Raw genomic sequence first — 50,867 nt, 5'->3', positions numbered from 1 at the left:
AGGCTCCATGTCAAGCTGCGGCTCAACAGTTTACTAGATTTAGTTTTCAAAGGTTACACTTTTTAATTGACAGTCTCTGCTTCGGCTTCTCCAGTGCTTCCGTTGTCGTTCGTTGTTCATTTGATTAAAGCGATTCTACAGGCGACTGCTTCTTTGCTTTAGGCCGTCTCTTGCTGCATTTGGAATTGCCGTACAGGGCCGATGACATCGATGGCCTTGTACTCTCTTTGCTTTGTCCCCAGCGTATGCACTATACGACGCGAAACCGGAATCCGCTGAAGAAACAGTCCCTCATCGCCTTATGTGGAAACAAGCTCCCCCTTCGTTGTTTGAACGTGGGGAGCTTGTTTTAGAGAAAAAATCTACCCGTTCACCAGTTTTCACACCAACGTAAGCCGGCTGCCCTGTACCGCAGCAGGCCATTCCCTGGCAATCAGATCATGGCCTGCTGCGGTCGGGTGTACGCCGTCCCAAATCCAGTACACCGCCTCAGCCCGTTCGCACGCCTGATTAAAAGCCGCCTGGAGTGGTACAAATACCGCATCATACTGTGCCGCAAGCTCCCGGATAGTGTGCTGGTACGCCCCGATCGGGCGAATGAAAAAAGCACAAACATAAACCCACCAGTTGTGGCTGGATTTATGTTTTGATTGTAAATCAACAATGAAAATTAACATAGCCTTCCACAAAGGAACCCGGCCGCTTATACACCGCCCCGCGGATGATGATCGATTCCCTTGTACGCCCGAATGAATTCCTGCACCTGCGTCTCATCCAGCGTGTCCAGCCGCAGCATCCGTCCCCAGGCCGTCAATGTAATCAGATTGGGCATGGTTTTGTACGGACTGACGAGCACATACTGCTTGTAGCCGCCGACAATTTCCTCCAGCTTGCCAATGGCAGCTTCATCAGCCTGCTGATTGTAATAAATGACGACCCCGGCATCCTCCAAATTATGAACCAGCAGCTCCTTCGGCAGCTCCTCCCGGTGCGCTCCCCACTCCGCAATGTAGGGCAGGTGCGGCCCGGATGTCGGCGGGTCTGTAGTATATGGCGTATGCGGGTCCGTCGCCTCCACCACATGGGTCTGGTCGGTCATGACCTCCAGCTTCTCCCCTGGCTGCGGCCCCCGGTACACAAGCACAAACACCGCCAGGCCCAAAATAACGAGCGCCCCGATCCCGCTCCAAATCAGCCGCCAAAATTTCCGCTTGCGCGCTTCCTCCCGTTTAAGCTCCGCCAGCCCCCGCTTGCGGTCTCTCTTGGCCTTTTCCTTTATGCTGGTATTCATCAAGCCTGCTTCCTTTCCCGCCTCGAATAGAACTACATAATGTAGTGTAAATAAGCAAAAAATTACAGCAGCGCCATCACAAACAGCACGGACAGCGCCGCCACAACATGCGCCGATACGACCAAAGGTCCAATCGGCAGCTTCATCGCACCCGGTTCCGCCTGCGGGTCCAAAATGCGGTGAATTCTATAATTTATAGATGTATCTGCAAACGAAGCGTAGGCGAACGGCATTTGGCGCGGCGTTCCGCGCTTCAGCAGCTTCAGCAGCGCCCCGCCCAATTCTGCCTCCGAGCCGAGCTCCTGCATCGCATAGCTGTCGGCGAGTATTTCTCTGGCGATTTTGTACTGCAGATGCAGCCATTTTAATACCGGCACATACCAGATGACAGCCGCAGCGAGCGACAGCAAAAAGGTTTTGAGCGGATCGCGGTAGCGCTGGTGAAACTGCTCGTGATACAGCACCGCAGCAAGCTCCCCTTCGTCCAATAGCCGCACCAGCCCGCTGGACACGACAATTTTGGGCTGAAGCAAGCCCATTGTCAGCGCAAGCGGCTCATCATGGCCAATAACAAGCACGCCGCCGTCACGCCCATACCGCTTGTTCAGCCGCCGCGTCAGCTCCTCGTCCCGGCTGCTGTTCAGCTTGCGCCAGGTCCTGCCCGATGCAAGAGCCTGCCGCACCATACCGGCCAGCAGCATCGCCATCGTATACACAATTAACCCGTTCAGCAGCAGGCCCAGCGGCCATAGCCCCCACATCTGCAGCAAACTGTGGCAAAATTGAAACAGATTCACCCCAAGGCTGGTCCCGAACAGGACATGCAGCGCATACAGGCCCATTTGCAAGAGCAGTATTCCCACCACCGCAACCGAAGCGATAAACACCGTTTTCGATCGTTTTTGCCACATGGTTCTACCGTTCCTTTTTCCATTGTTTAATTTTTTGCTCCAGCTTCTCCATCAGCGATGGATCAACATCCTCCAGAGCATCAAGCATATGGCTTACGACAAGCGGGCCGAACTCCTCCATCAGCTCGTGCGTAAGCTCCTTGGACTGCGTCTCAAGAAAATGATTTTTCGTAAGCTTCGGCCGGTACAGCGAGGTGCGGCCCTCCTGCTTTTTGGCCAGAATGCCCTTCTCCACCAGCCGGTTCATCACCGTCATCACCGTATTGAAGTTCATCGGCTTCTCCTGATCCTGCTCCAGCCGCTGCTGGACCTCTTTGATCGTCAGCGCCAGACCTTCGCTATGCCAAAGAACCTCCATAATTTTAGCTTCCAGCGGTCCGAAAAAGCGGTTCAAGCCGCTTTCGTGCACTTTGAAACGTTGAATTTTCATGTGTCAACACCACCTACACTACTAATTGTAGTGATATTGCTGCGCCAAGTCAACCGATCCCAGCCGGAAGCCTCGCTGCCTAAACCACCATTCAAGAATGAAGTTTAACCTTTCACGATTTGTTTCGTACCTATAGTAGCAGCATTTGAATTGTAACGCATGACAGGAAAAGGAGAACGTGGCCCAATGAATTCGATAATCAACCGGAAGAAGCTCGCCGCCGCCATCGCTGGTATGATTTGTATCGTTGGTTTACTCGTTGCCGGTTACGCCCTCTTTATCCGCGGAACCCCGGCGAGCCCTGATTTCATCGCTATCCGGTACATCAGCATAGCGGATGGAGCGCTTGCCGTCCGCGGCACAACCACAAGCAGCGCGGCAGGCTACAGCGGCTACACCTACCGCATAGAGGATCATCAGCTATTTATACAAATCAAGTACACCCGCACGGTAAGCTTATTTCATCCGACCGGGGATTTCAACATCTCCATTCGTGATCAGCTGGCAAGCATTCGCCAAGTATATGTTCAAGGCAAAGACACGGCCGACACCAAATTAATTTGGGAAAAATAAATAAAGCAGGGTAACCATACAGGCGCTTGGAGCCAGGCCAGACCGGGTTTCCGTCTGTGTCTGGGCCGTTTTCCCCTCCTGGGCCGAATGTATTGTACAAAACCGTCTTTCCGGCCGTGCCACATGGTACGGGGTCCGCTTCTGTTCACCCCCGGCTCCTTGTTATGCGCCCCGATTGAAATACATCCGAATGAAGTCCCTTCGAAAAAAAGCCGCCGAAAACATCCCGGCAGCCTGGGAATCCTATACTTTGTGGTCGACCGACCGCCGTCATGCAGCGAAACACCGCGCTGGGAGCTGCGCGCGGTGCTGCTCCTCTACTGCGCCAGACGAGTTAGGCTGGATTCAGCTCGAGCTGATCCTCTTCATCGCGGTTAAACGACTCGCGGTCGAATTCGCCTTCGGACTGGGCTACCAGCAGCGCCGATACCGTTGTTCCGGTAGCGTTGACAGCCGTACGGCCCATGTCTACAATCGCGTCGATAGCCAGTACAAGACCAATACCTTCAATGGGCAAGCCGATGGCGGTCAGCACGACGGTTGTCGAAATCGAAGCCGGCCCGGGAACCCCGGCGACGCCAATGGAGGAAATCATGCTCACCAGCACGATTAAAATGTACTCGGAGATGCTCAGCGGCACATTGTACACCCGCGCTACGAAAATCGCCACGACAGCCGGCCAAACCCCGCCGCAGCCGTTCATGTTCATCGTGGCTCCGAGTGGAGCCACGAAGCTTGCAATCCGCGGCGATACTCGCAGACGCTTCGTGATCACCTCCAAATTCACCGGCAGTGTTGCATAGCTGCTGCGCGTCGTAAAAGCAACGGCAATGGTCGGATATGCCTTGCGGAAAAACTTGATCGGATTGACCCGGGCCACGAAGGTCACCAGCCCGCCGAAGGTCACAACAAAATGAATGATCAGCGCCACATAAGTCGCCGCAATTAGCTTGACCAGCGGCAGCAGCGTTTCCAGCCCGTACTTGGCGGCCATGGCGCCAATCAAGGCATATACGCCATAGGGCGTCAGGCGGATAATATATTTGGTAACCTGGTTCATGACTTGAGCAAAGGAATCAATCACCTGCTTCACCGGCTGCACAGCCTCCGGCCTCTTAGTACCGACATGCACGATTGCAATCGCGACGAAAATCGAGAAGACAAGCACCGGCACGACCTTGCCGCCGGCCATATCACTGATTGGATTGGTTGGCACCAGGTCCAAAATAACCTGCGAGAACGTCGGAATATCGCGCGGCTTGTAGTTTTGCGGCACCGATTGAGCAATGCCGGAGCCCGGATCGAACGCCAGCGCAATCAGCAGGCCGATTAATGCAGCAATCCCGGTTGTGACGAGAAATAAACTGATCGTTTTAACCCCGATTTTGCGAAGCTGGCCGAGGTTTGAAATGGAGGTAATACTCGAAATCACGAGGACGGACACCAAGGGAATGACGAGCATTTTAATCAGGTTGACATAGATGGTGCCCAAGGTGCTTACGCTGGTTGCATCCAGCTTGAGACGGTTAAACACAATCCCGGCCACGAGCCCGAGACCAAGCGCCAGCAGGACGCGGTAGCCGAAGTTCACCCGTTTGCGGGCCAAGCCGTAAAGCACGGCAATGACGATCATGGAGACCACCAGACTCACCCAGTTGGTCTGAATCGCGTGGATCATATTGTTGTTCATGGTGAATACCCTTCTTTCCCGATTAATAAACTAGGAATTAATGCAGTGGTTTTATTCTACTCAGCCTTACATCTGCTGTCAAGTCATAATATCGTTTATAATTTTCCATTTTATACACGGAAGTACTAATAAAAACGCTTTCATTCCTGGCTGACATTGGCTTGCGGTGGCACGACAGGAATACCTTCGCACCACGTGAGCTCCCAACGCGCAATGCTTGCTGCATGACAATCCGTCGGTGGAGCCACAGGCTCTCGACACACCTTTATTCCGGCAAAAAAGGCTGCCCAGCAAGCACTGGACAACCCTCGCAATAAGAACAAGGTCCTGCGAACGAGCCGGACCCGCTTGTATATCCTTTCCATCCCCGCATCCATTCTACTTCTCTACTTCCGCCCTTTGGCAGCGGCCGTACAGCACCGATCGGCATAGTCTGTCGATGCAGCCCGTCCCGCGCGCGATCGTTACGCCAAGTAGTCGGTCGGATCGTAGGCGATGCAGGACTTCGCCGTCAAGGTTAAGCGCCTGGCGGCAGGCTCCCACCGGACCGGTCCGTCATACACATAGAACCATGTTTTTTGTACGGGCTGACCCGCCGGCTCCCGGAACACGAATACATTCAGCTCTTCCTTCAAACGGACGATTTCCTCGCCCATCGCTGCGGCCGACTCCGGCACCTCCACAGTAAAGACGAAGCCGCCCTGCTCCATCTGCTCGCACGTAAACACCAGCGGCATTTGCTTCGAATCAAGCAGCATCCGTCCGGTGACCGCGTGCTTTACGAGCAACGTTTCTTTCACCACCATCATCCTGCGCCCCCTTATCTACGGCAAATCAATCAGCATGAAAAATACAGCGCCGTCAGCGGAAAGCGTAAGCTCCGGCGTCTCGGTAATTCGCGCCGAATCCCGCACTGCCAGCGCTGCGTCCCCGTTGATAGTCAAACCGCCCTCAATGACGAACAGGTATGTCCTGCGCCCGGCCTCGGGCTGATAGGTCAGCTGTTCTCCCGCCGACAAGCGCGACAAATACAAGGTCATATCCTGCTGTATCGAGGCAACCTGCGGAGCCGCGGTGTGGGATACTATCGGAAGCAGCCGTCCCTGCAGCGCTTCCGTATCGAAGCGGCTGGTCATATAGGAAGGCGTCAAGCCGCGGGTATGAGGCATAAACCACATTTGCAGCAGACTCAGCTCCTCGGTTTCCGAAGAGTTATGCTCCGTATGAATAATGCCTGATCCCGCAGACATCCGCTGAATTTCGCCAAATCCCGTAACAGCCACGTTGCCGAGATTATCTTCATGCCGAAGCTCCCCTTTAAGCACAACCGAGACGATTTCCATATCCGCGTGCGGGTGCGCGCCGAAGCCTTTGCCCGGTGCAATCCAATCATCATTAAATACGCGCAGCGGGCCAAAGCCGTTCTGCTCGGGGTCCTGATAATCGGCAAACGGAAAACTGTAATTGCCGCGCAGCCAGCCGCGATCGAACGCGTACCGGGACGCAGCCGGAACCACTTGTATCATGCTTTCCCCTCCACTCCCTGTTTTCGTTATCCCCATCATAACAATCCGGGAGGCCTGCTAGCAACAGGAGCTCTGAAACATTTAGGAACAGGATGTCAAACAACATGCTTTCATACCAAAGCAAGCCCCTTACCCTCCGGATCGCTCGTCACCGTCATTCGATGATCGTGTGAATAACTCCATTCGAATTTAGAATTATCCACAATTCAGGCGATTTTGTCCACAACCGTTATCCACAGATGTGTATAAAATGTAGATTTGCCACGAAGCTGTCCCGTGGGCATCACGATAAGGCCGGTACTACCTGCCGAAACAGGTAGTACCGGCCTTCGAACCGTGCGGTTCTCCGGGTACGTGCGCGGTGTCTCTGGGCGGCTACTAGCCGGATCGGCGCAGGCCAGCGCGGGCTATCCCCAGCGCGGCCATACAGCCGTCGGCTCTCGTCGGGGGCTAGCGCCTCAGGACGGCGGCCAACCAGATTATCCGGCGCAGGCCAGCGCGGGCTATCCCCAGCGCGGCCATACAGCCGTCGGACTCTCGTCGGGGGCTAGCGCCTCGGGACGGCGGCCAACCAGATTATCCGGCGCAGGCCACCACGGGCTATCCCCAGCGCGGCCATACAGCCGTCGGCTTCCGCATAAGGCCTGTCCGCCTTGTTAAATCGTAGTCCGCAGGACGCAGCTGCTGCCGCCAGTTAAACAACGGAACAGTACAAATTGTGTTCCCGCAGGAGCCCCGTATTTGGCGTTCAGCGTGTTGGGCAAGAACGTATGCTCCGTTCCGGAAATGACGGTGCCGGATCTTGTCACGCAGAACACCACGAAGCTGCAGCTGCCCACATTTTGGATCAGATTGAAAATCGCCGCTTGTCCATTCAGCTGCGCGAGCGTATATGTCGCCCCGCAGGAGCCAAAGAAATCCCGGGTGGTGCTCGTCTGTGTCACGCGAACGACACGCATCTTCGGTGTTTTCACCGCGGACAGGTTGACTCGGCGTATGCCTGGGCTCTTCGCTTTCGCAGCCGGCTTCTTGGCCACCCCCTTTGCCTTGGACCGTGCGGCCCCTTTGGCAGCCTTCTTCACTGCTGCTTTTCCCGCTGTAGTCGGTTTGGAACATCTACATGCCATATGATTACCCCTTTCATCCGGTGATAGGGTATTCTATGAAACTATGAATCAGGTGGTGTGTACGTTTCGGTAGAGTTACCGCCGGCTTCCGGCTATCCCAATAAAAAAGCCGCCCGCGCGCAGCAGTTGCGCGAAGACGGCTTTGGGGAATACAGCTTGCAGGCTGACCGGGGACTCGTAAGCCCGGATTAGAAATCGAAATATTGCTCAGCGTTGTTGTAGCAGATGTTTTGAACAATGGAGCCCAGCAGCTCTTCATCGTTCGGGAACTCGCCATTCTCCACCCATTCACCGATCAGGTTGCACAGAATGCGGCGGAAATATTCGTGGCGCGTGTAGGACAGGAAGCTGCGGGAATCCGTCAGCATTCCGACAAAACGGCTCAGCAGACCAAGGTCAGCCAGCGCCTTCATTTGTGCGATCATGCCTTCTTTGGTATCGTTGAACCACCATGCCGAACCGAATTGAACCTTACCGGCAATGCCGCCGCCCTGGAAGCAGCCGATGATTGTGCCGATAATGTGGTTTTGATACGGATTGAGAGAGTACAAGATAGTTTTTGGCAGTGTATCGTCTTTGTCCAGCGCGGCCAGCAATTGTGCCAGAGGCTGTCCGATTGCGCTGTCATTGATGGAATCGAAGCCGGTATCCGGGCCCAGGTTCTCGAACTGGCGGATGTTGTTGTTGCGCGCCGCGTTGATGTGGTACTGCATCGCCCAGCCCAGCTCGTGATACAGCTTGCCAAGGAATACATACACATAGGTTTTGTACTGCTGTTCTTCATGCAGGCTGACCGAATCGCCCTTCAGCGCTTTGGCAAAAATCGCCGCTGCTTCTTCCTTCGTTGACTCTGCATAAGGAACATAGTCCAGCGCGTGGTCAGAGACACGACCGCCGACGGAGTGGAAGAACCGGACACGGGATTCGAAGGCCTGCAGGAATTCATCAAAGCTCGTAACGGCCTGACCGGAAACCTCAGCCAGCTTCGCTACCCATGGCAGGAATGTCGCACGGTTAATTTCCAGGCCTTTGTCCGGACGGAACGAAGGCAGCACCTTCACATTGAAGCTGGTATCTTCTTTAATTTTGATATGGTATTCCAGGGAATCGACCGGATCGTCGGTTGTACAAACGACACGCACGTTCGATTTGGTAATGAAATCACGGGCCCCGAAGCCTTCGCTATTCAGCTTGGCGTTTACTTTCTCCCAGATGACCGGAGCGGTTTTCTCGCTCAGCAGCTCTTCCACGTCGAAATAGCGCTGCAGCTCCAGATGGGACCAGTGGTACAGCGGGTTACCGATCGTTTCCGGTACTGCTTTGGCATAAGCAAGGAACTTGTCGTAGTCGCTTGCATCGCCGGTAACGAAGCTTTCCGGCACACCATTGGAGCGCATCGCTCTCCATTTGTAGTGGTCGCCGTACAGCCATACCTCGGTAATATTCTTGTATGTTTTGTTCTCATAAATTTCTTGCGGGCTCAAATGGCAGTGGTAATCGATAATCGGCATTTCTTTGGCGTAGTTGTGATACAGCTTAACAGCGGTTTCATTCGATAACAGGAAATTGTCGTCGAGGAACTTTTTCATGAGCACCTATTCCACCTTTGTTTGAAAAGTTTTGTTCACGTGAACAAACACGCTCTAATGTTCATGGTATACGTTTCCCGGCAGAATTACAACGTGAAAATTGTGAACGTGAACAAAAACAATCGCTGTGGTATACTACAAGCAGTATGCACCCGCTAATGCTTAACCAAGCAGGGGCAAATTTTAATTTCTTAGGGGGAACCGAAGTTGACTCAGAACTGGTCCGTTGTCCTGGCTGATTCCTTTATTCGCCAATATCCGCTCGTCTCCGATATGCCGTTTCAGAAGCGCCGCTGCTGGAACTATGAAAACGGCTGCATCCTGACCGCGCTGGAACGCGTATGGGCGGTTACCGCCGACAAACGTTATCTCGATTACATCAAAGAAAATAACGACTTGTTTATTCAAGAGGACGGAAGCATCGCGACCTACAGCCTGGAAGAATACAACGTGGACATGATTAATCAGGGCAAAACACTGTTTCTCCTGTATAAGGAAACCGGTGAAGAGAAATACCGCAAAGCCATCGAGCGCCTCGTCACACAGCTCAAGGGCCATCCCCGCACCAGCGAAGGCGGTCTGTGGCACAAAAAAATATATCCATTCCAAATGTGGCTGGACGGCGTCTACATGACGGCTCCGCTGCTGGCCCAATATGCCGAACTCACTAACGACAGCCATTGGTTCGATGATGTGGCGAACGAAATTATTCTTATGGAGCGCGTCTCCCGCGATCCGCGCACAGGCTTGCTGTACCACGGCTGGGATGAAAGCAAGGAGCAGGCTTGGGCGGACCCGGTCACCGGCTGCTCGCCGCACTTCTGGGGCCGGGCTATCGGCTGGTACGTCATGGCCATTGTCGACGTGCTGGACTTCCTGCCGGTTGACCATCCGAAGCGCGGCCTGATTATCGGCATTTTCCACCGTCTGGCGGAAGCGATTATCAAGGTGCAGGATCAGGAAAGCGGCATGTGGTGGCAGGTCATGGACCAGGCGGGACGCAAGGGCAACTATCTGGAGGCGTCCGCTTCGGCCATGTTCATCTGCGCACTGGCCAAGGGCGCACGCAAGGGCTACCTCGGCGGCAATGCGCTGGCGGCGGCACGCAAGGGCTTCGACGGCATGCTGGAGCGCTGCGTCCGCAAGGAAAGCGAAGGCGTGTACCATCTGGATCATATTTGCAGCGTAGCCGGACTCGGCGGCAACCCGTACCGGGACGGCTCGTACTTCTACTACATCAGCGAGCCGACGCGCGCTGACGATCCGAAGGGCTATGCACCGTTCGTCATGGCTTGCCTTGAAATTGAAGCTGCAGCTGCAGCCGGAAAATAAACGGATCGGCGCCGAGCAAGGCGCAGCCCGATAGCACATTATCCTCGAAATCCGTACCGTCTTCGTTCTGAAGATTGTACGGATTTTTATATGAAAACGGCTCTGTTTTTCCCTCAAGGCGCCCGCCCGGCTCCAACCTCCGCCGAGTTGACAGCGAATTGGCGCATCGATGAGGGAATACGGCGGTTTTTTATATACAGAAATGCGCTTTGATTCCAAATCCCCCCTCTATTCCATCCGCTTTCTCATACTTCTTTGCTAAGCTTGTTAATACATACTTTTGCCGGCCCCTCCCTGTGAATAAACTCGAAACACCATAGGATGATGCTGCCTTCAACTCCCGTTTTTTGACAATATTTTTTTCACGTGGAACATTTTTTTGTCGAACCTCCCTCCTTCATCACGAAAAATCGGAGGATTTGTCCACATAGTTATCAACAGCATTATCCACAATCGGTGCATAAGTTGTAGTCAGCATTCCCTTTTTCTCCGCCCGCCTGGTCCTTCAAAATGGTATAGACGATGCCGCGTTTGCGCTATCGCACGAAGATCCCGGCGCGGTTTGGTGTCGCATGACGGTCGTCGACCAGTGATAAGCATGTGGACCAGGTCACTTGACGGGGGCAGCCGCTTGAATTTACGATGAGCAGTCCGTTCACCAAGCCGCATATCGTACCGACCGCTAGATTAATCGGTATCGCCAGCTCCATCGGCACTCCCATCCGGTACAAATCAGCCATGATAACCGGGGATAACGCCACGATAGAAGCGACCGAAATATCGATCTCCCCCAAAATAATGACACAGGCCATCGGCCATACGATAAAGGCCTGATCCAGAAACGACATCGTCGCATCCCGCAAATTGTCCATATTCATGTAGTAGGGGGACAGCGCGGCGTTGATAACGTTGACAATGATAAAAATCAAAACCAGCATCCATTCCCATTGCAAAAAAAAGCTTTTCCACGAGAACGGCTTCGTTCTCCGCACCAGGCGCTTCTCCATGCTTAAATTCTCCTCCTCATCAGATGGCTGCGGTCCACGCCCCGCTTCACCAACGCATTCATCAGGACAGCGATGAGGATAATCGATCCTGGAATCGCAGTTTGCCAGAACGGGGAAACATTAATTAGCGGCAGTGCGTTGTTGAGGATACCCAGCAGCACGGTGCCGAGCACCAGACCGGATATTGTGCCCGATCCCCCTGCAATGCTGACGCCCCAAGAGCACACAGGCTGCGATGACGCTCAGCTCATAGCCCATTGCCGTATCCCCTTGGGCGGAAGCGAATTTGGACACCCACAGCACCCCGGCCAGACCGGATAGCCCGCCCATGATTGTGTACACCTACACCATCCACAGCACTCTGCCGTTGTTGATTCCGCTGATTTGCCCCGATTCCGGGTTGCTGCCGACCGCATAAATTTGGCGTCCCGTTCGGGTGTGGTTCAGAAAATAATAAAATAAGATGTAAATGACAATCGCGATGAACACCAGTGTATTCACGCCCAATATAGTGCCTGTGGCGATCGCCTTGAAGCTGTCCGGCATCTGATGGGCGCTCACCCATTTGCCCCGCTGACCATAAAGGTCAATCCCGGAAACACATTCATCATGCCCAGGGCTGCGATCATCGGCAGGCTCCGCATGCATTTCCTTCCACAGCACCCGCCTTGTGCCTTTCTCCACCTTTTCATGCCCCATAAAAATATTTTCCGTGACACCAAGATCCGGATAACACGTCACATGCTGATAAATGGCCGCGATCCCGAGCCGTTTTGCATCGTTGGGTCCGCGCAGCTCGACGCGCTGGCCTGCAATGTACATTTCCCCCTCATCCGGGGCACGAACCCCGGTAATCATTTGGATCAAGGTCGATTGCCCTGCTCCATTCTCCCCCATCAGCGCATGGATTTCCCCAGGCTTGAGCTCAAACCGGACGTTATCCAGCGCCTTCACACCCGGAAACGTCCTTGTAACCGCTCTCAACTCCAAAATCAATTCACTCATCCAATTCGGCTCCCATCTCCTGACGGACTCGTTACATTTATTCCGACCCTTTAAAGTTCACTTTTGTTTGTTTATGATTCTTTTGCGAGTATTCAATGCAATCGTTCATACTCCTTCTTTTCCAATTAAAATTATGTTTTTTTATTTTCTTTTATGTTCATTCCATAGCTTATTCGAACGTTTGAACTGGAAATTGTCTAAGCCTTACGAGACATTCCCGGTCTTGCTTCCGTTTAAGGGATACCGATCAAAGAGGCAGCAAGCGCATGTGGCCTTAACCTTAGCTAGGGATTATCGGGGGTGCAGGGGTTTCATTTCCGCACCGCGCGCAGCTCCCAGCGCGCGGTGTTTCGCTGCATGACGGCGGTCGGTCGACCACATATCCCGAAGCATCCGGTTTCTTTCCGTGAGGAGGCCATATTTTTGTGGCACAGGGAGAAGGAACGGCTGAAAAGAAGTTAGCCGGAGTAGAGCTAACAATAAGGCTGGAGCAGGGTAAACACAAACGGAAGGGAAAGCGAGGAGTAACGATGATCAAGCTTTGTTCAGGGGTCCTGGCCCTGATGCTGCTTGCGTCAGGAATTACCGGCTGCAGCAAGCCCAAGATTACAGAGGAACAGGCCAAGGCCGTTGTTAGTGAGCAGCATTTCAGGAACAGCGCCTTTGGTCCCATAACGATTGTCTCGATTACGCATAGCAACGAGGGATACGCTGTTAAATGGGAGCGTCCGAACAATTGTGAGGCCGGAACCAGCTATGTAGATGATAAGGAAGGGAAGGTACTCCGGGCGGAGGTATCGATCTGTTAATGAAAAGGGAAATTCCATTACTATGGAATCCGGGGTGCCGTTATTCAGAGGTGAGAGGTGATATAGTGCTCCCACCGGCGTCTGCCATTGTGCAATTCGGCCGAAAGGACGCGTTTTAAAGGGACCGCCCGATTGAGCGGCTTAGAAACCTGGTGGGTGCGAATATTTCTTCTTTTCAAATCGTGCACAGCTCCTAGCGCGTGCGGCGCCGTATGACGGTGGTCTGCCCTATGCCGCCCTGCGGCAGAAAATAAGGGGGAGCATGCCGCGGTCGACTGTCATTGAGCAGCCGACTTTATCCGTACCAAGAGCCCGGCAGCACAAAGCGAAGCACCGCGTGTCTAAAGGCTTGTCTCTCCTGATGCTCCGGAAGTCGCTGGTTTATCGTCGGTTTTTGGCCTCCATTTTTTCCAATTTGATTACGAGGGATTTCGTCAATATCGAACATAAACGAACAATTTTCGTGGTATTACTTCCCCCCTGATGCGACATACAGCAGCTTCTCCGGCGTCGCCTCCCCGCGGGTAAAGGTCTTCGCAGCTCTCCGTTGTACATGACCGAAATCCGGCCATGTGGTCGACCGACCGCCGTCATGCAGCGAAACACCGCGCGCTGGGAGCTGCGCGCGTGCGGAGTCGCGCATGCCCAGCATTTCCGGCAAATCGGACGAAATCATGATGATTGCAGCACCGGACAGCACCAGCTCGTTCAATAGGTTGTACATGTCCGTTTTGGATACGATGTCGATACCGCGTTCTCCTTGAAACGCTTGGATATATTGCGCATTTCCAAAAAATGATTCACCCGGGGTCCTCTTTTCCTCATAATGGGTCCTTTTCCGGCAGGGAGTTCCAGTTACTCCAGCTCGAAGGTCGTATACAGCTTGACCGCATGCTCAAAAAAATATTTTTTGTATTCCGGCGGCACCTGCTTGTTCGTAATGACTTTTTTGGCCATCGTCAAATCGCCCAGCTTCGCAAAACCAGTGCAGTTATACTTCGTATAATCGGCCGCTACGATAACCTCGCTCGAAATCTTCATAACCTCATGAATGACGAGCGCCTCCTCATAGCTCTGCACGGTGTAGCCGGAGTCGAAATTAACCCCCTTGACCCCGATAAACGCCTTATTGATAAAAATTCCGTTCAGCGCCTGCAGTGCAAAGCCTCCGGTCAAGGTTGAGCTGGAGGGCAGCAAATCCCCGCCCGTTACAATGACCTTAATCCCGGCGCGATCCCGCAGATGATAGGCCGTAACTAAATCATTGGTTACTACCGTCACCCGCTTATCCTTGATGTTGCGGGCAATTTCCAGGCACGTCGTGCCCGGGCCCAAATAAATGGCATCCCCGTTCTCGATCATATGGGAGCCGATTCTGCCAATCATCTGCTTCTCTTCGTCAGCCGAATCGTCCGGTTCCGGCTCAGGCGCAAGCGGCTGCAGCGGGTCGTTTTCCTTGAGTACCGCGCCGCCGTAAATTTTGACCAAATAGCCGCTTCTCTCCAGCTTATCCAGATCGCGGCGAATCGTCACCTCGGTGACATTGAACATCTCGCTCAGCTCAAACACATCCACCCGTTTGTCCCTGAGCAGCAGCTCCTTGATTTTGTTTAATCGCTCAATAGCAAACATATGCCAAAACTCCTTATACCGCACACCTGATGTCTAGTGAAAACCAGCGCACAACAGCGTCCGTTCGTTGTTTATTTGTTTATGATTATATCATATTTGTGTTTTATTGTGTTCACCAATGTTTCAAGAGCATGGACAAAAATGGAGGATCACGGGTAGCCGGAACGTCATAAATGAGCCAAAATGGGGAAAAAAGAGGGAGAAAGGAGCGGACGAGCTGAAGATGTCTGTTAAACCGGATGAAGTCCTGGAAGTTATATAGGAGTTATAGAAGTAATGGAAGTTATGGAAGTTATGGAGGTTATGGACGTTATAAAAGCTCCGCAAGATATCGAGGGTTAAGGTGTAGATAAAAAAAGGAAAAGAGTCCACGGAGCAGATGCAAAGCATGAAGCCTGTGGAGCCCGAATCTTCGCGGTGATAGATCGCGAAGACGGGGTATGGGCCCGGCTTGCCCACGTTGATAAATGCGCAGATCGGGGAAAAGCCCGCAGGTCTGCGCTGATAGAACGATTATCACGCAATGGCCCAACATACCTGCATTGTAGAACGCGCATACTGGGAGTGGGCCCGGCAAGCGGTCCAATCCCAGTATGCGCATATCAAGGGAAGGCCTGGCAGGCCGCCGGGCTATGTCTCTCTCCTTCGACGAATAAGCCTTTTTATACCGTCTGCCGCCAGGGACAATCCGTACGCTCCCGGTATCAGCAGTAGCGGCATTACGTCGAAACGGTAACGGGTTTGAATCTCAATTGCCAGATGGAGCAGCGCATAGCCAAGCAGCAGCAGGATCAGCAGCGCTTGGCCTTTCTCTTCCGCGCCCCGGTATAGGCATGCCAATAGGCCCAGCAGCCCGAAGGCTGCCATAAGCGTGTACATGACCCGCTCCAGCGCGATGAGCCGCATCTTCAAGCCCGGCTCCTCCATTCCCCATAAGCTCCACACCGGAGCCGCATCCTCCCCGCCCCACATCAGCACAAATTTGCGTCCGAGCAGCTCCAGCAGGGCCTCCTTATCCGCCATACGCTCTCGAATGATAGCTAATTCAGCTTCACTGCGCGCCTCTCCAAGCGGATAGCGAAGCACCTCCTGCTCATCCTCCCACGACCAGCCGCCGGTCGTCTCGGCGTTCAGGCCGGCCACCAGCTTCCAGTACGGCTCCGGATTCGACAGCTTGTACGGGGTAATTCCCCCCGCAATGAAAGCCCAGCTGACGAACTGCTGAACAAGCATGTAAATCACTATGACTCCGGCCAGCCGCAGCAGCACAAGCACACGGCCCCGGCGGGCCCAAGGGAGCAGCAGGAACACCACTGCATAGACGGCCAGCCCCGCAAGATAGAAGCCGCCCAGCGGCCGCACGATGTTCCCCAGGCCGAAAAGCAGTCCAATCAGTGCCCAGCTGTACCAATCCGCAAGCCGCCAATGCAGCACCGCATATAATCCGGCGGCAAACAAGAAGGTTGACAAATGCTGATTGGTCAGGACAGAGCACATGATGATATTGGGCACGTATATCGCAAGACAAAGCGCAGCGGCCCTGCCAGCCGCTTCGTTCAGCACCGTCCGGCCAATGCCGTACACAAGCAGCACCGTTCCTGTGCTGAGCGCCGCATTCCAGAGCTTCAGCGCCAGCAGCGACGGCCCGAACCACTTTACCATCACCGCCTGGGCCATAGCGAAGCCCAGCTGATAAATCCACCGGGAGAAATACGCATTTGTGCCGAAGCTGTAATCTCCTGCCGCCGCCTGCAGTGCCGCCTGATGCATATCCAGAAAATCCGAAACCGGCGGGGTATCCATAGACACAACCCATACATAGCGGAGGGCGGCCGCAAGCGCGAGCAGCAGCCCCAAATACACGATTCGGTTCATCCTCTCCGCCGCCGCCGCCGCAAGCACCAGCACTAGAGCTGAACCGCCCAGCAGAAGACTGGCCTTCTGCCAGCCAAGCCCGGACAGAAGAAAGCCCCCTGTGTTTTGGGCGGCAAACCAGAGCAGCAGGGCAAAGAAGACCGCTCCTGCAGACACAACGATACGATACGTTAGCTTACGCCCTGATTTATGCCCGCTTTTTGCGGCTCCGGCACGAATGTCTGCTTCGATCCTCATTCCGTTTCCCTCACCGTCTTCCATCCTTTTCCTGTTATATTGCACTGTCCCAATTATACCACGAACCCAAAAGAGCTGCGGCGGAGCGCCTTTCTCCTGCGCCCCTCTTGCCTCCCGCGAATAACAGCTTAAGGGATCGGCGCTGGATCTGGAATGTTTTGCAGGTGATGCCGAAATACTACCTATATCATCCCTTCACCGGCAAGGAGAGCAAAATGAAAACCATCAAACCGATTGTTTCAATTTACACTCAGGATTTGAAAAAGATTGTGACCAATTGGGCCGCAGCCATCATCCTGTCCGGCCTGGTTTGCCTGCCCTCGCTGTACGCCTGGTTCAACATATTGGCTTCCTGGGACCCCTATTCCAATACGGCAGGGCTCGCCATTGCGGTGGCCAGCAACGACGAGGGCGCTGAGATACGGGGCAAACCAGTCAATCTCGGCAATGAGATTATAGCATCCCTCCAGGATAATCATACTGTAGGCTGGACGTTTGTTCATGAGCGGGAAGCGATGGACGGCGTGCAGCATGGCGATTATTATGCAGCCATTGTAATCCCCGCCGATTTCTCGGCCCGAATTGCAACTGTTCTCTCGGATAACCCGCGAAAGGCCGAGATCGATTACTTTGTGAACGAGAAAATTAACGCCATTGCTCCGAAAATTACCGCCAAGGGGGCCAGCGGCATTTCCGATGAAGTCAGCCGCAGCTTTGTCAAAACCGCCAATGGCATTATTTTCAGCATGATGAACGAAATCGGGGTGGAGCTGGAGGCGGAGCTCCCAACGATTCAAAAGGTGCGCGACCTTATTTTTAAGCTGGAATCGTTGTTTCCGCAGATGAATGCAGCCGTAAACACCGGGCTCGATGAAATCGGGAGAACGAACGCTATTGTAGATCAAGCCCAGACCCATCTGCCGCTGGTTGCGGATTTGGCTCAAGCGGGGTCCGATGCGGCCGCCCGGCTGGAGGATTTGCTGGATCAAACGGACACGGCGCTGGATGCGATTTCCCCGGGCATGAAGCAGGATTTGCTGTATCTGCAGCAAGCGGCGGAGGCGACAGAGCAGCTAACCGTCATTTTACAGGGAGCCCGGTTCGTCCCGTCCTTGGCAAGCGCTGAGCTGGAACGGATGGACAGAAGGCTGAACGCGGCTTTGGGTGTAACCGGCCGCATGATGGCCCTGTTCGATCGGCTGCATGGCTTGACGGGGCTTAGCGGCACCGCTCCGGTGACGAGTAAGCTGCAGCAGGTGGAAAACAATCTCCAGCAGCAGGAGCTGCTTGTCAGCCAAATCAAGCAGGCCGTTGATAAGGGTCAACAACCGGCCGATCAGTTAATCGCCAGCTTAAATCAGCTGAGCAAGGACACCTCCGCCCGGATCAGCGATCTGCTGAACCGGTATGACAGCGAGATTCAGCCGGAGGTGCAGCAGGGAATCGACCGGGCGAAGCAAGCATCGCGAAAAGCCCACACCCTGATGGATGAAGCAGCCCGGAGCATTCCTGATGTGAAGCAGGTGCTGGACAATGCCTCTTCCGGGCTAGCTGCGGGCAAGCAGGAGCTGGAGCGGATTCGTGAGAACCTCCCTGCGGTGGAGGCCAAGATCCACCGTCTTGCCGAGCGCATTCGCGCCTTTGAACAGGAAGACAGCTTAAATGAAATCATTGACCTGCTCAAAAATGATGCCCAGCGGGAAAGCGAATTTTTTGCCGAGCCTGTTGTAGTGAAAGAAAACAAGCTATTTCCAATTCCGAATTACGGGTCGGGCATGTCGCCCTTTTTTACCACCTTGTCGCTGTGGGTCGGAGCGCTGCTGCTCGTCTCCCTGCTGTCGGTTGAGGTTCATCACCCCGGATCGAATTATCGGAGCTATCAAGTCTACTTCGGCCGGTATATGACCTTCGCTACATTAGCTGTTCTGCAATCGGTGCTGTGCACCTTGGGGGATATTTACCTGCTCGGCACCTTTGTTGCGGAAAAGCTGTGGTTTGTCCTGTTCGGCATGCTGCTGAGTGCTGTTTTTATGCTGGTGGTGTACACGCTCGTATCGGTATTCGGCAATGTAGGCAAAGCGATGGCCATCGTGCTGCTCGTGCTGCAGCTGGCCGGCTCCGGCGGAACGTTTCCGATTCAGCTGACACCGCCCTTTTTCCAGGCTGTCCATCCGTACCTGCCGTTTACCTATGCAATCAGCCTCATGCGTGAAGCGGTTGGCGGCATGCTGTGGGACATTGTGCTTCGGGATTTGCTGATGATGGGGATGTATGTGGGCCTTACACTGGTTATCGGGCTGGCGCTCAAAACATGGATCAATCAGAAATCGGCCCGGCTCGTCGAAAAGGCCAAGGAAAGCGGCCTCCTGCATTAGCCTCCCGCCACAAGAAGTCCGGTGAGAAACATAGCCGAAGAACCGAAGAACCGGGGGAGGTGGAGCAGGCCGATCCTGCCATTGCCCCGAAAAATAAAAAACCGGCCGGACAGCTTCTTCGCTGTCGAACCGGTTTTCTTCTGTTTATGCTCGTTCAGGCTTCCGGAATATGCCGGTTGGGCAACCGGTCGATTTCATACTGGCAAACAGCATGTCCAGCACCTGCATATTCCGGTGGGTCTCCTCCAGCGTAAACAGCGGCTGACGCCCCGCTATAATCGCATCGGCGAAATCCGCAACCTCCAGCGTATACCGATCCGACTCCTGGACCGCCACCTGGCGGCTGCCAGCCTCCGTGACCACAGTGATTGCGCCTTCGCTCCCTTGGAACGTGTCCGGCACCTCGATACGGCCCTTCGTGCCGATAATTTCCGAATTCATCTGGGCAAACGCGTTAAATCCGCTGTTAATCGAAGCAACGACGCCGCCCGGGTATTTCAGCAAGGCCGAGAACATCATATCGACGCCGTTCTCCATAACACTTTCGCTTACGCACGACTCTGGAAGCTGCCCATTCATGACCATGCCGACGAAATTGACCGGATACACGCCTACATCATAGAGCGATCCGCCCCCAAGCCCGGGCTGGACCTTAATCGTATTCGGCCGGTTCAGCAGGAACCGGAACGTAGACTGGATGTAGCGAACCTCTCCGATTTCACCGCTATCCAGCACTGCTTTGACCTGCCTGATCCGATCCGTATAACGGTACATGAACGCTTCCATGAGCAGAACCTTGTTCTCTTGTGCTGCCTGAATCATTTCTAGCGCATCTGCGGCGTCTAAGGCTATCGGCTTCTCGCACAGAACGTGCTTCCCTTTGCGGATCGCCTTCAATGCCCACTCCTTGTGCATCGAATTGGGCAGCGGGATATAAACCGCCTGCACCTCTGCGTCCTCCAGCAGCTCGTCATATCCGCTATACACGACAGGACAGCCAAAAAGCGCTTGGCATTCCTTGCGCTTCTCCGGGTCGCTGGACGCAACCGCGCGCAGCTCCGAGTTATGTGCAGCAGCAATTGCCGGAAGCACCGACGTTTTTGCAATCCGGGCATACCCAAGTACACCCCACTTGATGGTTGCCATTGTCCTTCACTCCCTACTTAATTCTATGCCAATCCAGACCATCGTTTCGTTATCATTATAATGAATGCTGTCCTTGCGGACAACACGCTCAGCTCCCTCCCGTCCACCTCTGCCCCGGCCGGTATGCCGCCTTCTTCAGGATGTACGGCCCGGACAATCTGCACTGCACCTGGGAACAGGAAAACAGTTGGTTATAAACAGCGGTGTCATTAGAACAGGTTTTTCCTAGAATTGGGGAATTGTTGAAGAAAGCGGCTTGATCGTTTCCGGTGCAGGCACAATAATGAGGGGGCGAACACTTCATTCACCTGGCAAAGGAGGACGATACCGTCGGCAGGAGAATGCTGTCTGTTTCCACCAATCCGAAGGAGGTCGATCCACGCTTTTAAGTATTGCAAGAAACTGTTTCATATTTGGTCGTGAATTTATCTAAAAGCAGGGGGAATTTTTTGTGAAGCCCATCTATCGGCAAATCAGCATTCTGCTATGCCTTGCTCTGGTTCTGACCTTGGTTATGGTCGTTCCGGCAGGAGCAGCTACCGTTTTCAGCGACGATTTCAATGACGGCGACGCATCTGGCTGGACCTCCACCTCGGGGACCTGGTCCGTCGTACAGGACAGCGGCTCCTATGTATATTACCAGTCCAGCACGAATGAAGGACGCGCTTCGGCAGGCAGCCAGTCCTGGACCAATTACAGCGTAGAGGCCAAGGTCAAGGTAGACAATTTCAATGGCTCCAACCGGACGTATGTGGCCGGACGCTATCAGGACGGCAATAACTTCTACGCCGCCTCGCTCTATAACAGCAGCGGCGGTACACTGGAAATCCGCAAGAAGGTCGGCGGCTCCACTACCACATTGGCCAGCAAATCATACGCGCTAGCGACAGGCACCTGGTACACCGTTAAGCTGGAAATGACCGGCTCAACGCTGAATATGTACGTCAACGGCACGCTTCAGCTGACGGCCACTGATTCCAGCCTGTCCTCCGGGGCTGTCGGCCTCGTCGCCTACAAGACGGTCAGCAAATTCGACGATTTGGTCGTCTCCGACAGCGCGACGGCAACACCGACCCCAACGCCGACGGCAACACCAACCGCAACGCCAACTGCGACGCCTACAGCTACACCGACTTCAACACCTTCAGCAGGCGCGCTCTATGTAGCGCCGAACGGCTCCGCCAGCAACCCGGGAACGCTTAGCAGCCCAACGACTCTGGCTGCCGCTCTGACCAATGTCAGCGCGGGGGGAACCATTTATATGCGCGGAGGCACGTACAGCTTTTCCGCTCCGGTGACCATTGAACGGACGAACAGCGGCAGCTCCACCAGCGCACGTAAAAATATCGTGGCCTACGGCAGTGAGAAGCCGGTTCTGGATTTCTCCGCGCAAGCCTTTGATTCCACACAGCGCGGTCTGCAAATTTTTGGCAGCTATTGGCTGGTAAAAGGCATTGAGGTGAAGGGCGCCGGAGATAACGGCATCTTCATTGGCGGCAACTACAACCGGATTGAAAATGTGGAAACCCACCATAACCGTGATAGCGGGCTGCAAATCAGCCGTTACTCCTCCTCCGCCGCCGTGAGTGAGTGGCCGAGCTACAACGAAATTATTAACGTATATTCCCATGACAACTTCGATCCGGATGACGGGGAGGATGCCGACGGCTTCGCCGCCAAGCTAACGGTTGGCCCGGGCAATGTGTTTGACGGCTGCATCGCCGCCTATAACACGGATGACGGCTGGGATCTGTATACCAAGAGCGACACCGGCGCGATCAGCCCTGTAACGATTCGCAACAGCATTTCCCATCATAACGGGCAAACCTCGGACGGCAACACGACCTCCAACAGTGACGGCAACGGGTTCAAGCTGGGCGGAGAGTCCATCTCCGTTAATCATATTGTCACGAACAGCATCGCCTACCAGAACAAGAAGCACGGCTTCACTTATAACAGCAATCCCGGCTCCATCGCCATGACCAACAATACGTCGTGGAGCAACGGAGGCAGTAACTTCGCCTTTGATTCCGGCACCCACCAGTTCAAAAACAACCTGTCTCTCGCAGGCGGGTCCAGCGACAAAACAAGCGGCACCGATGTGTCCGGCAGCAACGTCTGGTGGAAAAATAATGCCAGCACCAATGCAAACGGCCTCGTCGCCAGCAGTGCCGACTTTGTCAGCCTGACACCGAGCTTGACACGCAATTCCAGCGGCTATCCGGTGCTGGGCAACTTCCTTAAGCTGGCCTCCGGCAGTGACCTGAAAAGCGCAGGCACGCCAAGCGGCACTGATATCGGCGCGATCTTCAATTAGGCAGTTCCGGGTTAGGCCGAAGGTCTGCGCCGCACGTTCTCCCGGCGCTGCGATGCCCGCCGCCCTGGCGTGAGCCAGGCGCCTGGCCCAATCCCGCTGCATACCGGCCCCTATTCGCAAAGCAGCGTACACTACGGTGTACGCTCGCTTCTGCGGCAGGGGCTTTTTTCATGCTCCATGCATAGTGCGCTGCTAAGAGGAGATGCGCCTGGACGATCTGCTTCGGCAGCGATGCGCCCGTGGTGGATTCCTCCGTTTTTTACGTTTATCATATAGAAAGGGCGGCAATGCCAATCGATGACTGCCCTGTACAACTGGAAAAGGAGAATACCATTTTGAAAAACGTCATACTCTCCGCCGTACTAATGCTTGCTATCGCAACGTCCATATCGGCATGCGGCTCCAAGACTGAACCGGTCGGCAGCCATACAGTCAGCGAGAACCGTCAAGCCGGTACGGAGGGAACCACGGCCGGGGCCCCGACCTCCGGCAACAAGGAGACCACCGAAACAGCCTCCAGCACGCCGGCAGCCAACGCCCAACCGGGAAAAGACAGCGCCAAAAACGACGCGGGCAAAAACACTGCCGATGGAAGCACATCCGGCGGTACGAAGAACGGGGCCCAGCCTGCCAAAACGAGCAGCTCCGCCAAATTGTCGACGATTACCGATGCGGGCTCCATCGCGGCTGTCGTGAACAAGCAGCTGATGCTGCCGGAGGATTATGTACCGGCCGATTTGGTGTACCCCAATGTGAAATTCACCTTCGAGGAAAAAATCGAGAAACGGCAGATGCGGAAGGAAGCTGCGGCGGCTCTGGAGAAAATGTTTGCTGCCGCCAGTAAAGACGGAGTCCCGCTGGCCGGCGTGTCCGCCTACCGTTCGCATAAGAGACAGAAGGAGCTGTTCGAGTCCTACGTCCGGAAGGACGGAGAGGAAAAAGCGCGCACCTACAGCGCTTACCCCGGAACAAGCGAGCATGAAACCGGGCTGGCCATTGATGTGTCAGGAGCGGATGGCCGCTGTGCCGCTACGGAATGCTTCGCCGGAACAAAGGAAGCCAAGTGGCTCGCCGATCACGCGCATGAATATGGATTCATTATCCGGTATCCCAAAGGCAAGGAAGACATCACCGGCTATACTTATGAACCGTGGCATTTGCGGTATGTCGGGTTTGAAGCTGCCGCAGACATCCACAAGCGAGGAATTACCCTGGAGGAATACAAGCATGTAGTCGAAGTATCCGGCTCCAAGCAATAAACAGGCGGCAAGCCATACTTCCTAATAAAGCATTCAAGGCACACCCCGCACCGGACTAAAGCCCAGGCGGCGTGTGCCTTTTTGATTCAGAATCGCAGGTCAGCTAGTACGACTATTACGAATATTACGACAGCCATTCGCCACCCTCCGGTATAACAACCCGTTTCTGCAAGCCCTTCCCTTCCGCTGACAGGCGTTCGCGCTACAATTTTCCCGGTCCCGGACACGGTATAACGGCTTCCATAAGAAAGGCGGCCACACGTGTCAATGAGGCATGGCGGCAAACCGGATATCCTCAGTCCCCGTAGACTGCCTGTAAGGGATGTCCGTTGGAAGGCTGTTGTAACCGGACTTATGCGTCCTCGTTCGATGCGGGGGGCGACGGCTCCATTTCTACAGCTTCCACATAGGCAAGCAGCTGCTTGTGAATGTCCGCCATCAGTTGGCGGTGTACAGCGGTGCGCGCCTTGTCAGCAGAAGCATGCTGCTCCGCCCGTACCAGCAGCTGGAGCACATCATAGGAAGCATCGGAAATACCCAGCTTGCCCTTGACCCGTTCCCGGCGGAACGCCTCGCGTTCAGGGTCAAGCGGCTCGCCTAGCCGGGGGCCTCTATGACCGCGCTCAGGCAGGGTAGCCAGCTCGGCACGGCCCTCGATCGTGAGATGATATATTTTTTTGCCGCTTTCCTCCCGGGCAGACACAAGCCCATGGTCTTCCAGCAGCTGCAGGGTTGGATAAATCGAGCCTGCGCTCGGTACATAAACCCCGCCCGACTGCTCCTCCAGCGCCTTCATCATTTGGTAGCCATGCATCGGTTCAATAGCAAGCAGCTTCAGCAGCGCCCATCTGATGCCGCCGCGTCCGAAATACCGCTTGCCGCCCCTGTGATCCGCTTGCTCTTTACGTTCCATACTGTGGAAGCCGTTCTCCCGGCCCTCGGAGGAACCCCGTCCATGATGATCGCGCATCGGTAGAACACCTCTTTACTTTATTTAACGATATATCGTATTATTAGATTAACGATATATCGTTATTTTGTCAAACTATATTGACAATGATTATTATTATCAATTAATATGGGGACATAACCACTTTAACTAGTTGATGAAATGAGGCTGACCACCATGGAACTATCCCAACTCATTAAAGAACGCCGCTCAGTACATGTATTCCAGGACCGTCCGGTCTCCTTAGATCTCGTTAAAGAGCTGCTGGACACCTCCGTCTGGGTGCCTAATCACAGAATGACCCAGCCTTGGCGCTTCGTTATCCTGCATGGAGAAGGCAAAGCCAGGCTGGAGCCGGTAGCCCGCTCCAAAAACGGCCGGTTCGCCGGTGATCCCGAGAAGCAGGACCAGCTGGTCAAGAAATTAATGAGCATCCCGCTGTATTTAGCCGTTATTATGAAGGAGGACCCGAACCCCGCGACACGCGAGGAGGACTATGCGTCGGCGAGCTGCATCATCCACAATTTCAGCCTGCTCGCCTGGGAACAGGGTCTTGGGCTCGTATGGGAAACCTACGGTATTATGTATCAGGAGCAGTTCCGTGAAGCATTTGGTGTGAAGCCGGGTGAGAAAATCGTCGGCGTGCTCCACGTTGGCTACCCGGATAAAATTCCTGCCGCCCAGCCGCGCATCCCGGCAGCAGATCGGCTGACGGTTATTGACAGCTAAGCCGGCTTCCCCGCCGATTTTAGCCAACCGATAACGCCGGAGCTTACTCCCGCACCGCGCGCAGCTCCCAGCGCGGAGTGTTTCGCTGCATGACGGCGGTCGGTCGACCACATGTCCAAAGAGAGGCCCGATGCCTGCTCTAACACAAAAGAGAAGCGCCTCGCGGCATCCCCGCCATGACATTGCCTTTCAGAATGTCTGGACAACCGGACAAACAAAGCTATTTGGCCCTGTTTGTCCGATTGGGGATTACCGTTTTTGCGCTTCTCTTTTTCATTGGAGTCTTCCGGTATCAGGCGAGCCGCTCTTATAGCCCGACATAGATCATGCCCGGTCTGCTAAGCCGAATGGCGTAAGCGGCTCAAGGCTCAAGCCTTTGGCAGCCGGTTCGCCGCCGAGAAATAGTCCGGATCGGCGCCATCCGTGAAGCGAACCGCTTCCCCGGCCTGGGCGAAGTCATTCCCGACCACGAACAGCTCCGACGCTTCGGTGCCTGTCAGACGCAGAAACGTCCCTGTGCCTGCTTCCGCCCTGCACTGCTCCACTGTCAGCCCCCGGACGCGGTCCAGCTCTACGGCAGTCTCCCCGGCTTGAGCCGGCGCAGCCCTCAGTCCTGTCAGACGCAGTCCGTCCACCTGCTCCGCCTGGATCGCATGAGACCAGTGGGAATTGCGTTCCCCCTGCCATACGATTTCCATATCCTGAAGCGCAATATTACGGGCATGGCGGCAAAAAACGGCCGGAATTTCATGCGGGAACACACCGCGCTCCGACGGCTGGGTGTCGAACAGCCCGCCCGGAAATCCGCTTTTCTGCCGCATCGTATGCCGGATGCCGCGAATGGTGATGTTCTCAATAGCGCTCTCTTCCGAGCCCTCCATATAAATGCAGCCTTCACTCTCCGTCAAAATCTGCTCGAAGCGGATATTGCGGATCGTTCCCGGCGGAAGCTGCCCGCCCTTACGCCGCTCGGCTGTAATAAAGATCGGTTCCCCCTTGCCCCACCAGCGCAGCTCGCGCGACGTTTCCGTCTCATCGCTGAACAGGCGCGTTTCAATGACGAGGTTGGAGAACAGCATATTTTCTATGGTGGCTCCGTCCCGCACCCAAATCCCAATGCCGCGATTGGAGTTGCGAACCACGCAGTTCTGTACCACAACGTTCCGGATGTCGGCATGGGTTTCCGTACCGATTTTCACCGCACTGTCATGGGAATACAGCGTGCAGTTCGTTACAGTAATGTTCTCGCACGCGCCATAACGGGCTGCACTGGCCTTCGTTGCTTTAATGACGATGCAATCGTCCCCGGTCTCCACATGGCAGTTCGAAATATGCACGTCCTGGCAGCAGTCCGGATCAATTCCATCATTGTTCGGAGCCCGGTGCTGGCCCATAATTTTGATGCTCTCCACGTTAACCCGCTTGCAGCCGGTTAAATGAAGCCCCCAGGAGGATGCTCTCCACAGCGTCACATCACGGAACAGCACATCGCTGCAGCCTTCAAAGTCAATCAGCTTCGGCCGGAATGGCTTAATCGGCAGAAGCACATAGTCGTTTACCCCATCCTCCGGCTCCAAAAAATGCTCTCCACGGCCATCGATAGTTCCCGGCCCGGTAACGGACACCTTCTCCGCATGTCTGGCGCAGAGCAGCGCGCTGCCGCCTTGTCCCTCGCTGAGGAACGTTCCTTCCGGGGGAGCAAAGTCAGCCTCGTCCATACTGCTGACAATGCGTCCGGCCGCCTCCAGGTGCAGATTCACATACGATTTGAGCATCAAGGTACCGGACAGGAATTGTCCCTTCGGCACAATGACCTTCCCCCCGCCCTGCTCCGCACAATAGTCAATGGCGGCCTGGATACTCCGGGTATCCTTCGTTACGGCATCGCCCACCGCGCCGAAATCGCGAATGTTCACTATGGTCATAATCGTTCTCCTTTACTGGCTGCATTCGTTGTAGTAAACCCGTGTTTACTGGCTAAACAAGACACACACAAGCAGGGGCTCTTCAGGCAGCTTAAGCCTGGCTCTCTTCCGCACAGTCCCCGCAGTACAAGGTAAATATCGTTTCGACCGGCTTAAAGAACAGGTGCCCATCCTCCCAAGGCTGGAAGTGCAAATCCATCCGGGAATCCTCCCAATTCTCGGGCGTGCCGGATGTCGCCAGTTTTTTGGGCAGTACCGGCTCTTCGATGACCTTCGGAAACTCCTGATAGCCGAACATCAAATTCTCATGCATGGCGATAATCTCATATTTGTCCCCCAAAAAGGCGCGCTCCTCCTGCAGCTGATAATGGTAGTACACATAGCTGGCAATCATCTCCGGCTTCAAATGCGCCACCCGGCCTACACGCCGCTCCACCGGCGACTTGCGCAGCCAATGCTCCCGGCTGGCCGGCTCGTTGAAGTGGAACACATCCACCATCAGAATCCACTTTCGCTTCTCCGGCCGCCCCGGCCAATCCTCCAAATCGTGTCCGGCTGTGGAGAACAGCTCCTCCGGGGTCAGAGCCTCCCCAATACACTCATAATACAAAAAGACATTACGTTCCCAGCGAAACGCCCCGATTAACATGAGGTTCCCGTTGTGTATGTGCTGCTGAGGGGCAGGGTCTGACAACAGCTTCTGAACACCCGCTTCCTCCTGGCCGGGCTTCAGCTGTGCCCGGTAAATGAATCGCTTCATCTGCATTTGCTCCATTTCTCCATGATGTGGCAAGCCCTACCCCTATTGTTATCCGTTTCAGCCGGACAAGCAACCATACTTTTTTGCCCGGTTTGATTGTTCTTGCTTCGAAGCCATTTTCTGGTTAAATCCGGGCATATTGGGAATAATAACACAGCCTGATTACTTGAATCATGGAGGCAGCCACTACTCATGAAGCACGATACCTTTATTACACCGCGCCAGTTTACGATTATGGTCATTTTATTTACAATCGGATCTACTATTCTGATTCTTCCTGCCCCGCTGGCTTCCGAGGCCAAACAGGACGCTTGGCTTGTCGCTCTGGCAGGCGCAATCCTGGGGCTTCTGATCGGGCGTCTTTATACTGCTGTAGCTCTCTTACACCCGGGCCTCAGCTTCATTCAGCAAACAGAATTTATTCTCGGCAAGCCGATCGGTACACTGTTCAACCTTTCTTTTATTTTCATGTGCTATACTTCAAGCGCTGAGCTTGTTTATTATGTAAGCTCGTTCGTCCTGATCGAATGGATGCCGGATACACCCATACAATTCATACACCTGTTGTTCACTGGAGTTGTGATACTGGGTGTTTATCTTGGGCTGCCGACCATCGCCCGAGCGGCGGAAATCTTATTTCCCTGGTTTGTGCTGCTGTTTTCGATACTGGCTATCACGGTTGTCCCCCTCATTGATCTCAAGAACATCCAGCCGGTTTTTGAGGCCAGCCCCGCGCGATTTGCCGGATCCGTACTCCATTATTCCAGCATCCTGTCATTTCCGGGGATCGTGATGCTGATGGTGTATCCGATTGCGCTGAAGCAGCCTCAGCAAGCCCGATCCGCTATGGGCAAGGGTATTTTTCTGGGCGGCCTCGTGCTGGAGATTATTAGTCTCCTTACGATTCTGGCATTGGGACCGACGATAACAGCTATGAAGGTATACCCCAGCTACACACTGGCCCGAATCATCAACATCGGGGACTTCCTGCAGCGGATTGAAGCCATCATGGCGCTAATCTGGATTATCTCCTTATATTTCAGGACGGTGATGTATTTTTATGCATCCGTAAAGGGGGTCCTTGAACTCCTGAAGCTTTCCAGCTTCCGGCCGCTGGCTCTGCCGTCCTGGCTGCTGCTGGTTGACTTTTCGCTCATTGTCCACCCCAGCACCATCCATGCAGCAAGCTATGATTACTCCTGGATTCCGTTCATCCTCATGTATAGCATCGGGCTCCCGCTGCTGCTGCTGGGTGTCCATACGATCCGCAAAAAAATGAAAAGCCGGACACCGACTCCCTGATTGGCAGGGAGCTCCCCGTGCGCCGTATGGCGTTACATGGAAGGCCGCTCCCAGCGCGCGGTGTTTCGCTGCATGACGGCGGTCGGTCGACCACATGTCAACCCCATGCAGCGCCCGACGGGCTATCGCACGATTCACCGCCGCCTGTGGCACGATGCTGATTAGGGAAGCAGTGCAGCTTTTAGTTGTACAATGAAGTGTGTCATGAATAACAGTGGTAAAAAAAGGAAGCCCTCTGCGGTCTCGGCAGGCTTCCTTTTCCGGTTCGTTTTGGCGATACGCGCGTTGCGACACCGCGTGGCGGTCGGTCGAACCCCTTTCCCGTTATGTCGTTTGCAGCTTCGCGCCGCAATATTCGCAGGCCGCGCTTTCTCCGGATCGCAGCTGCGCTCCGGAGCCGCAGCCCGGGCATTCCACAGTTTGGAGCCCCCCTCGCGGGGGTTGTCCTGCCTTCTCCCTGGCGGGGGCGGCCTCCTGCCAGCTTGCATGACCCTCAGAGAAGGCCGCAGCCGTCTTGAAGCCGTCTGAATCGGCTTGCCCCTGAGAGCTTATGACAAGCTGGAACGTGCCCGGGTCAATTTGTCCCGCGGGCAGCAGTCCCAGGTGCATCATTCGGTATACATCCTGAATCACGGTTCTCCAGTGCTTGTTGACCGTATCTGCCAGCGCTTCAATGGAGCGAAGCCCGTTCCGCATGATCAGCTCCTGGTACCGGACATACCGCTTATTCAAATTTTTTCTCATTAGAGCCGCAATCCACAGCAGAAGCATGCCAGGCAGCGCCAGAACCACAAACAACAGGAAAAACGCAAATATTGGAGTGGGGCCGTCACCGTTGTTGTTTCCGGAGGCAGCAGCCCCAATAAGAAAAACCATAAACCCGCAGCTTAGCAGGTATAAACTGGCCCCAACCCGCAAATCACTGATTTTGAGGTGAGTATAGTGCCAGTGCTTGAAGAAGCGAATGACCACCATCAAGTAGGATACCGGAAACAACAATACAAACATTAAAAAGATAAGCATGTTACTAAAATACGGCTTATTGCCGTCCTGCATATTCCATTCCCTCCCCATGATGAACAGCCCCGTACAGGTTCGTGAAAATAGAGGCCCCTATGCCGCACCGCGAGCTTCGGTGATTCAATTTCCGCAGAAGCTCCTTGCTCTGTCCTTCATCCTTGGAAGTTCAGGAATACGGAATGACGGACCCGCAAAACTGGCACTCCTGCTGCTGGCCCGGCTTCAGCTGCACCTTGAACCCGCAGCCGTGGCATTCCACTGCTTTGGGAGGCTGCTGCGGCACGGTGCCGGACTGGCGAACCTCTGCTTCACCCGGGACCGGTCCGGTCTCTTCCTCGTCTTCCGCATACGAATGTTCATCTTGGCTCTGGAAAGCCTCCGGGCTTAATTGTATCCGGTTAGCAGCAGTATCCAGATAGGCGCCCGGGAGCAGCCCCAAATGAATCATCCGCTGCAGCTCATGAAGCACGGTCTCCGTTCCCCGGCTCACACTTTGCGCCAAATGTGGAATCGAAGTCACGCCTTCTTCATAGAGCATACGGCGATAGTGCTTAAACCGGGCATCCAGTTCATTACTAAGCATCTCGGCTCTCGCTCTGAAATATGTGCTGGGTATGAGCGCGAACACAATAAAAAATAAATAAACGCTGAACAGCGGCTCATTGCCCGCGATCAACTGGCCGAAATAGACGACGGACATGACCAGAAAAATATAAAACAGAAATTTGGCAAAAAAACGGCCATCCAAAATTCTCAAATGGGTGTAGCTTCGATGCTTGAGTACTCTGGCAATCATCAAAACAACAACCAGTGGAAAAAACACAAATAGAAAAAGAACGATCGTTCCATTGCTGATAAAGGGCTTATCATGCGGACCCAATCACTATACCCCCTTTATTTTAACAGCAGCAGCTGTCTGTTACGCTTGTTTAAATCACTGACGAGATCCCGCACCAGCCGGCGGGGATAATCGGCCTTCACCTCTGCCGCCTCATCAAGGAACCCCCGGATACACTTGTGCAGCTCGCCTGCCTGCCACAGCAGGTTTTCCTCCATCGAAGCCAGAGAAGGGTGCCCGACCGGATTGCTCAGTCGTACGTTTTCCTCCAAGTCGGCAATCATGTTCTGAAGCTCCTTCAATTCGGCATGATCGAGTCCGGCCAAATCCTCCTGTACGGAGTACAGCGTAAACTGCAGCTGCTTCATCAACTGAGTCTGATACTTGATTTCCTCTTCCTGATCTTCCGTATACTTGGTGACCATGGCTGCAACGACAACGCCAATCGCAGCAAGGCCAGCTGTCATAAGCTGAATATACAGATACGTCGTAACCGCAACGTCAAAAATAAACCAGAACAGCACCATGTCCGCCACAACAGCCGCGACGTATAGCACCAATACCGAGCCAATCGCCAAATAGCTCGGCACAATTCGCTGCACCTGTCTGGTGTGGCGGATCAAATACAGAGCATAGCTATAGGCCGCCAGCTCCGCCACCAGGGCGGAAGCAAGCGAAACCGACCAGTGTCCCTGGCTGACTAAAGGCCCGTTCAGCACCAGGAACAGCAGCAATGTCACCACCGCCACCAGGGCAAACATAACGGTCGCCAGACCAGAATACCGATATTTTGTCAACCTCTTCCCCTCCTTAGCTCAGCTTGTGCCCGCACTCCAGGCAAAATTTCTGGCCCGGCTTCACTTCGGTGCGGCATTGTCCGCAGTGCAAAACCGTGCTTGTTCCGCATTCAGAGCAAAATTTGGCCCCGGGGACAATGCTCATCCCGCACTGCCGGCAGGCTGTATTCAGCGCAGTTCCGCACGCAGCGCAGGTGACCGCATCCTTCGGATTATCCGTTTTGCAGCCCGGGCAAGGGTGATATGGATCGCCGCAGTGAGGGCAAAACTTGGAGTTGCGCGGGAATGGCATTTTGCAATTGCCGCAAGTCACGCTCTGCTCCTGCGGCGTGCCTGCCCGCCGGAATGAATGCCCGCAGCTATTGCAGAACTGGGCGTCCGGCCTATTCGCCGCCCGGCACGCGGGACACGCTCGCTGCTGGGGGGAGCTGTCCAGCTGGCCCACGAGCCGGACCATATGCTCACCGAAGCCCCCGCCAATGCTGAATCCCATACCCATGCCAATTCCTGCGTCCATCACCGATGATCCCGGGCCGTCGCTCCGGGCCGCTTCCTCCAGCGTATCAAAGGTTCTTTCCTGCTGGTACGTATAGCCGAGAATGTCCATTTCCGCCCGTTTGGCCAGCGCGTCCTTTAGCCTTTTGGTCGCTGAATCGTTCTCCGGAATATTAATGGACAGCACATTGAAATTGAGCAGCTTAATGCCATATTCTTCGAAAATCGGCGCTATCTGCTCTTCCATATGCACCGAAATATCGCCCACATAGGCATTGATATCCAGCATGCTGATCCGCTTATGTACGAGATACCCCGAAATGAGCTTATTGATGTTCATCAGCAGGACGCCGCTGAAAAACTTGTTCAAGGTCGCCGCATCGAACATCGGCAGCGTGCCGTTCAGCTTCAGCAAAAACTTGCGGGCGTTCTCGATTTGCACCCCGAACTGGCCAAATGCCCGCACTGAGATCGGCAGCTGGTATTTCGGGTCCTGCAATTGTATCGGAGATGGCGTGCCCCACTTAATATCCAGCGTGTGCACCTTATTAATGAACCAGACCTCTGCCGAAAACGGCGATTTACCGCCAAAGGGCAGATTCACGAGGGATGACAGCAGCGGAATATTTTGCGTCGCCAATGTGTGCCGCCCCGCTCCGAAGGAATCCAGCGCCTGTCCGCCCTTGAACAGGATAGCCTCCTGTGTTTCATGTACAATCAGCTGGGTCCACGTCCCCAGATCTTCCTTTGGATACTTCCATGCCAGAACCCCTGAAGGCCCGTCGTATTTAACTACATCGAGCAGTGCCAAGCCTACAACCCCTTCCCTAGACCTTTGAATCATATGGTTATATATGTTATTACGTAATTCTCGCTAATTCGACTCATGATTCAGGGCTTGCTGAACGATTCTTTTAACTGAAATTCAGGGCATCGATCCGACGATTTTCTGTGAAAGAGCTGCTTTCATACCGGGGATGCGATAGAACGTCATGACGGTTTTTGGGTAATCCCCTCCATATCAACGTCTATGCCTCTGCCCTCTGCAACGATTCTATCCTATTCTAGCATACCGGTCTCACCAAAAACTCATTTTTCATCCATACTCCGCTTCTTCATGCGGCCCGCAAGGATGCGTCTGGAGGCTATAAGAATGATGCAAAAGGCACGCTGTCTCTCTTGAGAGAAAGCGCGCCTTTTTTATTGAGTCATTTGGAGAGTAGTTAGATTAGCTCTGACTTCTGGAGCAGCCGCTGTACAATGGCAGCCACTTCAGCTCTGGTCATATTGGCCTCAGGCGCCATGAGCGCGGAGCTTCGGCCGGCGACTAGACCGCCTGTTACACAATCCGTCACGGCTTCATATGCCCAAGTTGCAATGTCTCCTTGATCCTGGTAAGCAGAAAGAACGCCGCTTACGCCAGTCAGCTTTTCCTTCAGTCCAGTAATCCGCATGGCTTTGGCGATAATAGTCATTGCTTCCTGGCGGGTAATCTTCTCCTCCGGCCGGAAGGTGCCATCCTCATACCCTGCAATCAACTGGTAGTCGAAGGCCGTTTGAACAACCTGTGCATACCAATCCTTCGCGGCTACGTCGGAGAACGGGGCATCGTGGTACGGATTCAGGCGAAGACCGAGGCCTCTTGCCAGAATGGCAGCAAACTCTGCACGGGTAATATCCCGATCAGGCTCAAAGCTGGCCGCGCCAACGCCCTCAATGACCATCCGGGAGCCCATATCATTGATAGCATTCTGCCCCCAATGACCGGCTGCATCTGCAAACTCCAATGGATGCCAAACAACGGAATAGGTACTATTAGTCAAGCTGTTAATGACTGCATAATACATGCCGTCCATGACTTCCACCTGGGTAGGAATATGGCGCACGGTTCCGTCCGCTTCAACTACGACACCCGTTGTAACTTTGTTCCGATCTACGCCTTCAGGAATAGCAATCATCCGCTGTACATAAACCTTATAGTCCGTAATCTCGATAGACATGTCCCCATATTTCGCATGGACTGTAAAGTCGATCGATGGCACCACGACCGTGAAATTCCCTGCCGCCGCGGCATCAGCTACTACTTTCAGCTTGTCCGCACCGGTCTCGGCAATACTAATCTGAAGCGTCACATCTTTCAGTTGATCTGCTCCAAGCTTCTCTGCCAGGCTTTGGATGTTAAGCTGCAACGACGGCACATTGTATGAAGCATCCGTTGTCCTCAATTCAAGCGAAGCTTGCTGCTGCTCCATCTTCTGAATCATTTCGCCATTCAGTTGGCCGATCAGTACATCCGACGGTTTGGTCATCATTACGGTAACAACCGCATCCTTGCCCTCGGCAGCCAGTTTGGCCTCAAGCTTCTGCTGATTCACGTCAATGGTGGTAACGGTGCGGCCATCGACATTTTTCACTGTGGCAGTACCTGCACTCTCGGCTTTGCCGTTGACGTAGACATTTACTCCACTATCCGTATTGGTGCCGCTTGTGGTGCTGCTTGAGCCACCCGATGAAGTGGATGACGAAGTCTCCGCCCGTTTGATCGTCACCGCATAGTACTTCGCGGTTACGCCGTCCTGGGCCGTTACCTTCACGTATACGGTTGTTGCTCTGCCTGCCGTCAGGGCGACGGTCGAAGCGCCTGTAATCTCCGCCGTGAAGCTGCTGTCCGTGTACAACTGGTAGGTTGCACCCGTTACCGTGGTTATATCGGCAAGAGCAAGCGTTGCTGTACCTTTCGTCACATTGACGGTCCATGTGATCGCCTTGTCCGCTGCGCTGCCGTCTCCGCCTCCTGCTGCTGCTGTCGTTTGTCCCGCAATACTCGTCAAACCTGCATCATTGCTCAGCGAAGGCAGGACCGCGAAGCTGACCGTGAAGTGTTGTGCCGTGAACGAAGCACCCGACACCGTTACCGTTGCCGTGTAGCTGCCCACCGCCAAGCCTGACTTCGGCGCTACGGTGAAGCTGTCGCTGCCTCCTGCCGCCAGATCGCTTACCTCTGTCTTCGACAAGGTAAAGTCACTGGCGTTGGTTCCGCTCAAGATTACCGTCAACTCACCTGTCGGACTGGTGCCCGTATTGCTCACCGTCACGCTGTATGCCGTCGGCCCGGTGTAACCGGTTGTTGCAGTACCAAAGCTGTGATTGCCCGTTTCACTCAACACAATGCTGTACGTCAATGTCTCTGCCCGGTTGATCGTTACCGCGTAGTACTTCGCGGTTACGCCGTCCTGGGCCGTTACCTTCACGTATACGGTCGTTCCCCCGCCTGCCGTCAGGTCGACGGTCGAAGCGCCTGTAATCTCCGCCGTGAAGCTGCTGTCCGTATACAACTGGTAGGTTGCGCCCGTTACTGTGGTTACATCGGCAAGAGCGAGCTTCGCGGTGCTGTTCGGCACATTGACGATCCATGTGATCGCCTTGTCCGCTGCGCTGCCGTCTCCGCCTCCTGCTGTTGCTGTTGTTTGTCCTGCTACGCCAGTCAACTCCGCTTTGTTTGCCGTGAATGACACGGCAATGGCTTCACCCGCCAGAGCTGTGCTGCTTGCCGCTGTCCGTACAAGGACCGTTTTGGCGCCCGCAAAGGTTGGTGCCTCAGCCGGGTCATAGCTGGTCCAGTTTACTCCGCCGTCTGTGGAATATTCCATCGATGCATCCGCACCTGCGAGAACATCCAGATCGTCATCTGCTGTGACCGTGGCAAGGACGAGCGGGTTTGAATACGTAATTAAATTTCGCATGACATTGTCCACGGTATCCGTAGCGCTGTTATGTGTCATCACAGCCCTGATCCGGTACGTATGATGCTGCTCCAGATTCAAGACAGCCACCCCCTGCTGTGTCCAGGTGATAGCTTGGCTGCTGACAGCTGTCCAGGAAGTCTCATTATCCCGCTGCACCTCGAAGCCTACGGAGGTGGCGGCCTGCAATGCATCTGCCGTACCTGTATCAGCAGCAAAAGACAGCTTCACAGATTGGGCGGTAAGCTCCGAGGCGAAGATCAGCGGAGACCGGTATCCGCCCATAACGGAATAATAGGAACCCGCCGTTCCTGCTTGCATCTTCACTTCATCGGTCTGATCCAAGGACACGCTGACATAATCCTGCATATTCGCGAGCTTAAGCTTTTCCCCCAAGATAAAGGCCACTTCGCTGTTGTCTACGGACATGCCGTTGACCGTCAGCTGGGTATTGGTCGAAAAGAAGGTCCAGGTCTTGGTAATGTCGATTCCACTTTCATTGTAATCGAGGTTATTGCCCTCAATGGTGAGGTTAATCGGATAGAACCCGATTACCGCAATTCCCGCGCTGGCATAGCCCTGTTGAGTCGTGCTGTCATAGCCGGTTATCGTGTTGGTAGTGATGGAACCGGTTCCTCCATAAATGTACATCGCGTATTCATACCCGTCGGATTGTCTGAGCCGAAGCGGATAATCCGTACCCCTGAAGGTATTCCCGGAAATCTCCACAGCTCCCCGGCGAACGGCAATCGCATTGCGGAAGGCGTTACTGCTGTCAAACAACGAATCCTTAATAACAGTAGACACAGCTCCCGGCTCGGCATGAATACCAAAGCTTTGGTTGTTTCCTGGAGTGGGGTTGTTGTGGAAGCCCTTCAGAGCTACATGATCAGCTTCCAACGAACCGCCTGTTTTGATATTGATAACTGCCAGAATACCGTCATCCGCATTGGTCGAGCCGTTTTTGTCCGTACCGTTCTGCAGGGTAACGTCCTTCAGCACCAGCTTGCTGCCGACTCCTTCCACCCGCAGGAAGGCTTGACCGGTCAGGTCATTGCCCGGCGGGTCCTTACTGACGATAACGCCCTCTGAACGAACCAATACGTCCGCAACGCCTAATCCGGCAATAATCGTTGCTCCATTCCCGTTAATGGTCAGTTCGCGGCTAATGGTTCCACCCGCTAAATCATAGACAGCTCCTGTTTGAAGGTTAATCGTATCTACATGGGCATTGGTCAGATAGTGCTTGAGCGAATAGGAGTCTGCCGCATTCACTTCTGATCGGATCTCGGTTGCGAAGCTCCATGCGGTGCTGCCGGTCAAACCGCTGCTGACAGACTGGCCCGACACAGCTGCAAAAGCGCCTGCATCCATCTCTACATAATATCCGGTACCGAACAATAGATCCTTGGACAGATCGATCGTTACGCCGGAGCCGTTCACGGTGACCCGCATGGTATCGGCCGCGTCAATCGTCTCCACCACACTGTCGTCTTCAGCCAGCTTCACCGTGATTTTCTTGCCGGATACGGCAGTTACCGATTCATTAAATTGAAGCTGCAAATCTGAATCCACAGCTGCAGCAGACGCGTTATGCGCAGGTGTGTAGACAGCACTCATCGGGCCGGCCACAAACTCGATATAGCCGCCGCTCAACCTGAAGTTATCTACGCTGTACACCCCGTCCAGCTTGATTTCCAGCTCTGCCTGGCCTGTGTCTCCATCGGTGTCCACATAAAGAACAGTTTCTACGGCTCCTGCCGCCACCTGAATGGAGCGAGCCGCCACGTTGGTGCCATCGCCTTCCGTTACACTGCCGCCGGTAAAGTCTACAACCAGCTGGCCGTCACTATAATGGACAGGAACGTCATAGAGGGTTCCCCCGTCATTGTAGCTGATGGTTCGGTCCGCTATGGTCCCGTAGTAACCGTTAACGGAACCGACATAGGGATTGCTCTGGCTATGGGCCACAAAACCGACCACATTAATGCGATCCCCCAACCCGAAGCCGCTGACTGCGCCCAGGTTCAAGCCGGTAGCGGCATACCCGATTGTGTCAGCTCCGTCAGCCAGCGCTATCGAGCTGTTGCCGGAAGGCGACCAGATGTCAATGTGGTTGCCGCTGAAGCTGTTGCCGGACACAGAATAAGGAGCGCCGGGCAGCACGTTTTCAAGGACAATACCCTCTGCAAAATCGCTAATTTCGTTATTGCGGACAATAACATTCGGACTGCTGACCAGATCCACGCCGGTATGTCCGTAGCCGATTCCATCATCCCAGGCATTGGACAAATAGCTGTCATACCATGGGAAAACCTTCGCACCAGTAATCTCATTGCTCTCAATCACGATTCCGTTGCCTGCTTCGTAAAGAATTATTCCCGAAGGATCGCCGAGGCCCGGATTAAAGTAAGATTCCTGTTGTCCCGGCTCAGGGATGACTAGACCAATACCGAGAATTTTGTTGCCCGATATGGTCCCCGTCGTTCCCCGTCTGTCGCCGTTGGCCGGGTCGCCGGAAGCATACGAGCTTCGGTCACTGGACGCAATCTGGATTCCGTTTCCTGTGCTGTACAGGGTTTGCCCATATCCTTGAATAGTATTATCGCGAATATCAACCGTCAAAGTGGGTCCCCAGGCCAAAATCCCCGTTTTTTGGAACTTGGTTATGGTGGAATTCTTCACCGTGACCGTATGTGCCCCGGCTCCATCTTTACTCTCAGCAAAAATACTCTCATTATGGTTCGCTCCGGAAGGCTGGTCAGCCGGCTCGTATCCAGCTGGAACAAACGCATTATGCTGGGTTGACAAGTCCCTGATTCCGGTTATCTTGACGGAATCAACCGTGGCCGTTGTATCAAGAACAGCGATACCATTGAAGCTATAATTATAAATCGGATTAGCAAGGGTGTAGTAGTATTCTATCTTGCCTTGATCGCGTCCATCGACGGTCAGGTTCTTTACCGTAACTTCACCGCTTGCCTTCACACCGATTACCGCATAAACCTTCTGCGCCTTCAGGTTCTTCCAATCACTGCTTTGCTGCAAATCAGCAGAATCCGGGGCTTCGATTACCGTTTGGTCCACACCGGCTCCCTGCAATGTGATAGCCTTCGTCACCGTCACCTGCTCCCGGAAGGTTCCGGCTCCGATAGCAACCGTATCGCCGTCAACAGCTGCGTCCACTGCTGCCTGCACCGTCTCGAAATCTGCGGCTGGCAGGGCTTGTCCGCTCAGTAGCTGAACCTTCGCAAGAACCACAACTGCCTGGGCATTGCTGAATGCGACCACGCGATTGCTTCCGTCCACCTCCGCTACTCCAACATGCTGTCCGTCGGCCGCAATAATTCGGTCTCCATCGGAGACGGCCGTCCATGCGCTGACGTCATCACCCAGATTCGGAGCGGAAACCGCATTCCCGTCAGTAGAGAGTATGTAACGGAACGTATGTGCCGGGTCCGAAGGTGCCCCCAGGCCGATGACTGTCTGACCATCATATGCCTGGCCAACGGCATCAGAGAAGGAAAGGCCACTAACCGCCGGCGCGGCCGACACCCCTGAAGGAGACAAGATAAACAATGGAACCAGCAATGCTAAAGAAAAAAATAAGGAAAGGGTCTTGCCCATTCGTATAGTCATTACTTTGTGAACCTCCCGTTTTGTATAAATGGAATCGACCTACTGCCCCAAAAAGCAGGCATTCGAAGCTTGCTATAAGACACGACATAAACCACGATCGGTTCATCCAAGGTATACCTAGGTATACCTCCATCGTGCAAAGCCGCCTCTGGGAACAAGCTTCTCCAGATCATTAAAGCCTACTCAGCAACACCCCCTCCCGTGATTGGCAGCCCTCATTGGTCGTAACAGCCATGCGATAGAAATCATAAGGGCTCTACATCTAAGCTTCTGAACCCTACATGTAAACCTCAAGATTACGGTAATGAGTTCGACATATTCTTCTTTTTTCCTCCATTATTCTCACATTTATTTGCACACGCCTTTTATTCGACAAGAAATGACGGATATAACCTTAGTCCCCGGATTTACTAGTCCAATATTCCTATTGTAACAGGAAGTTCGGAAGCGTCAACTACCGATCACTTCAACAAATATGAAAGGAAGCAACGTGGAGCAGCCCGTGCGTTTGGGACAAGCGTATTGGAGAGGGACTAGAACAGGAATTCCCGCAAAACAAAGGAATAAAGGACTGCCCCTAAGCTCTCTTAATGAAAGAGCAAGAGATAACCCCCGTATTCAAGCAAAGAAGCTTCCAAGTACCCTCGTTACAAAAGGGGCTCGGAAGCTTCTTGCGCTTTGTCATGTATTCCGGGGAAAACCGTACGCTCCTATATAAGCTCTGGGCAATCCCACCTGGCAGACAACTGTTTTAGTTGTTGTAGCCTTTGTCGACTTGGTTAATCATTTCGCCGGTGGAGATCAGCCCGCCGCCGGAGAGATACCAGTAGCCCGGATCCAAATAGACGATGTGGTTATTTTTGAAGGCGTTTGTCTCTTTAACCAGCTCATTCTCGACAATTCGCTTCGCTGCTTCCGAAGCCGTGCCGCCGACGGCAGCACCGCGGTCTACAACGAACAGATAATCCGGATTTTTCTCTGCAATGTACTCAAATGAGATGCTTTGTCCGTGTGTGGACACCTCGATGCTCTTGTCAACGGCCGGGACGCCCAGCACGTCATGGATTATTCCGAAACGGGAGCCTGGGCCATAAGCGCTGATTGCCCCGTCATTGGCCAAAATCACAAGGCCGTTTTTACCGTTGGCCGCTTTCGTTTTTACGCTGTTGATGGTCGTATCGATTTTAGCCAGCTCCGCATCAACCGCCGCTTCTTTGCTGAACATTTGGCCGATCATGTTCATGTTCGTTTTGAAGGAATTCAAGTAGTCCTTCGTATCCACGCCGATATAAATCGTCGGAGCCAGCTTGCTTAGCTCCGCGTAGGCGGCCGATTGGCGGCCGGAAATAAAGATGACGTCCGGTTGGATGTTGCTCAGCTTCTCATAATCGGGCTCTTGCAGACTGCCGACGTTTTGGTATTTGGCGTCTTTATATTTCGCCAAGTATTCCGGAACGTTCTTTTGCGGCACACCGGTTACTTCAATACCGAGCTTATCAAGTGTATCAAGCGCGCCAAAGTCAAAGGCGACAACCTTTTTCGGATTTTTCTTAACCTTGGCTTCCCCCAACTGATGCTTGAAGGTCAGCTCCCCATTCGCTGCAGGGCTGGATGCTGGAGATGCCGCCGGGCTTACGGCCGGAGCTGCACCTGAAGACGCACCGTTACCGCTTGAGCATGCAGCGGCGATGACGGCCATCATAACGACCAACAACAGCATAGACAACTTTTTCATTCGACTACCTCACTCCTAAGAAGTTTTATATTGGGTAAAGCATTACCACCATGTCCAAGCGCGTCAAAGCGAATGATACCGCTTGGCGCTTGATAAAACAGATTTCCAAACTAAGCAAAATAAATCCCGATTTTGTTGCCGTTGATGCTTTCAATTTGAATGTCCATCTCGTACAGCTCCTTCAGTACATCGCGGTCGATAATTTCATCGGTGGGTCCTTCCTTAATCACCCGGCCATGCTTGAGCGCGACGATGTAATCGGAATAACAGGAAGCAAAATTGATATCGTGAATGACGATAATGACAGTTTTACCCAGCTCATCCACCAGCCTCCGCAGCACCTTCATAATTTGCACGGAGTGCTTCATGTCCAGATTGTTCAGCGGCTCGTCCAGCAGAATATAATCTGTGTTCTGGGCGATAACCATGGAAATGAAGGCGCGCTGCTTTTGCCCGCCGCTCAGCTGGTCCAAATATTTATGCTGCATGTCCTCCAGCTCCATGTAGCGGATAGCCTCATCCACATGCACCCAGTCTTCCTTCGTCAGGTTGCCCTGTGAATAAGGAAAACGCCCGAAGGAAACCAGCTCCCTTACGGTCAGCCGGACATGAATATGGTTGGCTTGCTTCAGTATAGAAATCTTCTTCGCCAGATCGCTGCTCTTGGACTTGCTTACCTCCTGGCCGTCAATGGTGATTTCTCCGCTGTCTCTTGGAATGAGGCGGCTAATCATGGACAGCAGGGTGCTCTTTCCTGCGCCATTGGGACCGATAAAAGAAGTAATTTTCCCTTTGCGGATTCGGACGGAAACCTCCTCTACGACAAACTTGCTGCCGTACTTTTTCGAGACCTTCTTCACTTCTACCATTTCTTGTTCTCCCTCAACAGCAGATATAGGAAGTACACGCCGCCGGCGAAGTTAATAATGACGCTGACCGTCGTCGAGAAGGTGAACACCCTCTCAACCAGCAGCTGTCCGCCGACTAACGCGACAATACTAATCAGAATCGAACCGGTAATTAAATACGTATGCCGGTATGTGTTCAGGAACTGATAGGCGATATTGGCCACCAGCAGACCGAGGAACGTAATCGGGCCAACCAGCGCCGTAGATATCGAAATCAGAATTGCGACGACTATCAGCAGCCGTTTGACCACAAAATCATAAGGAACGCCGAGGTTCACCGCATGCTCTCTGCCGAGCGACAGGACATCCAAATATTTGACGAACCGGATAAAATACAGCGAAGTCAGCACCACCGCGATGCCCGCCATTGTTACCAGCTTGGTGTTGATATTGTTGAAGCTGGCGAACATTTTGCCTTGAACCACGAGGAATTCATTCGGATCGATTAGCACCTGCAAAAAGGTGGTAATGCTACCGAAGAACGTCCCCAAAATGATGCCAATCAGCAGCAGGAAGTAAATCGTATTGCCCTCCCGCTTAAACAGCACCTTGTACAGCAGTCCCGTGAACAGCCCCATCGCCGCGACGGAAATGATGAAGTTCACATTGGTATTGGCTGTGGTCAGATGCGCCGAGCCGAAGACGAACACCACGAACGTCTGCACAAGCATATACAACGAATCAAGCCCGATAATACTCGGCGTTAAAATCCGGTTGTTCGTGATCGTCTGGAAGACGACGGTCGAAAAGGCGATACAGGCTGCAGTCAGCACGATAGCAGCTATTTTGAGGCCCCTGCGCGGCAAAATATAGCCAATATTGCCGTTCAAATTAATGAGCAGGAAAAGGGCAATCAGAGCGACAGCCACCATCGCAAGGGAAGCAAGCTTTACATTGAGGTTCACTCTAGGATTCATATGCCTTTCTCCTCATCAACAAATAAGCGAAAATGCCGCTTCCGATAACGCCGACCGTCAGGCCGATCGGAATTTCGAACGGATAGATGATGATCCGTCCGAGGATATCGCAGAACAGAACAAAACCTGCGCCCAGCAGCGCGGTATGCGCCAGGTTATTTTTCAAATGATCGCCTCTGTAGATCGTCACGATGTTCGGGATAATCAGCCCGAGGAACGGAATAGCTCCTACGGTCAGCAGCACAACTGCGGTCACCATCGCGACAATCGTGAGCCCGAGATTCACCACCTGCTTGTATTTGAGGCCCAGGTTCGTGGCGAAATCCTCGCCCATCCCGGCCACCGTAAAGCGGTTGGCAAACAAGTACGCAAGGATGAGCAGCGGAATACTAATATATAAGAGCTCATATCTCCCCTTGATGGTCATGGAGAAGTCCCCTTGCAGCCAGGCGGAGATGTTCTGAATGAGATCGTACTTGTAGGCGAAAAAGGTCGTCAGCGAGCTGACGATGCTGCCGAACATCAGACCGACCAGCGGAATAAAGATCGCATCCTTGAACTTGATACGCTCCAAAATTTTCATAAAGATGAAGGTCCCTGCCAAAGCAAACACAAAGGCCACCAGCATTTTCTGCATCGGGGTAGCGGAGGCGAACAGCATTAAGGCCACCAAAACCCCGAGCTTGGCCGAATCCATCGTGCCCGCCGTAGTGGGGGAAACGAATTTATTTCTCGTCAGCTGCTGCATGATTAAACCGACAACGCTCATGCTGACTCCGGCAATCACAATACTGATCAGTCGGGGAATCCGGCTAATCAGCATCACCTGCACCTTATCCTCGCTTAAACGGAACACGTCGAGGGGCGAGATATTTTTGACACCGATGAACAAAGAGGCAACCGATAAAAGAATGAGCGCAATGAACAAATATCTTTTTTTCATGGCTTGTATGTATCTTCCTTCGCTGTAAACAGGTATCCTCAAAAATGATACTCATTATCAAGAATAATGATATTCATTCTCAAGAAGAAAACAATACAAACATTATAGCTCACATCGACACACTATTGTCAATACAACAAAAGCGGAACACACCGAAATGGACTGCAAATGTTGTCCATTTTGTTAACCCTTGCTGCGGTAAAGGCTGCCGCACCGGGGCTTTAGACGATATGAAAGCGAGTAGTTGCGACCATTCATGGGAAGGCTGGGAGGGGCGGCGGTATGAATATATGGAAGGCGATGAAACGGGATGATTTGGAACAGCTCGTATTTTGCCAGGACCGCGAGAGCGGGCTGCAGGCGGTGATTGCCCTGCACAGCACCCGTCTCGGACCGGCTCTAGGCGGCTGCCGGATGTGGGCATACCCTTCGGAAAAAGAAGCCGTCCGTGACGCAATTCGGCTGGCCCGGGCAATGTCCTACAAATGCGCCATTTCCGGTCTCCCGTACGGGGGAGGTAAAGCGGTGATTTGGAGCCAGCCCGACACGGACAGGAAAGCGCAAGCCCTTCGGATGCTGGGGCGGTTCATAGAGGGCCTGCATGGTCAATACATCAGCGGGCTGGATCTGGGCACCTCAGTAGCGGATATGGATATGATCAGGATGGAGACAAGCCATGTCACCGATACGTCAGGCTCTCTCGGGGCGACCAACGACTTCACGGCCGAGATGACGGCGTACGGCGTCATGCTCGGAATCCAGGCGGCCCTGAAGCAGCTGGACGGGTCAGACCGGCTTGCGCACCGTTCAATCACTATCCAGGGGCTGGGCAAGGTCGGCTATTTTCTGTGCCGTTACCTGTCCAAGGCCGGGGCGGAAATAACCGTCTGCGACATCGATCCAGGACGGGTCAAGCGTGTCATGGAGCAATTCGGCGCCCGCGCTGCTGCTGTCGAGCATATTTATGACACGTCATGCGATGTGTTTGCCCCCTGTGCCTTGGGCGGCATTCTGAATAGCCATACGATTCCCCGCCTTCGCTGCCGGGTTATCGCCGGAGCGGCCAACAATCAGCTCGCTGCCGGCAGATATGGCCACATGCTCCACAAGCTCGGGATTTTGTACGCCCCGGACTATGTCATTAACGCTGGCGGCATTATCGTGACGGCGGCCGAGCTCAACGGAGACAACGCCGCCATGGCCAAGAAGCAGGTAGAGCATATCCGCCATACCTTGTCCCTCGTCTTCCAATACGCACGGCTCCACCGCATTTCCTCCGCTGTCGCAGCGGATCGCTTAACCCGGCAGCGGCTTGGCCTGTAAACACAGCGATATCATCGCAGACTCTCCGGTATAAACGTATGAATTTCACCGTACTCATCTACTTGAAGAAATTCGGTTTAACGACCGTATTGTCGTAAAATTCATGGAAAATGCGCGTTGTTGCCGGGGATAGCGGCGGAAGCAGCCAGGTCCAGTCCCCCGTAATCGCGCGGTCGTTCTTCTGCTCCCGCGCTTCGAAATTCGCAAATTGCTGCGCCGCGGTATGATGGTCCACAATCATGACCCCGCGCTGCTTGAATGAATGCAGGACAGCCACATTCAGCTCGACCAGCGCCTTGTCCTTCCATAGAGATGCATCGCGCTTCGTATTGAGCCCCATAATTTCGGCAACCTTGGGCAGCATGTTGTAGCGCTGCTGATCCGCCAGGTTACGGGCCCCGATTTCCGTTCCCATGTACCAGCCGTTGAACGGGGCCGCCGTATAATCGATGCCCCCGATTTCCAGCCGCATATCCGATACCATTGGCACCGCATACCACTGCAGCTGCAGATCGGAGAAGCCCGGAAGCTCAGGATGGGTCAGCGGAACCTCCAGCACAAGCTGCTTCGGAATGTCAAACAGCTGCGGCGTCCGCTCGCCAATCTGAAGCGCCAGCGGAAGCACATCGAACGGAGTGCCCCTCCCCTCCCACCCCAGCTCCCGGCAGCGTACAGTGAAGGCCAGTGAAGCCGGATCGCCGATAATGCCTTGTCCGGTGTCATAGCCCGCATAGCGGATGAGCTGATGGTTGAGAATACGAAAGGCCGGCCCGTCGGGGCGAGCAGGCTTGAAGACGGTAATCGTCGGTATAATTTTGCCGCCGTTGGTCGCATAGTGGATATGATGAAACAGCGCCTCCGCCATTTCCTGTTCCGTACTAGCATGCCGGGCATCAATCACATGCAGCGACTCCCAGAACAGCCGTCCGATGCAGCGGTTGCTGTTGCGCCAGGCCAGCTTGGCGCCGTACTGCAGCTCCTCCGGCGTATGCTCATAGCAGCCGTCCCGGGCAACGTCCTGTCTGATTCCCTGCAAGCGGCGCTCCGCTTCCGCTTCGCTCTTCCCTAATTCGCGGTACGCCGTCGTGATAAACTGCGCCGCTTCTCCGATGAGTATGTCATGCTTCATTCCACAGCTTCTCCTGTCCATTGTCTATGGCTTCATTATAGTCAAGCCGCTGCCTTCCTTCCAAGCAAAAAAACTTTTCCAGAGGTCAAACAAAGGAAGAAGTATGTAGAATTTTTGAACTTCTTCTGGTAGACTGAAACAAAATTACCTACATTTTAATGTTGGAGGTTTTGCTATGAGTGCTGCAAGAATTTTAAAAGCCATTTGTGGAGTTCTGGAGCTTGTTCTAGGTATTCCGGTCCTTGGCGGGCTCATCGTCATGGGAATGTCTTATACGCCTCTAGTCGTCATGTTTGTGCTGCATCTCATTACACTCATTCTTTCCCTAAACAGCAAAGAGCCCTCTTACGGTCCGATCGTCGGTATTATTACATCCATTATCGCCTGGATTCCGTTTGTCGGCATGATCATGCATATCATCAGCGGCATTGTGCTGCTCATTAACTCGACACAACGCTCCGCGCACCGGTATTATTAATCCTCGTTGCCCAATACATGACGAATAGCCATCAAACAAGGTATACTAAGAGAGATGAATATATTTAAAGGGGTTTTGTTTCCATGTCGAGCGAAACGACGAACCAAGAGCAGCAGCAAGCTCCGGAAAGAAAAAAAGTGAGCCTGGCCGATGCGGTAAAGCAGAAGCTGGCCGCCAAGAACCAACAGCCTGCGAAAGGCAAGCAGTCCGCTTTTACAGGGGAATCCGTTCCCCAGATGAAAAGCCAGATTAACAAAAAACCGAACAATCAGCGCAAGCGTATGGGTGTCTAACCCGCAGCCTGCCTCATTCCAAGCAAGGCCTACAAGACCGTTCCCCTTCCAGATGGAGGGGGGACGGCCCTTTTTTTATTTCCGGAAAATCTCAAACTGTTTGTCAAAATGATGGTATGTTGTGTCCGGCCCGGCCTCGCATTCTCATCCCAGAACGTAAGCACCTTCTGAACGGGAGCCGCGGCACCTTTCTGCGGCGGGAACGGTAAGGCACAGGATGCCATCAGCCAGACAAAGCACAGCAGGAGCATACTTAGAAATGCACAGTTCAATGGCATCATGCCTCCTTTCTCCTCTCCTATTGTTCATCAGCATAAATGAGACTACTCCCTACGATGGAAATCATATTTCCGGACAAAAAAAGCGCAGCCGGGCACCTGAAATCCAGGTAACCGGCTGCTGCCGCTTGATCGTGAGGAGGAGGAGCTCCTGTTTTCCCTACTTGTGCTGGACGACGCCATGCCCGCCGAACTGATTTCTCAGGGCCGCCACCACTTTGCCGGAGAACGTGTCTTCTTGCATCGAACGGTACCGCATCATCAGCGACAATGCAATAATTGGCGCAGCGGTCTGGAATTCCAGTGCGGCTTCAACCGTCCATTTGCCTTCCCCCGAGGACTGCATAACCCCTTTGAGCGCCTCAAGCTTCGGGTCCTCCGAGAACGCATGCTGTGTTAAGTCCATCAGCCACGAGCGGATAACCGAGCCGTTGCTCCATACCCGGGCGACTTGCTCATAATCGAATGGGTACGGGCCCTTGTCCAAAATCTCAAAGCCCTCGGCAATCGACTGCATCATGCCGTACTCAATTCCGTTGTGAACCATCTTGAGGAAATGGCCGCTGCCGCTCGGACCTGCATACAAATAACCCTGATCCACACAAATCGAGTTAAAAAGCGGTTCGACCGTCTTGAATACGTCCAGTTCTCCCCCAATCATGGTACAAGCCCCATGACGCGCGCCCTCCATGCCGCCGCTGGTCCCCACGTCCAGAAAATGAAGACCGCGTTCCTTAAGCTGAGCCGCGCGCCGAACTGAATCCTTGTAATTGGAATTGCCGCCATCCATCAAAATATCACCGGCCGACAGCAATGGCGTCAGCTCGGCAATGACATTCTCCGTCAAAGCTCCGGAAGGAACCATCAGCCACAGCACCCGCGGACACTCCAGCTGTCCTACAAGCTCCGCCAAGGAATGCACCCCTGTACCGCCCGCAGCCGAGACGCCGGCCACTGCTTCCGCATTCACATCATAGGCGGCAACCTGATGCCCGTGCTCCATCATATTCATCGCCAGGTTCAACCCCATCTTGCCTAAACCGACCAAGCCCACTTTCATTAGAATCATCCTCCTGAAAAAATATTTCACCATGCCTTTATTATACGAAATATTTTTCCTTGTGCAATGGAATCTAATAAAAATTTTTTCATGAGCATAATATGCTATAATTTCAAATAAAAACGAAGGAAGAGGGTCTATGCCGACGAGCTGCTTGGGAAGAATTCGCCTGCATTATCCAAGGTTCAGCGATAAAGAGAAGCAAATCGCCAATTATATTCTAAAAAATCCCGAAAACATTATACACAGCACCATCAACGAGGTCGCCGAGGACCTGGGCGTAGCGGACGCCACCGTATTCCGCTTCTGCAAACGGATTGGCTACAAAGGCTACCAGGCCATGAAAATTTCTCTGGCCTCGGAAATCATGTCGCCGATGCAGCAAATTCACGAAGAAATTACCGAACAGGACAACGAAAAAAGCATCGCGGAAAAAATTTTCAAATCGAACATTCAAACCCTGGAAAATACGGCGTTTATTTTGGATGGAGAAGCCTTGGCGAAAGCCGTGGCCCTGCTGCTTCAAGCCGAACGTATTAACTTCTACGGTACCGGGGGATCCTCCGTTATCGCCATGGACGCCTTCCACAAATTCGTCCGTTCCGGCAAAGGCTGCTACGCCTTCATGGATTCCCACTTCCAGTTCATGTCGGCCTCCCAGCTGTCATCGAAGGATGTGGCCGTCCTGATCTCCCACTCGGGGACGAACAAGGACACGATCCGGATTATGAACCTGGCCATGGAAAGCGGCGCCCGGACGATTGGCATTACCAGCTTCCCGAAATCACCGATTAGCCAAAAGGTCGATGTCGCCCTGCACACCAGCTCCGTCGAAACCGAATATCGTTCCGAGGCGCTGGCTTCACGGATTGGCCAGCTCAGCCTCATCGACGCCCTGTACGCCAACGTCATGATCGCCGACAAAGCAAGCTCGACCCAATCCTTGGAGAAAATCCGCCGGGCGATTTCCGAGACGAGGATTTAGGGGGCCGTTGGTGTTTAGGGCACCATTCATTGAGGCGGATTTTCAAGCACTGGCAGGCTAACTACAGCCCTGGCGGTTTCTGCGGAATTTAGCCGTTACAGCGTTGTAATTCATTAATGGTCTGCTAATTAAATCGAAGCCAAATCAGAAGATAACCACTCCTTTGATAGGAGTGGCTTCTTGTTGATATAGGAAAGTTTATACCTTATGTTTACTAGAAGAAGATGCTTGGCTCAAAAACGCACCATAACGAATTGAAACAAATTGACTGGGCGTGGCGATTGGTAGCGTTTCTCAAATTACATTTACCGGTTGGATTACAATTGTTTTAATATGGTTGGTATCGTGAGTCCTGTTATAGTTCTTGCAGAATGCATCAACATTTGAAATGATTTTATCTTTATCATAGATAAACTGGACAGTTAAAAGTTCTCAAGCTTAAGAAGCTACAGACGTAGCGTCAAAATCAGCGTTATCCTGTTTGGAACGG

General features: G+C 53.6%; 42 protein-coding genes and 1 pseudogene. 13 read left to right on the top strand and 30 right to left on the bottom strand.

Going from position 1 to position 50,867, the window contains the following annotated elements:
* Nucleotides 1-380: 380 nt before the first annotated feature.
* From WBG83_RS18910 to WBG83_RS18895, 4 genes are all read right to left on the bottom strand, one after another.
* Nucleotides 381-677, bottom strand: a complete 297-nt coding sequence (locus WBG83_RS18910) for an SGNH/GDSL hydrolase family protein (RefSeq protein ID WP_336746887.1) — start codon at nucleotides 675-677, stop codon at nucleotides 381-383.
* Between the two features lie 26 nt (nucleotides 678-703).
* Complete coding sequence (locus tag WBG83_RS18905) at nucleotides 704-1,291, bottom strand: DUF3105 domain-containing protein (RefSeq protein WP_336746885.1); 588 nt, start codon at nucleotides 1,289-1,291, stop codon at nucleotides 704-706.
* Nucleotides 1,292-1,353: 62 nt separating this feature from the next.
* Complete coding sequence (locus WBG83_RS18900; protein WP_336746884.1) at nucleotides 1,354-2,202, bottom strand: M56 family metallopeptidase; 849 nt, start codon at nucleotides 2,200-2,202, stop codon at nucleotides 1,354-1,356.
* 4 nt (nucleotides 2,203-2,206) lie between these two features.
* A complete protein-coding gene (locus tag WBG83_RS18895; RefSeq protein WP_336746882.1) occupies nucleotides 2,207-2,632 on the bottom strand; it encodes a BlaI/MecI/CopY family transcriptional regulator in 426 nt (141 codons plus the stop codon).
* Between the two features lie 186 nt (nucleotides 2,633-2,818).
* Here WBG83_RS18895 and WBG83_RS18890 point away from each other — a divergent pair, with 186 nt between their 5' ends.
* Complete coding sequence (locus WBG83_RS18890; RefSeq protein WP_336746880.1) at nucleotides 2,819-3,205, top strand: hypothetical protein; 387 nt, start codon at nucleotides 2,819-2,821, stop codon at nucleotides 3,203-3,205.
* A gap of 334 nt (nucleotides 3,206-3,539) precedes the next feature.
* Here the strand turns inward: WBG83_RS18890 and WBG83_RS18885 are convergent, their stop codons facing one another.
* The 5 genes from WBG83_RS18885 to uxaC all read right to left on the bottom strand — a co-directional run bounded on the left by WBG83_RS18885 (nucleotide 3,540) and on the right by uxaC (nucleotide 9,137).
* Nucleotides 3,540-4,895: a dicarboxylate/amino acid:cation symporter gene (locus WBG83_RS18885; RefSeq protein WP_336746879.1), complete on the bottom strand. Its 1,356-nt coding sequence runs from the start codon at nucleotides 4,893-4,895 to the stop codon at nucleotides 3,540-3,542.
* A gap of 464 nt (nucleotides 4,896-5,359) precedes the next feature.
* On the bottom strand, nucleotides 5,360-5,704 hold the full coding sequence (locus WBG83_RS18880) for a hypothetical protein (RefSeq protein WP_336746878.1): 345 nt from the start codon (nucleotides 5,702-5,704) through the stop codon (nucleotides 5,360-5,362).
* 15 nt (nucleotides 5,705-5,719) lie between these two features.
* Nucleotides 5,720-6,421: a pirin family protein gene (locus WBG83_RS18875; RefSeq protein WP_336746876.1), complete on the bottom strand. Its 702-nt coding sequence runs from the start codon at nucleotides 6,419-6,421 to the stop codon at nucleotides 5,720-5,722.
* 656 nt (nucleotides 6,422-7,077) lie between these two features.
* Nucleotides 7,078-7,548 carry a hypothetical protein gene (locus tag WBG83_RS18870; protein WP_336746874.1) on the bottom strand — a complete coding sequence of 157 codons (471 nt, stop codon included), beginning with the start codon at nucleotides 7,546-7,548 and terminating at the stop codon, nucleotides 7,078-7,080.
* A gap of 188 nt (nucleotides 7,549-7,736) precedes the next feature.
* Nucleotides 7,737-9,137: a glucuronate isomerase gene (uxaC, locus tag WBG83_RS18865; protein WP_336746872.1), complete on the bottom strand. Its 1,401-nt coding sequence runs from the start codon at nucleotides 9,135-9,137 to the stop codon at nucleotides 7,737-7,739.
* Nucleotides 9,138-9,344: 207 nt separating this feature from the next.
* Between uxaC and WBG83_RS18860 the strand changes: the two genes are divergently transcribed.
* A complete protein-coding gene (locus WBG83_RS18860; RefSeq protein WP_336746871.1) occupies nucleotides 9,345-10,469 on the top strand; it encodes a glycoside hydrolase family 88/105 protein in 1,125 nt (374 codons plus the stop codon).
* A 536-nt stretch (nucleotides 10,470-11,005) separates the two neighbouring features.
* Here the strand turns inward: WBG83_RS18860 and WBG83_RS18855 are convergent.
* From WBG83_RS18855 to WBG83_RS18845, 3 genes are all read right to left on the bottom strand, one after another.
* The gene (locus WBG83_RS18855) at nucleotides 11,006-11,476 is read right to left on the bottom strand and encodes an ABC transporter permease (RefSeq protein WP_336746870.1); all 471 of its coding nucleotides are present in this window, start codon (nucleotides 11,474-11,476) and stop codon (nucleotides 11,006-11,008) included.
* 120 nt (nucleotides 11,477-11,596) lie between these two features.
* A complete protein-coding gene (locus WBG83_RS18850; protein ID WP_336746869.1) occupies nucleotides 11,597-11,806 on the bottom strand; it encodes a hypothetical protein in 210 nt (69 codons plus the stop codon).
* Nucleotides 11,807-11,818: 12 nt separating this feature from the next.
* A complete protein-coding gene (locus WBG83_RS18845) occupies nucleotides 11,819-12,481 on the bottom strand; it encodes an ATP-binding cassette domain-containing protein (protein WP_336746867.1) in 663 nt (220 codons plus the stop codon).
* A gap of 425 nt (nucleotides 12,482-12,906) precedes the next feature.
* Between WBG83_RS18845 and WBG83_RS18840 the strand changes: the two genes are divergently transcribed.
* Nucleotides 12,907-13,290 carry a hypothetical protein gene (locus tag WBG83_RS18840; protein ID WP_336746866.1) on the top strand — a complete coding sequence of 128 codons (384 nt, stop codon included), beginning with the start codon at nucleotides 12,907-12,909 and terminating at the stop codon, nucleotides 13,288-13,290.
* A 469-nt stretch (nucleotides 13,291-13,759) separates the two neighbouring features.
* On the opposite strand, the gene WBG83_RS18835 is transcribed toward WBG83_RS18840, so the two are convergent.
* The 3 genes from WBG83_RS18835 to WBG83_RS18825 form a co-directional block, all read right to left on the bottom strand.
* On the bottom strand, nucleotides 13,760-14,002 hold the full coding sequence (locus WBG83_RS18835; RefSeq protein WP_336746865.1) for a hypothetical protein: 243 nt from the start codon (nucleotides 14,000-14,002) through the stop codon (nucleotides 13,760-13,762).
* 143 nt (nucleotides 14,003-14,145) lie between these two features.
* Complete coding sequence (locus WBG83_RS18830; protein ID WP_336746864.1) at nucleotides 14,146-14,922, bottom strand: DeoR/GlpR family DNA-binding transcription regulator; 777 nt, start codon at nucleotides 14,920-14,922, stop codon at nucleotides 14,146-14,148.
* A 630-nt stretch (nucleotides 14,923-15,552) separates the two neighbouring features.
* Nucleotides 15,553-17,034: an ArnT family glycosyltransferase gene (locus WBG83_RS18825; RefSeq protein WP_336746863.1), complete on the bottom strand. Its 1,482-nt coding sequence runs from the start codon at nucleotides 17,032-17,034 to the stop codon at nucleotides 15,553-15,555.
* A gap of 215 nt (nucleotides 17,035-17,249) precedes the next feature.
* Between WBG83_RS18825 and WBG83_RS18820 the strand changes: the two genes are divergently transcribed.
* Nucleotides 17,250-19,409 carry a YhgE/Pip domain-containing protein gene (locus WBG83_RS18820; protein WP_336746862.1) on the top strand — a complete coding sequence of 720 codons (2,160 nt, stop codon included), beginning with the start codon at nucleotides 17,250-17,252 and terminating at the stop codon, nucleotides 19,407-19,409.
* A gap of 144 nt (nucleotides 19,410-19,553) precedes the next feature.
* Here the strand turns inward: WBG83_RS18820 and WBG83_RS18815 are convergent, their stop codons facing one another.
* A complete protein-coding gene (locus WBG83_RS18815; protein ID WP_336746860.1) occupies nucleotides 19,554-20,555 on the bottom strand; it encodes a Gfo/Idh/MocA family protein in 1,002 nt (333 codons plus the stop codon).
* Nucleotides 20,556-21,069: 514 nt separating this feature from the next.
* Between WBG83_RS18815 and WBG83_RS18810 the strand changes: the two are divergent.
* The 3 genes and pseudogenes from WBG83_RS18810 to WBG83_RS18800 form a co-directional block, all read left to right on the top strand.
* A pseudogene (locus tag WBG83_RS18810) lies at nucleotides 21,070-21,594 on the top strand (family 16 glycoside hydrolase); the annotation flags it as partial.
* Entirely contained in the window at nucleotides 21,595-22,872 is a 1,278-nt protein-coding gene (locus WBG83_RS18805) for a right-handed parallel beta-helix repeat-containing protein (protein ID WP_336746888.1), read from the top strand. It begins immediately after the preceding pseudogene.
* A gap of 335 nt (nucleotides 22,873-23,207) precedes the next feature.
* Complete coding sequence (locus WBG83_RS18800) at nucleotides 23,208-24,131, top strand: M15 family metallopeptidase (protein WP_336746859.1); 924 nt, start codon at nucleotides 23,208-23,210, stop codon at nucleotides 24,129-24,131.
* Between the two features lie 352 nt (nucleotides 24,132-24,483).
* Here WBG83_RS18800 and WBG83_RS18795 read toward each other — a convergent pair whose 3' ends face one another.
* On the bottom strand, nucleotides 24,484-25,101 hold the full coding sequence (locus WBG83_RS18795) for a PadR family transcriptional regulator (protein WP_336746858.1): 618 nt from the start codon (nucleotides 25,099-25,101) through the stop codon (nucleotides 24,484-24,486).
* 156 nt (nucleotides 25,102-25,257) lie between these two features.
* Here WBG83_RS18795 and WBG83_RS18790 point away from each other — a divergent pair, with 156 nt between their 5' ends.
* The gene (locus tag WBG83_RS18790; protein WP_336746857.1) at nucleotides 25,258-25,809 is read left to right on the top strand and encodes a nitroreductase family protein; all 552 of its coding nucleotides are present in this window, start codon (nucleotides 25,258-25,260) and stop codon (nucleotides 25,807-25,809) included.
* 368 nt (nucleotides 25,810-26,177) lie between these two features.
* Here WBG83_RS18790 and WBG83_RS18785 read toward each other — a convergent pair whose 3' ends face one another.
* On the bottom strand, nucleotides 26,178-27,734 hold the full coding sequence (locus WBG83_RS18785; RefSeq protein ID WP_336746856.1) for a glycoside hydrolase family 28 protein: 1,557 nt from the start codon (nucleotides 27,732-27,734) through the stop codon (nucleotides 26,178-26,180).
* A 91-nt stretch (nucleotides 27,735-27,825) separates the two neighbouring features.
* Nucleotides 27,826-28,494 carry a hypothetical protein gene (locus WBG83_RS18780; RefSeq protein WP_336746855.1) on the bottom strand — a complete coding sequence of 223 codons (669 nt, stop codon included), beginning with the start codon at nucleotides 28,492-28,494 and terminating at the stop codon, nucleotides 27,826-27,828.
* A 192-nt stretch (nucleotides 28,495-28,686) separates the two neighbouring features.
* Between WBG83_RS18780 and WBG83_RS18775 the strand changes: the two genes are divergently transcribed.
* Nucleotides 28,687-29,796: a GerAB/ArcD/ProY family transporter gene (locus tag WBG83_RS18775; protein ID WP_336746854.1), complete on the top strand. Its 1,110-nt coding sequence runs from the start codon at nucleotides 28,687-28,689 to the stop codon at nucleotides 29,794-29,796.
* A gap of 324 nt (nucleotides 29,797-30,120) precedes the next feature.
* On the opposite strand, the gene WBG83_RS18770 is transcribed toward WBG83_RS18775, so the two are convergent.
* The 9 genes from WBG83_RS18770 to WBG83_RS18730 form a co-directional block, all read right to left on the bottom strand.
* A complete protein-coding gene (locus WBG83_RS18770; protein WP_336746852.1) occupies nucleotides 30,121-30,852 on the bottom strand; it encodes a hypothetical protein in 732 nt (243 codons plus the stop codon).
* A gap of 130 nt (nucleotides 30,853-30,982) precedes the next feature.
* Nucleotides 30,983-31,696: a hypothetical protein gene (locus WBG83_RS18765; protein WP_336746851.1), complete on the bottom strand. Its 714-nt coding sequence runs from the start codon at nucleotides 31,694-31,696 to the stop codon at nucleotides 30,983-30,985.
* Nucleotides 31,697-31,710: 14 nt separating this feature from the next.
* On the bottom strand, nucleotides 31,711-32,451 hold the full coding sequence (locus tag WBG83_RS18760) for a hypothetical protein (protein ID WP_336746850.1): 741 nt from the start codon (nucleotides 32,449-32,451) through the stop codon (nucleotides 31,711-31,713).
* A gap of 13 nt (nucleotides 32,452-32,464) precedes the next feature.
* Nucleotides 32,465-33,757 (bottom strand): SPFH domain-containing protein, encoded by a 1,293-nt coding sequence (locus WBG83_RS18755; RefSeq protein ID WP_336746849.1) that lies wholly within the window; start codon nucleotides 33,755-33,757, stop codon nucleotides 32,465-32,467.
* A 412-nt stretch (nucleotides 33,758-34,169) separates the two neighbouring features.
* Nucleotides 34,170-40,328: a DUF4073 domain-containing protein gene (locus WBG83_RS18750; protein WP_336746847.1), complete on the bottom strand. Its 6,159-nt coding sequence runs from the start codon at nucleotides 40,326-40,328 to the stop codon at nucleotides 34,170-34,172.
* 751 nt (nucleotides 40,329-41,079) lie between these two features.
* Nucleotides 41,080-42,063 carry a siderophore ABC transporter substrate-binding protein gene (locus tag WBG83_RS18745; RefSeq protein WP_336746846.1) on the bottom strand — a complete coding sequence of 328 codons (984 nt, stop codon included), beginning with the start codon at nucleotides 42,061-42,063 and terminating at the stop codon, nucleotides 41,080-41,082.
* 110 nt (nucleotides 42,064-42,173) lie between these two features.
* Nucleotides 42,174-42,932 carry an iron ABC transporter ATP-binding protein gene (locus WBG83_RS18740; RefSeq protein WP_336746845.1) on the bottom strand — a complete coding sequence of 253 codons (759 nt, stop codon included), beginning with the start codon at nucleotides 42,930-42,932 and terminating at the stop codon, nucleotides 42,174-42,176.
* Nucleotides 42,926-43,888, bottom strand: a complete 963-nt coding sequence (locus tag WBG83_RS18735) for an iron chelate uptake ABC transporter family permease subunit (RefSeq protein WP_336746843.1) — start codon at nucleotides 43,886-43,888, stop codon at nucleotides 42,926-42,928. Before WBG83_RS18735 ends, WBG83_RS18740 begins: the two co-directional genes overlap by 7 nt.
* Complete coding sequence (locus tag WBG83_RS18730; RefSeq protein WP_336746842.1) at nucleotides 43,878-44,831, bottom strand: ABC transporter permease; 954 nt, start codon at nucleotides 44,829-44,831, stop codon at nucleotides 43,878-43,880. Before WBG83_RS18730 ends, WBG83_RS18735 begins: the two co-directional genes overlap by 11 nt.
* Nucleotides 44,832-45,113: 282 nt before the next feature.
* On the opposite strand from WBG83_RS18730, the gene WBG83_RS18725 reads away from it, so the two are divergent.
* On the top strand, nucleotides 45,114-46,154 hold the full coding sequence (locus tag WBG83_RS18725; protein WP_336746841.1) for a Leu/Phe/Val dehydrogenase: 1,041 nt from the start codon (nucleotides 45,114-45,116) through the stop codon (nucleotides 46,152-46,154).
* 58 nt (nucleotides 46,155-46,212) lie between these two features.
* On the opposite strand, the gene WBG83_RS18720 is transcribed toward WBG83_RS18725, so the two are convergent.
* On the bottom strand, nucleotides 46,213-47,283 hold the full coding sequence (locus tag WBG83_RS18720) for a nitric oxide synthase oxygenase (RefSeq protein WP_336746840.1): 1,071 nt from the start codon (nucleotides 47,281-47,283) through the stop codon (nucleotides 46,213-46,215).
* A 175-nt stretch (nucleotides 47,284-47,458) separates the two neighbouring features.
* Here WBG83_RS18720 and WBG83_RS18715 point away from each other — a divergent pair, with 175 nt between their 5' ends.
* Nucleotides 47,459-47,761, top strand: coding sequence for a hypothetical protein (locus WBG83_RS18715; protein WP_336746839.1), 303 nt, complete (start codon nucleotides 47,459-47,461; stop codon nucleotides 47,759-47,761).
* A gap of 83 nt (nucleotides 47,762-47,844) precedes the next feature.
* Nucleotides 47,845-48,054: a hypothetical protein gene (locus tag WBG83_RS18710; RefSeq protein WP_336746838.1), complete on the top strand. Its 210-nt coding sequence runs from the start codon at nucleotides 47,845-47,847 to the stop codon at nucleotides 48,052-48,054.
* 438 nt (nucleotides 48,055-48,492) lie between these two features.
* Here the strand turns inward: WBG83_RS18710 and gnd are convergent, their stop codons facing one another.
* Nucleotides 48,493-49,392, bottom strand: a complete 900-nt coding sequence (gene gnd, locus WBG83_RS18705; protein ID WP_336746836.1) for a phosphogluconate dehydrogenase (NAD(+)-dependent, decarboxylating) — start codon at nucleotides 49,390-49,392, stop codon at nucleotides 48,493-48,495.
* 139 nt (nucleotides 49,393-49,531) lie between these two features.
* Between gnd and WBG83_RS18700 the strand changes: the two genes are divergently transcribed.
* A complete protein-coding gene (locus WBG83_RS18700; protein ID WP_336746835.1) occupies nucleotides 49,532-50,377 on the top strand; it encodes a MurR/RpiR family transcriptional regulator in 846 nt (281 codons plus the stop codon).
* Nucleotides 50,378-50,867: the final 490 nt, after the last annotated feature.

It is taken from the genome of Paenibacillus sp. y28, assembly GCF_037137075.1.
In the GTDB taxonomy this organism is placed as follows: domain Bacteria; phylum Bacillota; class Bacilli; order Paenibacillales; family NBRC-103111; genus JBBBNV01.
This window is presented reverse-complemented; position numbering and strand designations above follow the sequence as displayed.

Bases quoted from the DNA above. Each gene is read 5' to 3' on its own strand.
- WBG83_RS18910 (WP_336746887.1), bottom strand. From the start codon at position 677: ATGTTAATTTTCATTGTTGATTTACAATCAAAACATAAATCCAGCCAC.
- WBG83_RS18905 (WP_336746885.1), bottom strand. From the start codon at position 1,291: ATGAATACCAGCATAAAGGAAAAGGCCAAGAGAGACCGCAAGCGGGGG.
- WBG83_RS18900 (WP_336746884.1), bottom strand. From the start codon at position 2,202: ATGTGGCAAAAACGATCGAAAACGGTGTTTATCGCTTCGGTTGCGGTG.
- WBG83_RS18895 (WP_336746882.1), bottom strand. From the start codon at position 2,632: ATGAAAATTCAACGTTTCAAAGTGCACGAAAGCGGCTTGAACCGCTTT.
- WBG83_RS18890 (WP_336746880.1), top strand. From the start codon at position 2,819: ATGAATTCGATAATCAACCGGAAGAAGCTCGCCGCCGCCATCGCTGGT.
- WBG83_RS18885 (WP_336746879.1), bottom strand. From the start codon at position 4,895: ATGAACAACAATATGATCCACGCGATTCAGACCAACTGGGTGAGTCTG.
- WBG83_RS18880 (WP_336746878.1), bottom strand. From the start codon at position 5,704: ATGATGGTGGTGAAAGAAACGTTGCTCGTAAAGCACGCGGTCACCGGA.
- WBG83_RS18875 (WP_336746876.1), bottom strand. From the start codon at position 6,421: ATGATACAAGTGGTTCCGGCTGCGTCCCGGTACGCGTTCGATCGCGGC.
- WBG83_RS18870 (WP_336746874.1), bottom strand. From the start codon at position 7,548: ATGGCATGTAGATGTTCCAAACCGACTACAGCGGGAAAAGCAGCAGTG.
- uxaC (WP_336746872.1), bottom strand. From the start codon at position 9,137: ATGAAAAAGTTCCTCGACGACAATTTCCTGTTATCGAATGAAACCGCT.
- WBG83_RS18855 (WP_336746870.1), bottom strand. From the start codon at position 11,476: ATGGAGAAGCGCCTGGTGCGGAGAACGAAGCCGTTCTCGTGGAAAAGC.
- WBG83_RS18850 (WP_336746869.1), bottom strand. From the start codon at position 11,806: ATGGGCGGGCTATCCGGTCTGGCCGGGGTGCTGTGGGTGTCCAAATTC.
- WBG83_RS18845 (WP_336746867.1), bottom strand. From the start codon at position 12,481: ATGAGTGAATTGATTTTGGAGTTGAGAGCGGTTACAAGGACGTTTCCG.
- WBG83_RS18830 (WP_336746864.1), bottom strand. From the start codon at position 14,922: ATGTTTGCTATTGAGCGATTAAACAAAATCAAGGAGCTGCTGCTCAGG.
- WBG83_RS18825 (WP_336746863.1), bottom strand. From the start codon at position 17,034: ATGAGGATCGAAGCAGACATTCGTGCCGGAGCCGCAAAAAGCGGGCAT.
- WBG83_RS18820 (WP_336746862.1), top strand. From the start codon at position 17,250: ATGAAAACCATCAAACCGATTGTTTCAATTTACACTCAGGATTTGAAA.
- WBG83_RS18815 (WP_336746860.1), bottom strand. From the start codon at position 20,555: ATGGCAACCATCAAGTGGGGTGTACTTGGGTATGCCCGGATTGCAAAA.
- WBG83_RS18795 (WP_336746858.1), bottom strand. From the start codon at position 25,101: ATGCGCGATCATCATGGACGGGGTTCCTCCGAGGGCCGGGAGAACGGC.
- WBG83_RS18790 (WP_336746857.1), top strand. From the start codon at position 25,258: ATGGAACTATCCCAACTCATTAAAGAACGCCGCTCAGTACATGTATTC.
- WBG83_RS18785 (WP_336746856.1), bottom strand. From the start codon at position 27,734: ATGACCATAGTGAACATTCGCGATTTCGGCGCGGTGGGCGATGCCGTA.
- WBG83_RS18780 (WP_336746855.1), bottom strand. From the start codon at position 28,494: ATGAAGCGATTCATTTACCGGGCACAGCTGAAGCCCGGCCAGGAGGAA.
- WBG83_RS18775 (WP_336746854.1), top strand. From the start codon at position 28,687: ATGAAGCACGATACCTTTATTACACCGCGCCAGTTTACGATTATGGTC.
- WBG83_RS18770 (WP_336746852.1), bottom strand. From the start codon at position 30,852: ATGCAGGACGGCAATAAGCCGTATTTTAGTAACATGCTTATCTTTTTA.
- WBG83_RS18750 (WP_336746847.1), bottom strand. From the start codon at position 40,328: ATGACTATACGAATGGGCAAGACCCTTTCCTTATTTTTTTCTTTAGCA.
- WBG83_RS18745 (WP_336746846.1), bottom strand. From the start codon at position 42,063: ATGAAAAAGTTGTCTATGCTGTTGTTGGTCGTTATGATGGCCGTCATC.
- WBG83_RS18740 (WP_336746845.1), bottom strand. From the start codon at position 42,932: ATGGTAGAAGTGAAGAAGGTCTCGAAAAAGTACGGCAGCAAGTTTGTC.
- WBG83_RS18735 (WP_336746843.1), bottom strand. From the start codon at position 43,888: ATGAATCCTAGAGTGAACCTCAATGTAAAGCTTGCTTCCCTTGCGATG.
- WBG83_RS18730 (WP_336746842.1), bottom strand. From the start codon at position 44,831: ATGAAAAAAAGATATTTGTTCATTGCGCTCATTCTTTTATCGGTTGCC.
- WBG83_RS18725 (WP_336746841.1), top strand. From the start codon at position 45,114: ATGAATATATGGAAGGCGATGAAACGGGATGATTTGGAACAGCTCGTA.
- WBG83_RS18720 (WP_336746840.1), bottom strand. From the start codon at position 47,283: ATGAAGCATGACATACTCATCGGAGAAGCGGCGCAGTTTATCACGACG.
- WBG83_RS18715 (WP_336746839.1), top strand. From the start codon at position 47,459: ATGAGTGCTGCAAGAATTTTAAAAGCCATTTGTGGAGTTCTGGAGCTT.
- WBG83_RS18710 (WP_336746838.1), top strand. From the start codon at position 47,845: ATGTCGAGCGAAACGACGAACCAAGAGCAGCAGCAAGCTCCGGAAAGA.
- gnd (WP_336746836.1), bottom strand. From the start codon at position 49,392: ATGAAAGTGGGCTTGGTCGGTTTAGGCAAGATGGGGTTGAACCTGGCG.
- WBG83_RS18700 (WP_336746835.1), top strand. From the start codon at position 49,532: ATGCCGACGAGCTGCTTGGGAAGAATTCGCCTGCATTATCCAAGGTTC.